General features: G+C 64.8%; 49 protein-coding genes, 1 other RNA gene, 5 pseudogenes and 1 riboswitch (1 of these 56 running past the window's edge). Of the genes and pseudogenes, 41 read left to right on the forward strand and 14 right to left on the reverse strand.

Annotation, left to right across the window (positions count from 1 at the left end; genetic code table 11):
- Positions 1–200: 200 nt before the first annotated feature.
- Positions 201–968 (forward strand): annotated as a pseudogene (locus WJW29_RS07705) (glutamate-cysteine ligase family protein); the annotation flags it as partial.
- Between the two features lie 62 nt (positions 969–1,030).
- Here the strand turns inward: WJW29_RS07705 and WJW29_RS07710 are convergent.
- Positions 1,031–1,516 carry a hypothetical protein gene (locus WJW29_RS07710; RefSeq protein ID WP_011409407.1) on the reverse strand — a complete coding sequence of 162 codons (486 nt, stop codon included), beginning with the start codon at positions 1,514–1,516 and terminating at the stop codon, positions 1,031–1,033.
- Positions 1,517–1,922: 406 nt separating this feature from the next.
- On the opposite strand from WJW29_RS07710, the gene WJW29_RS07715 reads away from it, so the two are divergent.
- Together WJW29_RS07715 and WJW29_RS07720 are read left to right on the forward strand one after the other, a co-directional pair.
- Positions 1,923–2,489 (forward strand): hypothetical protein, encoded by a 567-nt coding sequence (locus WJW29_RS07715; protein ID WP_011409406.1) that lies wholly within the window; start codon positions 1,923–1,925, stop codon positions 2,487–2,489.
- On the forward strand, positions 2,489–3,415 hold the full coding sequence (locus tag WJW29_RS07720) for a hypothetical protein (protein ID WP_024712625.1): 927 nt from the start codon (positions 2,489–2,491) through the stop codon (positions 3,413–3,415). Before WJW29_RS07715 ends, WJW29_RS07720 begins: the two co-directional genes overlap by 1 nt.
- A gap of 32 nt (positions 3,416–3,447) precedes the next feature.
- Here the strand turns inward: WJW29_RS07720 and WJW29_RS07725 are convergent, their stop codons facing one another.
- Together WJW29_RS07725 and WJW29_RS07730 are read right to left on the reverse strand one after the other, a co-directional pair.
- Positions 3,448–4,947, reverse strand: coding sequence for a HAMP domain-containing sensor histidine kinase (locus tag WJW29_RS07725; protein ID WP_011260274.1), 1,500 nt, complete (start codon positions 4,945–4,947; stop codon positions 3,448–3,450).
- Positions 4,944–5,663, reverse strand: a complete 720-nt coding sequence (locus WJW29_RS07730) for a response regulator transcription factor (protein ID WP_042465749.1) — start codon at positions 5,661–5,663, stop codon at positions 4,944–4,946. Before WJW29_RS07730 ends, WJW29_RS07725 begins: the two co-directional genes overlap by 4 nt.
- A gap of 138 nt (positions 5,664–5,801) precedes the next feature.
- Between WJW29_RS07730 and WJW29_RS07735 the strand changes: the two genes are divergently transcribed.
- The 8 genes from WJW29_RS07735 (at position 5,802) to WJW29_RS07770 (ending at position 11,852) form a co-directional block, all read left to right on the forward strand.
- Positions 5,802–6,902: a glycosyltransferase gene (locus WJW29_RS07735; RefSeq protein ID WP_011260272.1), complete on the forward strand. Its 1,101-nt coding sequence runs from the start codon at positions 5,802–5,804 to the stop codon at positions 6,900–6,902.
- Positions 6,903–7,331: 429 nt separating this feature from the next.
- Positions 7,332–7,694, forward strand: a complete 363-nt coding sequence (locus tag WJW29_RS07740) for a hypothetical protein (RefSeq protein ID WP_041182493.1) — start codon at positions 7,332–7,334, stop codon at positions 7,692–7,694.
- 329 nt (positions 7,695–8,023) lie between these two features.
- A complete protein-coding gene (locus WJW29_RS07745; protein WP_011260271.1) occupies positions 8,024–8,299 on the forward strand; it encodes a metal/formaldehyde-sensitive transcriptional repressor in 276 nt (91 codons plus the stop codon).
- A gap of 64 nt (positions 8,300–8,363) precedes the next feature.
- On the forward strand, positions 8,364–9,473 hold the full coding sequence (locus tag WJW29_RS07750) for an S-(hydroxymethyl)glutathione dehydrogenase/class III alcohol dehydrogenase (RefSeq protein WP_011409400.1): 1,110 nt from the start codon (positions 8,364–8,366) through the stop codon (positions 9,471–9,473).
- A 68-nt stretch (positions 9,474–9,541) separates the two neighbouring features.
- Positions 9,542–10,165, forward strand: coding sequence for an S-(hydroxymethyl)glutathione synthase (gfa, locus tag WJW29_RS07755; protein ID WP_229002692.1), 624 nt, complete (start codon positions 9,542–9,544; stop codon positions 10,163–10,165).
- Positions 10,166–10,174: 9 nt separating this feature from the next.
- Complete coding sequence (fghA, locus tag WJW29_RS07760; protein WP_011260269.1) at positions 10,175–11,005, forward strand: S-formylglutathione hydrolase; 831 nt, start codon at positions 10,175–10,177, stop codon at positions 11,003–11,005.
- Positions 11,006–11,134: 129 nt separating this feature from the next.
- Positions 11,135–11,362 (forward strand): DUF4386 family protein, encoded by a 228-nt coding sequence (locus tag WJW29_RS07765; protein WP_012444166.1) that lies wholly within the window; start codon positions 11,135–11,137, stop codon positions 11,360–11,362.
- Positions 11,363–11,519: 157 nt separating this feature from the next.
- The gene (locus WJW29_RS07770) at positions 11,520–11,852 is read left to right on the forward strand and encodes a DUF4386 domain-containing protein (RefSeq protein WP_011409398.1); all 333 of its coding nucleotides are present in this window, start codon (positions 11,520–11,522) and stop codon (positions 11,850–11,852) included.
- On the opposite strand, the gene WJW29_RS07775 is transcribed toward WJW29_RS07770, so the two are convergent.
- A complete protein-coding gene (locus WJW29_RS07775; RefSeq protein ID WP_019299887.1) occupies positions 11,849–12,187 on the reverse strand; it encodes a hypothetical protein in 339 nt (112 codons plus the stop codon). The genes WJW29_RS07770 and WJW29_RS07775 overlap by 4 nt on opposite strands.
- A 180-nt stretch (positions 12,188–12,367) precedes the next feature.
- Positions 12,368–14,029, reverse strand: a complete 1,662-nt coding sequence (gene ettA, locus WJW29_RS07780; RefSeq protein ID WP_010367724.1) for an energy-dependent translational throttle protein EttA — start codon at positions 14,027–14,029, stop codon at positions 12,368–12,370.
- 226 nt (positions 14,030–14,255) lie between these two features.
- Here ettA and WJW29_RS07785 point away from each other — a divergent pair, with 226 nt between their 5' ends.
- A complete protein-coding gene (locus WJW29_RS07785; RefSeq protein ID WP_011260265.1) occupies positions 14,256–14,777 on the forward strand; it encodes an RcnB family protein in 522 nt (173 codons plus the stop codon).
- 124 nt (positions 14,778–14,901) lie between these two features.
- Here the strand turns inward: WJW29_RS07785 and WJW29_RS07790 are convergent, their stop codons facing one another.
- On the reverse strand, positions 14,902–15,363 hold the full coding sequence (locus WJW29_RS07790) for a hypothetical protein (RefSeq protein ID WP_233282854.1): 462 nt from the start codon (positions 15,361–15,363) through the stop codon (positions 14,902–14,904).
- Positions 15,364–15,448: 85 nt separating this feature from the next.
- On the opposite strand from WJW29_RS07790, the gene WJW29_RS07795 reads away from it, so the two are divergent.
- The 6 genes from WJW29_RS07795 (at position 15,449) to ribD (ending at position 21,883) form a co-directional block, all read left to right on the forward strand.
- Entirely contained in the window at positions 15,449–17,803 is a 2,355-nt protein-coding gene (locus WJW29_RS07795; RefSeq protein WP_041182269.1) for a TonB-dependent receptor, read from the forward strand.
- Between the two features lie 185 nt (positions 17,804–17,988).
- Positions 17,989–19,242, forward strand: coding sequence for a serine hydroxymethyltransferase (glyA, locus tag WJW29_RS07800; RefSeq protein ID WP_011260263.1), 1,254 nt, complete (start codon positions 17,989–17,991; stop codon positions 19,240–19,242).
- Positions 19,243–19,255: 13 nt separating this feature from the next.
- On the forward strand, positions 19,256–19,771 hold the full coding sequence (locus WJW29_RS07805) for a hypothetical protein (protein ID WP_011409395.1): 516 nt from the start codon (positions 19,256–19,258) through the stop codon (positions 19,769–19,771).
- A complete protein-coding gene (gene nrdR, locus WJW29_RS07810) occupies positions 19,771–20,295 on the forward strand; it encodes a transcriptional regulator NrdR (protein ID WP_011260261.1) in 525 nt (174 codons plus the stop codon). The genes WJW29_RS07805 and nrdR overlap by 1 nt, the downstream gene beginning before the upstream one ends.
- Entirely contained in the window at positions 20,292–20,777 is a 486-nt protein-coding gene (locus tag WJW29_RS07815) for a GNAT family N-acetyltransferase (RefSeq protein WP_011260260.1), read from the forward strand. Before nrdR ends, WJW29_RS07815 begins: the two co-directional genes overlap by 4 nt.
- Positions 20,774–21,883 carry a bifunctional diaminohydroxyphosphoribosylaminopyrimidine deaminase/5-amino-6-(5-phosphoribosylamino)uracil reductase RibD gene (ribD, locus tag WJW29_RS07820; protein ID WP_011260259.1) on the forward strand — a complete coding sequence of 370 codons (1,110 nt, stop codon included), beginning with the start codon at positions 20,774–20,776 and terminating at the stop codon, positions 21,881–21,883. The genes WJW29_RS07815 and ribD overlap by 4 nt, the downstream gene beginning before the upstream one ends.
- 55 nt (positions 21,884–21,938) lie before the next feature.
- Here ribD and WJW29_RS07825 read toward each other — a convergent pair whose 3' ends face one another.
- Positions 21,939–22,562, reverse strand: a complete 624-nt coding sequence (locus WJW29_RS07825; RefSeq protein WP_011260258.1) for a hypothetical protein — start codon at positions 22,560–22,562, stop codon at positions 21,939–21,941.
- 217 nt (positions 22,563–22,779) lie between these two features.
- Positions 22,780–22,955: riboswitch (FMN riboswitch) on the forward strand.
- A gap of 167 nt (positions 22,956–23,122) precedes the next feature.
- On the opposite strand from WJW29_RS07825, the gene WJW29_RS07830 reads away from it, so the two are divergent.
- The 13 genes and pseudogenes from WJW29_RS07830 (at position 23,123) to WJW29_RS07890 (ending at position 38,447) form a co-directional block, all read left to right on the forward strand.
- On the forward strand, positions 23,123–23,725 hold the full coding sequence (locus WJW29_RS07830) for a riboflavin synthase (protein WP_011260257.1): 603 nt from the start codon (positions 23,123–23,125) through the stop codon (positions 23,723–23,725).
- Entirely contained in the window at positions 23,722–24,861 is a 1,140-nt protein-coding gene (gene ribB, locus WJW29_RS07835; RefSeq protein WP_011260256.1) for a 3,4-dihydroxy-2-butanone-4-phosphate synthase, read from the forward strand. The genes WJW29_RS07830 and ribB overlap by 4 nt, the downstream gene beginning before the upstream one ends.
- A 313-nt stretch (positions 24,862–25,174) precedes the next feature.
- Entirely contained in the window at positions 25,175–25,639 is a 465-nt protein-coding gene (gene ribH, locus WJW29_RS07840) for a 6,7-dimethyl-8-ribityllumazine synthase (RefSeq protein ID WP_011409394.1), read from the forward strand.
- Positions 25,636–26,106 (forward strand): transcription antitermination factor NusB, encoded by a 471-nt coding sequence (gene nusB / locus WJW29_RS07845; RefSeq protein ID WP_011260254.1) that lies wholly within the window; start codon positions 25,636–25,638, stop codon positions 26,104–26,106. Before ribH ends, nusB begins: the two co-directional genes overlap by 4 nt.
- Positions 26,107–26,326: 220 nt before the next feature.
- Complete coding sequence (gene thiL / locus WJW29_RS07850) at positions 26,327–27,301, forward strand: thiamine-phosphate kinase (RefSeq protein ID WP_011409393.1); 975 nt, start codon at positions 26,327–26,329, stop codon at positions 27,299–27,301.
- 298 nt (positions 27,302–27,599) lie between these two features.
- Positions 27,600–28,624: pseudogene (locus tag WJW29_RS07855) on the forward strand (CocE/NonD family hydrolase).
- A gap of 283 nt (positions 28,625–28,907) precedes the next feature.
- Positions 28,908–29,947 (forward strand): annotated as a pseudogene (locus WJW29_RS07860) (F-box domain-containing protein); the annotation flags it as partial.
- 449 nt (positions 29,948–30,396) lie between these two features.
- Positions 30,397–30,489 carry a potassium-transporting ATPase subunit F gene (locus tag WJW29_RS07865; protein WP_006452907.1) on the forward strand — a complete coding sequence of 31 codons (93 nt, stop codon included), beginning with the start codon at positions 30,397–30,399 and terminating at the stop codon, positions 30,487–30,489.
- A gap of 15 nt (positions 30,490–30,504) precedes the next feature.
- Positions 30,505–32,298 (forward strand): potassium-transporting ATPase subunit KdpA, encoded by a 1,794-nt coding sequence (kdpA, locus tag WJW29_RS07870; RefSeq protein ID WP_011260250.1) that lies wholly within the window; start codon positions 30,505–30,507, stop codon positions 32,296–32,298.
- A 12-nt stretch (positions 32,299–32,310) separates the two neighbouring features.
- Positions 32,311–34,359: a potassium-transporting ATPase subunit KdpB gene (gene kdpB / locus WJW29_RS07875; RefSeq protein ID WP_011260249.1), complete on the forward strand. Its 2,049-nt coding sequence runs from the start codon at positions 32,311–32,313 to the stop codon at positions 34,357–34,359.
- Between the two features lie 40 nt (positions 34,360–34,399).
- Entirely contained in the window at positions 34,400–35,029 is a 630-nt protein-coding gene (gene kdpC, locus WJW29_RS07880) for a potassium-transporting ATPase subunit KdpC (protein WP_011409390.1), read from the forward strand.
- A 51-nt stretch (positions 35,030–35,080) separates the two neighbouring features.
- Entirely contained in the window at positions 35,081–37,741 is a 2,661-nt protein-coding gene (locus WJW29_RS07885) for a sensor histidine kinase KdpD (RefSeq protein ID WP_011260247.1), read from the forward strand.
- Entirely contained in the window at positions 37,731–38,447 is a 717-nt protein-coding gene (locus WJW29_RS07890; RefSeq protein WP_011409389.1) for a response regulator, read from the forward strand. Before WJW29_RS07885 ends, WJW29_RS07890 begins: the two co-directional genes overlap by 11 nt.
- 13 nt (positions 38,448–38,460) lie before the next feature.
- Here WJW29_RS07890 and WJW29_RS07895 read toward each other — a convergent pair whose 3' ends face one another.
- Genes WJW29_RS07895 through WJW29_RS07910 form a run of 4 tightly spaced genes read right to left on the reverse strand, consistent with a single transcriptional unit; the run spans position 38,461 to position 42,476 of the window.
- Positions 38,461–39,846: an FAD-linked oxidase C-terminal domain-containing protein gene (locus WJW29_RS07895; protein ID WP_012444181.1), complete on the reverse strand. Its 1,386-nt coding sequence runs from the start codon at positions 39,844–39,846 to the stop codon at positions 38,461–38,463.
- A complete protein-coding gene (locus tag WJW29_RS07900) occupies positions 39,843–40,382 on the reverse strand; it encodes a metal-dependent hydrolase (RefSeq protein ID WP_011409387.1) in 540 nt (179 codons plus the stop codon). The genes WJW29_RS07895 and WJW29_RS07900 overlap by 4 nt, the downstream gene beginning before the upstream one ends.
- A 29-nt stretch (positions 40,383–40,411) precedes the next feature.
- On the reverse strand, positions 40,412–40,780 hold the full coding sequence (locus WJW29_RS07905; protein WP_011409386.1) for a YraN family protein: 369 nt from the start codon (positions 40,778–40,780) through the stop codon (positions 40,412–40,414).
- A gap of 4 nt (positions 40,781–40,784) precedes the next feature.
- Complete coding sequence (locus tag WJW29_RS07910; RefSeq protein WP_027703224.1) at positions 40,785–42,476, reverse strand: penicillin-binding protein activator; 1,692 nt, start codon at positions 42,474–42,476, stop codon at positions 40,785–40,787.
- A gap of 120 nt (positions 42,477–42,596) precedes the next feature.
- Between WJW29_RS07910 and rsmI the strand changes: the two genes are divergently transcribed.
- Positions 42,597–43,418 (forward strand): 16S rRNA (cytidine(1402)-2'-O)-methyltransferase, encoded by an 822-nt coding sequence (rsmI, locus tag WJW29_RS07915; protein WP_011260241.1) that lies wholly within the window; start codon positions 42,597–42,599, stop codon positions 43,416–43,418.
- A gap of 146 nt (positions 43,419–43,564) precedes the next feature.
- An RNA gene (gene rnpB / locus WJW29_RS07920) (RNase P RNA component class A) lies at positions 43,565–43,914 on the forward strand.
- Between the two features lie 428 nt (positions 43,915–44,342).
- On the opposite strand, the gene WJW29_RS07925 is transcribed toward rnpB, so the two are convergent.
- From WJW29_RS07925 to WJW29_RS07935, 3 genes and pseudogenes are all read right to left on the reverse strand, one after another.
- Positions 44,343–44,660 carry a CcdB family protein gene (locus tag WJW29_RS07925; RefSeq protein ID WP_024710422.1) on the reverse strand — a complete coding sequence of 106 codons (318 nt, stop codon included), beginning with the start codon at positions 44,658–44,660 and terminating at the stop codon, positions 44,343–44,345.
- 1 nt (position 44,661) lies between these two features.
- A pseudogene (locus WJW29_RS07930) lies at positions 44,662–44,910 on the reverse strand (type II toxin-antitoxin system CcdA family antitoxin); the annotation flags it as partial.
- Between the two features lie 48 nt (positions 44,911–44,958).
- Positions 44,959–45,726, reverse strand: coding sequence for an NRDE family protein (locus tag WJW29_RS07935; protein ID WP_011260239.1), 768 nt, complete (start codon positions 45,724–45,726; stop codon positions 44,959–44,961).
- A gap of 314 nt (positions 45,727–46,040) precedes the next feature.
- Between WJW29_RS07935 and mraZ the strand changes: the two genes are divergently transcribed.
- The 8 genes and pseudogenes from mraZ to mraY all read left to right on the forward strand — a co-directional run.
- Positions 46,041–46,496, forward strand: a complete 456-nt coding sequence (gene mraZ, locus WJW29_RS07940) for a division/cell wall cluster transcriptional repressor MraZ (RefSeq protein ID WP_011260238.1) — start codon at positions 46,041–46,043, stop codon at positions 46,494–46,496.
- A 14-nt stretch (positions 46,497–46,510) separates the two neighbouring features.
- Complete coding sequence (gene rsmH, locus WJW29_RS07945; RefSeq protein WP_113084370.1) at positions 46,511–47,554, forward strand: 16S rRNA (cytosine(1402)-N(4))-methyltransferase RsmH; 1,044 nt, start codon at positions 46,511–46,513, stop codon at positions 47,552–47,554.
- On the forward strand, positions 47,551–47,814 hold the full coding sequence (gene ftsL, locus WJW29_RS07950) for a cell division protein FtsL (protein ID WP_011260236.1): 264 nt from the start codon (positions 47,551–47,553) through the stop codon (positions 47,812–47,814). Before rsmH ends, ftsL begins: the two co-directional genes overlap by 4 nt.
- Before the next feature lie 139 nt (positions 47,815–47,953).
- The gene (locus WJW29_RS07955; protein WP_011409379.1) at positions 47,954–49,822 is read left to right on the forward strand and encodes a penicillin-binding protein 2; all 1,869 of its coding nucleotides are present in this window, start codon (positions 47,954–47,956) and stop codon (positions 49,820–49,822) included.
- Between the two features lie 8 nt (positions 49,823–49,830).
- On the forward strand, positions 49,831–51,306 hold the full coding sequence (locus WJW29_RS07960) for a UDP-N-acetylmuramoyl-L-alanyl-D-glutamate--2,6-diaminopimelate ligase (RefSeq protein WP_080494019.1): 1,476 nt from the start codon (positions 49,831–49,833) through the stop codon (positions 51,304–51,306).
- Positions 51,303–56,024, forward strand: a complete 4,722-nt coding sequence (avrBs3, locus tag WJW29_RS07965; protein ID WP_341899352.1) for a type III secretion system effector avirulence protein AvrBs3 — start codon at positions 51,303–51,305, stop codon at positions 56,022–56,024. The genes WJW29_RS07960 and avrBs3 overlap by 4 nt, the downstream gene beginning before the upstream one ends.
- A pseudogene (locus tag WJW29_RS07970) lies at positions 56,025–56,669 on the forward strand (cyanophycin synthetase); the annotation flags it as partial.
- A protein-coding gene (gene mraY, locus WJW29_RS07975; RefSeq protein WP_011260232.1) for a phospho-N-acetylmuramoyl-pentapeptide-transferase crosses the window boundary here: on the forward strand, positions 56,659–56,939 show its 5' end (the start). The gene runs 805 nt beyond the window's last position; the window shows 281 of its 1,086 coding nt (coding positions 1–281); its start codon is at positions 56,659–56,661; its stop codon lies beyond the right edge, outside the window. The pseudogene WJW29_RS07970 and the gene mraY, both read left to right, overlap by 11 nt.

Below are 56,939 nucleotides of genomic sequence, written 5' to 3' on the forward strand. Positions count from 1 at the left end.
CTCCGTCGCATTCAAGATGCCTGCAGTATCCAAAAGCGTCCGCCCGCGCCGGTCTGGCCCCAATGCAACGTCACCATCCCAACTCGATTGCCACGCTGGCCTTCGGACTGGCTAGGCTGATCGCCAGAAGCCTCCCACACTGCCCGTGTTGCGGGGTCTCACCGTACCAACGGATTCGGATTTAGTAACACAGTAGAACTAAGGTCGGCGCGCTCGGCCTGGACATGATGACCCGCACCTGCACCGTCCAGGTCAACCTGGACTATGCCAGCGAAGCGGACATGGTCAAGAAATTTCGTGTCTCGCTCGCGTTGCAGCCGATTGCCACTGCACTGTTTGCCGATTCGCCATTCACCGAGGGAAAGCCTAACGGCTACCTCAGCTACCGCTCGCACATCTGGATCGATACCGACGCCGACCGCACCGGTATTCTCGATTTCGTATTCGAGGACGGCTTCGGTTACGAGCGCTATCTCGATTATCTGCTGGATGTGCCGATGTATTTTTCCTATCACGACGGCACCTATATCGATGCCAGCGGGCAGAGCTTTCGCGATTTTCTGCGCGGCGCCGACGCCAGGCCATGGGGGCGGCTGTGCGCGCTGTCCGCGTTCTGGGTCGGTTTGCTGTACGACGACCCGGCGCTGGATGCGGCCTGGGATTTGGTCAAAGATTTCAGCAGGAGCGAACGCCACGCGCTACGCGACGGGGTGCCGCGCCATGCACTGAAGTTGCCGTTCCGCAATGACAGCGTGCAGAACCTCGCCACCGAAGCGGTGAAGATCGCCCTGGCCGGCTTGCGTCGCCGTGCGCGCCTGAATCGCGATGTCCAGGACGAATCGCGATTCCTCGAACCGTTGGTAGAGATCCTGCATAGCGGCGAGACCGCCGCCGAGCGCAAGTTGGCGCTGTATCACGGCGTCTGGCAGGGCGATATCGACCGGGTGTTCGGCGAGTTCGCGTACTGAGGTGTGCTCCTCGCCGAACCAGATGCCGTGGCGGGCGATGCGAGTGCCAGCGTCACCGGATGTCAGTGCTGGGGTCTGTTGGCGGTGGGCGGTTGAAGGCGGGTCGCCGCACAGGACTGCATCGCCTTTTCGTCTTCCTGGGTTTCGATGCGGATCTTGCGCATCGAGGCGAGAGTGTGTTGGATGCCGAACAGGGTCAGCAGACGGCAGGCCTGGCTGGCTGAAAGTTCCGCTTCGATATCGTTGTAAGTGAACGTCGTCACGCCGTTTGCGTTGAAACGCAGCGATTGAATGAAGCGCTTCCGCGAAGCCGGCGAAAGCAACGCAAGCGGGCTGGATGCATCCGCGTTCGCCAGGTAACGATCAAGTTGCTCGGTGGAACGAATGGGAGCCGTTGGCAACCGCGAAGCGTCTTGTGCATCGACGTGCTTTGCTGCTGCCGCTGGTGCTGCGTCGGTCGGACGTGCCATCGCGCAATCAAGAAATCCTGCCGACACCCAGGTCACCGCTGCCAGCAATGCTGCCAGCCTTTTCGATTCCGGTTTCATTGCGATCTCCTTGGAGGCTCTTTCCGAGCGCCGCGATGGGAGGATTCGGTAAGATTGCCAACGATGGATGTCAATTCTCAGTGATGGATGGTGGTCGACAGGGGGAGCGATGGGGGAGTTCTGAGTCTGTGTTGCCCTTCTCTTTTTTCTGCTTTGCGTCGCGCCGAGCCGAGCATGTGTTGACGTTGAGTCGGTATCGATGTAAAAAAACGCAATGGTAGGCAGGAGCGAGGAGGTGGCGATCATCCATCGACTAGGATGATCTGAGTGTGGCAGTAAACAAGATTTTTTTGATTACAGCGTTGCTGCAGCCTCCACTTTGGCTTGCGTCGAAAAAGTTCCAGTAATAACGCAAGTATTTTGTTGTTGTTTCATGGAGTAACACTTCTCACGAAAAGGATCAATCATGAAGCTTGGAATGACGCATTGCGTTGCTGTTTTCTGCCTGGTGTCCGGTTTGTCGGTTAATGCATCCGGGCGAGCTGAAGAAGTGTCGATTAACACGGCCGCTGAGCAAGTTGCTGCAGAGTTGGCTACCAATCAGGATGCACAAAAAGCGTTGCGGTTGAGGACGGCTCAGATTCATTCTGCCGAAGGTCTCGCGCAGTACCTGGTCAAAGCCGATGCCTCCAGTCCGATTAATTTGCTTTCCCCCGCTGCAAGGAAAAGGTTTGTCGAATCCTTGCGTTTCAACGCCTCCGGTGTGACATCGTTTAGATACAGCGATATAGAAGCAGAGCTTTCGGCTAGTCAGGCGTATCGGCTACTGTCGCTGTTTGGGTTGGAAAGCAAGGTTTCCAGCATGCGCAAGATTCGCGTCGATTCCGAAGAAGACAGGGCCGTGAGTCGGGCCTATCCAGCGTCAGCCTTCACGCCTGACAGGCGCCAAGACGGAGATCATGAAGATTACGCATGCATAGGCGGGCATACTTGCGAGGAAAGCGTAGGTAAGATTTGCATGAGCGGCTGCTGATGCCATTGCTGCACCCAGTGGCTCGTTTCATCGGCGCTGCCTTGCTCGCCTTGGCAGCGCCGATGGTTTGCGCGCAAACACGCGACGGTTCGCTCTACGATGCACTGGCCGACCTGAGCGAAAGTGCTCAAGTCTCGTCTGGCGCCCAGCGCGCAGAGGCGGTCGTTTCTCTGTACGAACGCATGGTCGGCACCGCCGATCCCTGCGCTGCCGCCAAGTTGCCGTTTGACGAGGACGATCTGTTCCGGGCGACGGTGCTCGCCGAGGGCTATTCGTTCGACCCCCGGTATGTGCACAAACTGGGATGTCTCTATGCGCGCCTGCAGCGACAGGGGCGGGTAACCCGCTGGCACATCATTTCCTATGCCGATGCGTTGGCCTCGATCAGCCGGTTCGACGCGGCGAACCGGATCCTGGCAGCGTTGCCGACGCGGCCTCTCGCACCGCTGCCCACGCTTGCATTCGAGCGACCGTTGGGATCGTCGCGACGCGTGATAGATATCGTCTCGCCGACCCATGCTGTGGTGCGTGTGTTCGCGCTACACGATGACCGTCTGGCCATACTCGCGGTGGTCCATCCGGATTGCCATTTCTCGGCGAACGCGCTCAACGCGATCGTGAGCAGCGAGGACGACCGCTGGCTGCGCGAGCGGCTCGTGCTGCTGGTCGCACCGGGCGCCAGGCCGCCCATCGACGGCATCGCGCAATGGAATCGCCGCCAGCCCATGCTGCCGATGCACCTAATGTATCAGCGCAGCGACTGGGCTTTCCTGCACAGCACCGGTACGCCGACGTTCTATCTGGTGCGTGGCAGCACCATCCTCGAGACGTTCGCGGGCTGGCCCAATTCCGATGGACTGGCCAGGATGAAGGCCGCGTTGCAGCGGGAAAGCGCGGCAGAACACGGCAGTCGGCAACGGCGCTAGTCGGATCAGCCTCGTGTGTCTTGCGTGCAAATTTATGTGCTGGCCTGGCAAGGCAGTGTCACGCACACCCGCAGGCCGCTTTCGGGACGGTTGTTCAGCTTGATTTCGCCGCCGTGCGCGAGCACCGTGCTGTGCGCCACTGATAGGCCCAGGCCGATGCCGCCGGTATCGCGGTTGCGCGAGTTTTCGCCGCGGAAGAACGGCAGAAACAGCTTTTCTTGCTGGTTGGGATCGATGCCAGGGCCATCGTCGTCGATCCACAGCACGCACTCGGTGGCTTCGCGCCGCAGGTGCAGACGCGCGCGCTTGCCGTACTTCAAGGCGTTCTCCACCAGGTTCATCACCATGCGCCGCAGCGATAGCGGATCGCCGTCGAGGGTGATGGCCTGGCCGGCGTGCAGGCTGACGTCGGCGCCGGTGTCCCTGGCATCGTCCACCACACTCTCCACGAGGAGGCGGAAATCCAGTGGAGAGCGGGGAGTGCGGTGGCTGTCGTTGTGGATGAAATGCAGCGCTGCGGAAATCATCGCCTTCATTTCGTCGATATCGGCCAGTGCCTTGTCGCGCAGCGGTGGTTGCAGGCCATCCAGGCGGAACGACAGCCGCGCCAGCGGCGTGCGCAGGTCGTGCGCGATCGCCGCGACCATGTGCGTGCGTTCATTGATCAGGCGGTTCAGGCGCGCCTGCATCGCATTGAACGAATCGGCTGCGCGTACGATTTCCGGCGGGCCAGTGCGTTGCAGCGCGGCGGCATCGGGGTTGCGGCCCAGGCGGTCGGCGGCTTCGGCAAAGCGCTTGATCGGTGCCGACAGCGCCCGCGAAAACCACCAGGCCAGTGGGACGTTGGCCAGCAGACCGGCCAGGAACAGCAGTACCACATGGGTCTTGAACTCGCCAGAGAGGCGGCGACGCGGCGATTCCACGGTGCGCCAGCGGCCGTCGGGTTGTTGCAGGGCAGCGGTGAAGCCATCCAGTAACGGGACGCCGGGGGTCAGCCGTTCGCTTTCCCAGGCGCCGTGCATTTCATCCGGACCTGGCCCAGTGCCGGACAGCGCACCTGGCTGGCCGTCGCGCGGCCAGTTGTGCGGAAAGGGCGGCAGACCTTGCGCACCAGCACGTTCGTCAGCCACGCCCTCGGCATCGACAGCGCGCTCCTGGGTGGACCACCGCTGCGGCGGGAGCATGACCGGCTGCGGCGCTTCGCGATCGTTGGCGTGGCGATAGAACCGCACCTGAGCTGCGGGCACATCCAGCCAGTGGGCAAGCAGCATTTCGGCGAACGGGTCGCGCACCTGGCCTATCGGCGGCATGGGCGCCTGCGCCGAGTCATGCACTTTCAGGGTCCGGGTGCCGGCCGGCATGCGGGTCGATAGCAGCGCCACCACTTCCGGTGGATGCACGGGCGGCTCATACACGGGGGTGTGCATCACCAGCAGGGCGATGCCCACCGCCTGGGCGGTGAGCAGGGCTACCGCCAACAACACAAAGGTCCGCGCAAAGATCGACAGCCCGCGCCGTGCCGGTTTGCTCACAGGCGCGAGACGCTCGGCAGCAGCATGTAGCCCTCGTTGCGTACGGTGCGAATCAATTCGGTATGGACGCGCTCGTTGATCTTGCGGCGCAGGCGGCTGATCTGGCTGTCGATGGCGCGGTCGTAGACGTCGGTATCGCGGCCGCGGGCGCACTCCAGCAGCTGGTCGCGGCTGAGCACGCGCTGTGGGTGTTCGACAAAGGTGCGCAGCAGCGCGAACTCGCCGTCGGAGAGATTGATGAAGATGCCGGTGGGGTCGCGCAGGTCGCGGCGCACCACGTCCAGCCGCCAGCCGGCGAATTCGTAGACATTGCCGCGCTGATCGGACTGCTCGTTGCTGGACTGGCTGCGCCGCAGCAGGGCGCGCACACGGGCGAGCAATTCGTGCGGGTTGCAGGGCTTGGCAAGGTAATCGTCGGCGCCGACTTCCAGGCCGATGATGCGGTCGGTGTCGTTGCCCAGCGCGCTGAGCATGATGACCGCAGGTGAACCGCGCTCGCTGGCCAGGGTGCGCGCTGCACTCAGCCCATCTTCTCCCGGCATCATCACGTCGAGTACGATGAGGTCCGGGCGGCGCTGTGCCATGACAGAGCGCATCTCCGCCACGTTTTCGGCCATGTCCACCTGGTAGCCGTGCGCGCTCAGAAATTCGCCGATCAGCTTGCGCAGATCAGGGTCGTCGTCGACCACGAGAACGCAGGGTGGTTGCAGGTCCATGGAGGTCATCGTCTGTGGCGCGGAGGTTGGCCCGCGCAAGGTGGTGGCTGCCGGATAGATGGTGCTCGCAATTGCAAGTCTGGGAGCACGCATCATAATGACCGAATTTGTCAACCATTGGCACACGTGTAACGTACCATGATAGAACGGGACATCGTGCAGGAAACTACGGCATCGACACGATGCCGCTCTACTGGTGCGTGCGCGCATGACAAGGCATTTCCGATGATGCGGGTGATCAGTCGCGACAACGGCGTGGGCCTGACCCGCGACATGGTGCTGATGGCCGAAACACTGCGTGCCGGCGGCGTGCCGGTGCAGGAAGTGGGATTCACCAGCCAGCGCCTGCACGACACCGGCCGCGAGGTGCGCCTGTGGGCCAGCCGCGTGCTCTTCGGGCAGGTGCCGCTACAGATCTTTTCCGAGCGCGTCTACAGGCGCTGCCTGTTGCTGGGGCAGATCAACCTGCTGGTGCCCAACCCGGAATGGTTGCTGCCCAAGTGGCTGCCGCTGCTGCCGCGCTTCGATGCGGTGCTGTGCAAGACTCACCATGCCGAGCGGATCTTCCGCAGCCTCGGGTGCGCCACCCGCTTCATCGGTTTCACCAGCCCTGACCGGTACGACGCGCGCGTATTCCGTCAGCGCGCCTTCTTTCACTTGGCCGGGCGCAGTACCGCCAAGGGCACGCGTGTGTTGCTGGAGACCTGGCAGCGACATCCTGAGTGGCCGTTGCTGACGGTGGTGCAGAACCCGCGCACCGCCGGCAAGCCGGTGGTGGCGCCGAATATCGACCACCGCGTTGGATACCTAGACGATGCCGAACTGCGCCGCATGCAGAACGCGCATCTGTTCCATCTATGCCCCTCGGAGGCCGAAGGCTTCGGCCATTACCTGATGGAAGCGCTGAGCGTGGGTGCGGTGACGCTGGCCACCGACGGCGAGCCGATGAACGAACTGATCAAGCCCGAACACGGTGTGCTGATTCCCGTGGCGGAGGTGCGTCAGCGCCATCTTGCATCGTATTACTACGTGGACGCGGCAGGCATCGCGCAGGCCGTGGAAAGCGCCCTGGCATTGCCGCAGGCGCAGCTGGATCAGTTGTCGGCCAACGCACGTGCGTTCTACCAGGCCAACGATGCCGCATTCGCCGCGCGCTTTCGCAATGCGGTGCTGGCGTCGCTGCCGGGACATGCTGTGGATCCGGTGGCCATCGTGGCGCGGGCAGCTGCCGAAAACTGACGGCGTCAGCGTTCGCGTTGCCACTGGCGGATCTGCTGCATATTCCGTGGCGCAGGCCGAAGATGGTGTTACATGCGCTGCGGATGCCGGCAAGCGCCAAGACACGCCGGCATGCGGCGCGTGGCGGCAAATCCGCAGCAAAGCAAGCTGCAAATCTCCCCTGGAAAATGCGGCATAGCCCGCGTTCGCCATCTGCATGCGGTGCGCAGATGCGTCATCCAGCCAGGGAGATTCACGATGGTCCATACCCAACCACGCGTCGCTGTCAGCGCCGCACTACTCGCAGCGCTCAGCTTGGGAGGTTGTGCGAATTTCTATCGTACTGCGCAGGATGCGCCACCGCCCCACGCGCATTGGGCGCCAGTACGACCGCCGCCGCCGAGTGCAAGAACAATCGATGCATTAGAGGCTTGCGTGCGGGAACAAGGCTTGGTCCCAGCTCCGCCACCTGCCGACGTCGCGCACCACGCCGCGTCGGAGCGAGTGGATCAGGCAAGCTTCGACGGCTGCCTGGTACGCAGGGGCGTAGCGCTGTCACCGCCACCGCCGCGTGCTGACGGTGCCGAGTCGCCGGGTGCGCGTGCCGACAGGCATGTATTTGGCGAACCTGATGCGGCAGACGGACCGCCGGGTCCACCGCCTTACGATTCCGAATTCGACGCAGCGCTGCAGGCATGCGCTAACGCGGAAGGCATCGCAGCGCCATTGCTGGAGCTGCCGCCGGACATGCTGGCGGAATGCCTGGGTGTCGCAGGATTTGCACCGTCACAGCCACCGCCACCGCCGCGCTGATGCGGATACCCCACGTCAGCGGCCAGCAACGGTGCGGACAGTCGGCAGGGTCAGGTTGCGGCGGTAACTGCTCGCAGACATGGATTGGGTCCGTCTCGCGCGCGTATGCAGTACGCGGCTCGTCGGGCATGTCTGCGCAATGGACGTGCTGCGCTGCGGCTAACAGGTGGCCTCTGTGTGCCTGTTCCGTCAGCGCGCAGTGACTGCAGCGCCGTCCACCAACCAATGGCGGTGATCGCGCTCGCCACGATCACGGCCGGCAAGCGGCCGGCCATCGCTTTTCTTGAAGCAAACCATATACTGCCCCCCAGTATTTTGCCGGAGCCGCCATGCCGCATTCGCCGCATGAGAAAAAGCGAGCCCTAGCACGCGTGCGCCGATTGCGCGGGCAATGCGACGCGCTCGAGCGGGCGCTGCAGGCGGGTGCGGACTGTGCGCCTGTCTTGCAGCAGATCGCCGCGATCCGGGGTGCCGTGAATGGGCTGATGTCGCAGGTGCTCCAAGCGCATATCCGCGAAGATTTCGGACACGCCGCCGCATCTGATGCGCAACGCGCCGAGCGGGTGCAGGATCTGCTCGGCCTGGTCCGGTCCTACCTCAAATAAATCTCCCACCTGGCCGGTGCTTGCCGTGCCCGTTCTCGAACCGCATCGTCAGGAGCGTCATCCCATGAAATCCCGTGCAGCAGTTGCATTCGGACCCGGCAAGCCGCTGGAAATGGTCGAAATCGACGTCGCACCGCCAAAGGCTGGCGAAGTGCTGGTGCGCATCACGCACACCGGCGTGTGCCACACCGATGCGTTCACGCTGTCCGGCGACGACCCGGAAGGCATCTTCCCGTCGGTGCTTGGGCATGAAGGCGGCGGCATCGTCGAACAGGTCGGCGAAGGCGTGACCAGCGTCAAGGTGGGCGATCACGTGATCCCGCTGTACACCGCCGAATGCCGCAAGTGCAAATTCTGTCTGTCCGGCAAGACCAACCTGTGCCAGGCCGTGCGCGCCACCCAGGGCAAGGGCTTGATGCCCGATGGCACCACGCGCTTCTCGTATAACGGCGAGCCGATCTATCACTACATGGGCTGCAGCACCTTCAGCGAATACACCGTGGTGCCGGAGATTTCGCTGGCCGTGGTCAACCCGGAGGCGCCGCTGGAAAAGGTCTGTCTGCTCGGTTGCGGCGTCACCACCGGCATCGGTGCGGTGCACAACACCGCCAAGGTCAAGCCGGGCGAAAGCGTGGCGGTGTTCGGCCTGGGCGGCATTGGGCTGGCGGTGATCCAGGGCGCGGTGCAGGCCAAGGCCGGGCGCATCCTGGCAATCGACACCAACCCGGGCAAGTTCGATCTGGCACGCAGCATGGGCGCCACCGACTGCATCAACCCGAAGGACTACGACAAGCCGATCCAGGAGGTCATCGTCGAGTTGACCGATGGCGGCGTGGACTTCAGCTTCGAGTGCATCGGCAACGTCAATGTCATGCGTTCGGCGCTGGAGTGTTGCCACAAGGGCTGGGGCGAGAGCGTCATCATCGGGGTGGCCGGTGCCGGCCAGGAAATCAGCACGCGCCCGTTCCAGCTGGTCACCGGGCGCGTGTGGCGCGGCTCGGCCTTTGGCGGCGTCAAGGGGCGGACCCAATTGCCTGGCATGGTGGAGCAATCGATGAAGGGCGAGATCGATCTGGATCCGTTCATCACCCACACCATGCCGCTGGAAGAGATCAACGAAGCCTTCCACCTGATGCATGAAGGCAAGTCGATCCGGACCGTGATTCATTTCTGACCGTACGGCCAGGAGCGGCGCGTGGCCGCTTCCGCGCACGTAGTACACAAGACTCCGGGAGGGGCGTCATGACGCATGTGTCGATTCATTCTTCGGTAGATGGCGGTGTTGCGCGAAGCGGCGCGGAAGGTTTTCAAGGCGGCACCCTTGAATGCCACTGCGCCAGTGACAAGGTGATCGTCGACGTGTCTGCGCAGACCGCGCCCAACCATGCCTGTGGTTGCAGCAAGTGCTGGAAGCCCGACGGCGCGAAGTTCTCCGTGGTGGCGGTGGTCTCGCGCGACACGGTCAAGGTGACGGCGCACGAAGAGAAGCTGACGCTCGTCGATGAAAGCGCGACGATCCAATGCCACGCGTGCACCGGGTGCGGCGTGCATCTGTATGGCCGGATCGAGAACAACGACCACGCGTTCTACGGCCTGGATTTCGTGTCCACCGAGTTGTCGAAGCAACAGGGCTGGTCGGCGCCCGGTTTTGCTGCGTTCGTGTCGTCCATGATCGAAACCGGCACGCCGCCGGAGCAGATGGATGGGGTGCGCGTGCCTGACCGAACTCGGGTTGCCGCCATACGACTGCCTGTCGCCGGCGTTGATGGATGCCCTGTCTGCGCATGTCGCGCGCAACAAGGGTCTGTTGCATTGATGGTCCAACCCTGCAGCCGGCGATCCGGCTGCGGGGTTTTCTCTTCGTAAGGAATCTTCATGGAACGTATCGAACATCGTGCCTGTTTTGGCGGTTGGCAGGATGTCTACCGGCATCAGTCGCAGACCTTGGACTGCCGCATGCACGTGGGCGTATACCTGCCGCCGCAGGCCGCCGATGGCCCGCTGCCGGTGCTGTACTGGCTGAGCGGTCTGACCTGCACCGAGCAGAACTTCATCAGCAAGGCAGGGGCGCAGCGCTACGCCGCTGAGCATGGCGTGATCCTGGTGGCCCCCGACACCAGCCCGCGTGGCGACGATATAGCGGATGCGGACGGCTACGATATCGGCAAGGGCGCGGGTTTCTACCTCGATGCCACACAAGCGCCGTGGGCTGCGCATTACCGCATGTACGACTACGTGGTGAACGAGTTACCGGCGTTGATCGAAGCACACTTCGCCACCACTGGCGTGCGTGCGATCAGCGGCCACTCGATGGGCGGGCATGGCGCCTTGACCATCGCATTGAAAAACCCGGGACGCTATCGCAGCGTGTCGGCGTTTTCGCCGATCGTGGCGCCCAGCCAGGTGCCATGGGGCGAGAAGGCGTTTAGCCAGTATCTGGGCGACGATCGCGCCACGTGGAACGCGTACGATGCTACGGCCTTGATCGCTGATGCTCAGGAACGCTTACCCTTGTTGATCGATCAGGGAGACGCGGACGAGTTTCTTCAAAACCAGCTGAAAACAGTGTTGTTCGAAGATGCGGCCAAGGCAGCCGGCTATCCGGTGACGGTGCGGCTGCAACCCGGTTACGACCACAGCTATTACTTCATCTCAAGCTTTATGGGCGAGCACATTGCGCATCATGCTGCGGCCTTGCGGGGATGAGCGTGGGCGGTTGTGGGCGCGACGTGGGATGAGCACGGCGGCTGATATTTGCGTGACATGGCGGCATCGGTCGCGACTACACGCTGCTGCACCCGGGTGGGTCGGTTCCTCAGCAAGACAAGGCTCTCCATGGCGCATGACATCCACGCGCGTCCGCAATTCTATGCACGTCTTGCTGGTGCTCTCTATCTGGCAGTCATCGTGCTTGCAGGCTGGGCCGAAGGCTATGTATCCAATGCGTTGATCGTTGCAGGCGATGACCAGGCGACGCTGCGGTCAATCGTGGCGCACGCCGCGCTTTGGAAGATGTGGCTTGGCGCCAATCTAGTGGTGCCATTGCGTGCAGTCGTGCAGTGATGAATCGACTATCTGTTGCTACGGCCAGCGGGTCGTGGTCTGGCGTTGTTGTTTGTGCTGTTGAACATCGCATCGCTGTCAGTCGAAGCAATCAGCAAGGTGTTCCAACTGAGGGTGTTGCCGCTGGCCTCCAGTGCGACGGGTGCATCACCGGAGCATGGGTTCGCGCTGGCATCAATGGCATTGCTGGGCCACGGCATCGCGTTCAATAGCGCCGATCTTTTCTGGCGCCGCCTGCCTGGTCAGCGACAGTGTGATCTATCGCTCCACCTACCTGCCGCGCACGGTGGGTGTGCTGATGCTGTTGGCCGGTATCAGCTATCTCATCGCCGCATTTGCCCAGCAGTTGGCGCCGGAATTTGCTGCAACGATCAACCCGGGCATCCTGCTGCCGGTGCTGGTTGGCGGAACGACGTTGTGCCTGTGGCTGCTGCTCAAAGGCGTCAATCGCGCGCGCCGGGATGCAAGGGTTTCAGAATCTTCGGCTTAGCGGACGTCGCGCATTTCCCAGTGCGCGCCGGCTAACGCCTGCATACGCTGTTTGAAGAGAGCGCCGGGAATGCTGGTAGTGGCAACCAGGTCGATGCGCAGGTCGTGCTGCCTGCCAGTCACCGTCGCTGCCGGGTCTGTGATGCCCAGGCTGGGATCCACCTCGTCCGGGTCGGGCTGCAGCTGGCGCCAACGGTCGAACCAGGCCGGGTCGCGCAGCGCAGACTGCAACTGCTCGGCGAATGCGTCGGCGCCATTGGCGGTAAAGCTCACCGAGGGCGCGCTACCACGAGCGAGCTTTGGATCGGGCAGGCTGATCGAATAGCTGACAGGCATATGCATACCTCAGATCGATGACGCCGGCACGTTAGTGCAGGGCAGGTGAGCATTCCGTCGACGGGTGGGCAGGGATGCCGCGCAAGGTCCCGCGACGATGGGCGAGCAAGGAGGAGTTGAGATGGTCGGTGCGCATATAAAAAAGGCGCCTTCCGGCGCCTTTTTTGGAGCTACGACTCGTTACTTCAGTGCCTTGAAGCGCAGGCGCTTCGGGCCGGCGTCGTCGCCCATGCGGCGGCGCTTGTCTTCTTCGTACTCGCGGTAGTTGCCCTGGAAGAACTCCACGTGCGAGTCGCCTTCGAACGCCAGGATGTGCGTGGCAATACGGTCCAGGAACCAGCGGTCATGCGAAATCACGAAGGTATTGCCGGGGAATTCCAGCAACGCATCTTCCAGCGCACGCAGTGTTTCGATGTCCAGGTCGTTGGACGGTTCGTCGAGCAGCAGCACGTTGCCGCCCTGTAGCAGCGTCTTGGCCATGTGCAGACGACCGCGCTCACCACCGGACAACGAACCAACCATCTTCTGCTGGTCCTGGCCCTTGAAGTTGAAGCGGCCGATGTAGGCGCGCGACTGGATCTCGATGCCGTTGATGTTGAGGATGTCCAGGCCGCCAGCGATTTCCTGGAAGACGTTGTGGTTGCCTTCCAGCGCGTCGCGGCTCTGGTCCACATAGGACAGCTGCACGGTGGGGCCGACCACGATCTCGCCGGAGTCCGGCTTTTCCTGGCCGGTGATCATCTTGAACAGGGTCGACTTACCGGCACCGTTGGGGCCGATGATGCCGACGATGGCGCCTGGCGGCACGATCATCGACAGGTTGTCGATCAACAAGCGGTCGCCGAACTTCTTGGAGACATTCTTGAACTCCATCACCGCGTTGCCCAGGCGTTCGCCCGGCGGGATGAAAATTTCGTTGGTTTCGTTGCGCTTCTGGTAATCGACCGACTGCAGCTCTTCCAGGCGGGCCAGACGTGCCTTGCCTTTGGTGCGGCCGCCCTTGGCGTTCTGGCGCGACCATTCCAGTTCCTTCTGGATCGCCTTCTGGCGCGACTTTTCCTGGTTGTCTTCCTGTTTGAGGCGCTCGTCCTTCTGGGTCAGCCAGTCGGTGTAGTTGCCCTTCCACGGAATGCCGCGGCCGCGGTCCAGTTCCAGGATCCATTCGGCAGCGTTGTCGAGGAAATAGCGATCATGCGTCACCGCCACCACGGTGCCGGTGTAACGCGCCAGGAACTGCTCCAGCCATTCCACCGACTCGGCGTCCAGGTGGTTGGTGGGTTCGTCGAGCAGCAGCATGTCCGGCTTCTGCAGCAGCAGGCGGCATAGCGCCACGCGACGCTTTTCGCCACCGGACAGCTTGCCGACAATCGCCTCCCACGGCGGCAGGCGCAGCGCATCGGCGGCAACATCCAGCTGGTTTTCCAGCGTATGCGCGTCGCCGGCAGCCAGGATCGCTTCCAGGCGTTCCTGTTCCTTGGCCAGCGCGTCGAAATCGGCGCCTTCTTCGGCATATGCCAGATACACCGCATCCAGCGCGGCCTGGGCTTGCAGCACGTCGCCCACGCCTTCTTCCACTGCTTCGCGCACGGTGTGTTCGGGGTTGAGCTGCGGTTCCTGCGCCAGGTAGCCGACCTTGATGCCAGCCTGCGGGCGGGCTTCGCCCTCGAAGTCGGTGTCCACGCCGGCCATGATCTTCAGCACCGTGGACTTGCCCGCGCCGTTCAGGCCCAGCAGGCCGATCTTGGCGCCTGGGAAGAAGCTCAGGGAGATGTCCTTGATGATCTGCCGCTTGGGCGGGACCACCTTGCTGACGCGGTTCATGGTGTAAATGTATTGCGACATAGGTGCTCCGGGGGACGCAGGCAGCCCGCCGGCCGAGGCCGGGGGCGGCGGAAAAGGGATTGCGTCGATTATACGGGCAAGTGGCCTGGCCCGCGGCGGCACGCCTGCAGCTAAACGGCATCTTGCGTCCGGCCTGAATAGGCTTTTTCGTAATCGATTCCGGCAAGAATGCATTAAGGCGTCCAGCCTCATTAATGAAATTACGACACCGTGAACAGGAACTGTCATGCATCGCAAACGCATCGTTACCGTTGTGCTTTCCTCCATCCTGGCGCTGGATGCCTTCGCACCGGCTGCATTCGCCGGGGATTGGGATCGCGACCACGATCGCCGCGGCCATGACCGCGGCTATGGCCCGGATCATCGCCGTGACTGGCGCGACGATCGCCGTGACGACCGCCGTGACGACCGCCGTGACGACCGCCGCGAGTGGCGTCAGGACCGCCGTTACTACAGCAACGGCTACCGTGATGGTTATCGCGACGCCCGTTACCAGGACCGTCGTTACGACCGCAATCGGGTCTATGTCTATGACCTCCCTGGGTACTACCGCCCCGGCCCGCCGCCCCGTCCGTATTGGGCCCGTGGCCAGCGTTATCACGGGCCGGTCTATGTGGTGAACGACTACGACCGCTATGACCTGCGTCGCCCACCATACGGCTACCGCTGGCAGCGCGACGACCGCGGCAACCTGCTGTTGGTCGCCATCGCCACCGGCATCATTGCCGACCTGGTGATCAACAATTGAGCGTGGCGATCAACCTGCGCGGCCAGGTGCGGCCAGCGGATCGGTGACGGCAACAGGGCGTGCTTCGGCGCGCCCTGTCGTATTGTGGTAGCCCCGCTTTACGATCCTCAACGCACCAGGGCCTTCAGCAATCCGCGCTGACGCGACGTGATTGCTTGATCGAAACGACGTACTGCAGCACATTTTGGTGTTGCTGCCTGCGGCGATGGCGCGAACACTTGCGCGAGCCGGCATGGGAGGCATTGCCGGCGCGCTGGCGTGCGGCATCGCCCAGGTTCACCAGCCCTGGCGGCAGTGCCGCGACGTGCACACCGTTGCGCATCCGCTCACGTGTTTCGGTCATCTGCAGGCGTGCGCGCTGGGCTTGTGTCAGTTCATTGATGGTCGACGCCAAGCTGACGACCATCTTGCATGGGAGGACACGAAAATGACCTCGCTTTGCATTGAAGCTGCATCCGGATAGCAAAAGCGTGACATCCGACGACTTCGAAGTCTGTAAGTCTCCCGGGGAAAATTTATGCTGTCGCGCCGCCGGCCACTTGCTGCGTCGGAGGCGAGACGTCCGTGCCGTGATCGGTGTCGTCAAGGCCCGGCCACCAGCGCTCCCCCTCTGTGCACGCCGAGGCGACGATGTCTTGACTAGAGACCTCCACCACACTGGCAATCTCCTCATGAACAAAGCGCTTGTTTCCCCGGCCGTGATGGCCGTGTTGTACGCGGCCGCGGTTACCGCCTTCGCCCAGGACGCTGCCGGCACCGATGCCGTTCCGCGCGGCAGCTTCACCACGACCTCCACGACCACCACCACCACGACCTCCAACACCACGACCTCCAACACCACCAATTCCAACGCCACCCAGCGCGCGCTCCAACTCGACGCGGTCAAGGTGACCGGTAGCTCGGTGTCGCTGGGCAGCGGCAACATGGAGGTGCAGTCCGCGCCCAAGGCCGTGTCCACCATCAGTCGCCAAGCCATTATCAGGGGCGTGCCCGGCGCCAACTTCACCCAGATGCTGTCCAGCATCCCCGGCGCGATCGCGGCCACCAACGACATGACCGGCCTGAGTGACGGCAGCTTCACCGTGCGCGGCTTCACCGCCGACGAGATCGGCGTGACCCTCAATGGTGTGCCACTCAACGACTCGGGTGATTACACGATCTACGCCACCGAGTACGGCGACACCGAAAACATGGGCGACATCACCGTCGAGCAGGGCTACCCGGGCGTGACCTCACCGGTGATCGGCGCAGCCGGCGGCAACATCGCCTGGGTGACCGTCGATCCGACCGCCGATGCCGGCTTGGACGTGAGCCAGAGCTTGGGCAGCAATCACTACAGGCGCACCTTCCTGCGCTACAACACCGGTGACAGCGGTCCGGTCCGTTCGTGGTTCTCCTATTCTAACAACCAGGCCGACCAATGGCGCGGCGATGGCCAGTCCACGGTGACCAAGATCGACGCCAAGTCGGTGTGGACGCTGGACGACGGCGACGCGATCACCGGCGCGCTGCAATACACCCGCCATGTCAGGAACGGCTACCGCAACCTGACCAAGGAGCAGATCGCCGCCACTGGCTACGACTTCGGGTATGTCCAGTCCTACAAGTCGGCCGATGCCAGTGACTGGGTCGGCACCCAGACCAACCCGTTCCGCAGCTGGATCGCCAACCTCGACGGTGAGTTCACACTGAGCGACAGCCTGCACCTATCGGTGGTGCCGTACTTCGTCTACGGCTACGGTGGTGGCGGCTACGGGTACGCCAGTACCTATGTGTTCTACACCTTCGACACCTTCCGGCCAGGCATCCACGTCAAGTTCAAGCAGGACGTTGGCATGCGCGACAGCCTGGAGTACGGCATGCTGGTCGAGCGCCCGCGTGAGCAAGGTTCCAATGTCTTCCTCCCGGCCGACCCACAGGGCCACCCTGCCGATGTCTGGGGCCATGACAGCCGGTATTACTACAAAAACGCCAACGGTAGCCCGCAGGTCGCCTATCGCTTCTACTCGACCACGCCCACCTACCGCGCTTTCGCCACCAACACCTGGACGCCTAACGACCAGTGGACGCTGACCGTTGGTGGCGCCTATACCTGGGTGCAGCGCAAGGGCTGGTATTCGACCTGGCCGGGCGCAGACCTGGGCATCGATCTGGCCACGCCGGGAAACAGCTCGCTGTACGCTTCCGGCGCGAATACGTACAAAAAGTTCACTCCGACGGGGGGCGTCAAGTTCCAACTCGATGAGCAGAACCAGTTATTCCTCGGGGTCGGCAAGACCTCCCGCGCGCCGATCAACACCGCCGCGCTGTACGACTTCTGGAACGCCGCCTACGCCAGTGCCATCGGTTCGCAGACATCGATCAGCGATGCCGAACCCGAGCAGGCGCTGACCGCCGACCTGGGCTGGCGCTACTACGGCGACAATCTGAGCACGGTGCTCGATCTGTATGCGACCAACTTCGAGCACAAGCAGTTCAGTGGCGCCGATCCGATGACCCACGCTCCGGTCTACTACCAGTTGGGCAGCGTGCAGATGCGCGGCGTCAATGCCGAGTTGAGCTACAAGGTCAACGACCTGTGGTCTGTTTATGCCTCCTATGCGTACAACAAGAGCCAGATGAAGAGCGATGTCGCGCTTGGCGCCACCACCTATGCCACCGACGGCAAGACCCTGGTCAACGCACCGAGAAACGTCGGATATGCCTCGGTCAACTACACAGGCCAAGCGCTGTGGGCCAGCCTGAGCGTGAATGCGCAGAGCAGGATCTGGGGCACCTTCCTCAACGCCGGTGGCTCGGACGCTGGTGGATTTGCCACCGTCAACCTCAACAGCGGCTACAACTTCCATGACATCGGCAACCTGAAGAAGCCTTACCTGAAGGTCAACCTGTTCAACCTGGGCAACCGCAAGGCGCTGATATTCTCGGCGACCACGGCGCTGGACGCCACGGCCTCGGCAGCGAGCTGGCAACTCCTGCAGGACCGCACGTTGATGGTCACCTTTGGCGGATCGTTCGCGCTGTAAAGCGCCACGGCGCAGGCGCGGGCACTTGCCTGCGCCTGGGTTTGCTTTCAGGCAGGCAGCTGTCTTCGGGCCTGCCGGGGTTGAACTGCTGTCGGACCCGGCCCGCGTGCAGGGCATATCACCTCAAAGCGCGCAACACGCTTTAAACTACGCGCCTGCCATCTGTCCATTCCTCTGGAGACCTGATGTTCTCGCGCGATGTCCGACTGGAAACCTACGACCCCGAACTGGCCAAGGCCATCGCTGCTGAAGCCGGCCGCCAGGAGGATCACGTCGAGCTGATCGCCAGCGAGAACTACTGCAGCCAGCTGGTGATGGAAGCCCAGGGCAGCCAGCTGACCAACAAGTACGCCGAAGGCTACCCTGGCAAGCGCTACTACGGCGGCTGCGCGTTCGTCGACATTGCCGAACAGCTAGCGATCGACCGCATCAAGCAGGTCTTCGATGCCGATTATGCAAATGTGCAGCCGCACAGCGGCTCGCAGGCCAACCAGGCGGTGTATCTGGCGCTGCTGCAGCCGGGCGACACCATTTTGGGCATGAGCCTGGCGCATGGCGGCCACCTGACCCACGGCGCCAAGGCCAACGTCTCCGGCAAGCTGTTCAACGCGGTGCAGTACGGCGTCAACGAGCAGGGCCTGATCGATTACGACGAAGTGCAGCGTCTTGCGACCGAGCACACGCCGAAGATGGTGGTGGCCGGTTTCTCGGCGTATTCGCAGAAGATCGACTGGGCCCGCTTCCGTGCCATTGCCGACAGCGTTGGCGCCTATCTGTTCGTGGACATGGCCCACATCGCTGGCCTCGTGGCCGCCGGGGTGTATCCCAGCCCGATGGAACATGCGCACGTGGTGACGTCGACGACGCACAAGACGCTGCGCGGTCCGCGTGGCGGCATCATCGTCGCCAAGGGCGCCAGCGAAGAATTGCAGAAGAAGCTGCAGTCGATCGTGTTCCCCGGCATTCAGGGTGGCCCGCTGATGCACGTGATCGCCGCCAAGGCGGTTGCGTTCAAGGAAGCACTGGAGCCGGCGTTCAAGACCTACCAGCAACAGGTGGTCAAGAATGCTCAGGCGATGGCCAACACGCTGATCGCACGCGGGTACAAGATCGTCTCCGGCGGCACCGAAAACCATCTGATGCTGGTCGACATGATCGGCCGCGACGTCTCCGGCAAGGATGCCGAAGCCGCGCTGGGCAAGGCGCACATCACCGTCAACAAGAACGCGGTGCCCAACGACCCGCGCTCGCCGTTCGTTACCTCGGGCCTGCGCTTGGGTACCCCGGCAATCACCACGCGCGGTTACAAGGAACCGGACAGCATCGATCTGGCCAACTGGATCGCCGATGTGCTCGACGCCCCGACCGACGAAGCGGTGCTGGCGAAAGTGCGCGATGCAGTGACCGCGCAGTGCAAGCGTTATCCGGTGTACGGCTGAGCGTCGCAACGTCATGGCGTTGATCGCACGCAGGCTGGGCGCAGCGTCGAAGTACGACCACCTTGCCTGTGTGCGTGCCGCCGGTTTGCGCTGCGAAGTGGATCTGCCGCGGCAGGGCATCCTGCCGCATGACCTGATCCATCTGTGGGTGGAAAGCCGGCTTGGCCTGAGCGACGGCTTCATCGGTCTGGTCGCCAAAGGGGCAGATATCGACTACGCGGGCAAGGGCCTGCACCGGCATGTAGATCCGGAGCGGCAGATGCAAGCCGGGCAGGCAGAGTCTGTGGTCGAGGCGCTGCAATCGCAGCTGTGGTCCGGGCAGTTCGACGAGGCCATGTTTCATTACGGGCCGGCTCAGGCGTGCAGTATGCGTGGCGTCATGCCGCCGGAGCTTGAAGGCATCGCGCCGGAAGAGGATTTGTTCATACCGCTCACGCGGTCGGGTGCTGCCTGGAACGCGATGGCAGCCGGGATGGAATGGCGGCTCGCGTTTGCCCGGCAGCCCGGAATGTTGGAAGAACACCGCTAATGCATTGCCCCTTCTGCCAGCACAGCGACACCCGCGTGATCGATTCGCGGGTGTCCGAAGACGGCACGACGATTCGTCGGCGCCGTGAGTGCGAGGCATGCGGTGAGCGTTTCAGCACGTTGGAAACGATCGAACTGAAGTTGCCCACCGTGGTCAAGAGCGATGGTGGGCGCGAAGCGTTCGATGCACGCAAGCTGCGCACCAGTTTCGACCGCGCGCTGCAGAAGCGGCCGGTGGCCGAGGAACAAATCGAAGCAGCGGTACGCTCAGTCGTGCATCAGCTGCGGATGTCGGGCGAGCGCGAAGTGGGCTCGCTGCGCGTAGGCGAATACGTGATGGTGGAGCTGCGCAAGCTCGATCATGTCGGCTATGTGCGCTTTGCTTCGGTGTATCGCAGTTTCCAGGACGTGGCCGATTTTCGTGAGGAAATCGAGAAGCTCGAACGCGAACTGCCGGTCGGCAGCGAACAACTGCCATTGCTGGAAGTGGCACTGGAACGCGCCGGCAAGCCCGGCAAGCGATGAGCGCGATGCGCATCGCCTGCGTTGCGGAAACGCCAGCGTATCTGCCTGAGATTGCGCAAGCGCATCTGCAGGCCTTCGGCACGTTGCTGCCGGAATGGAACCTGGATGAAGCGTTGAGCGAATTGTGCAGCCATGCGCGCGATGGCGTTATTCCGACAACCTGGGTGGCGAAGGATGAGGCCCAGTGGCTGGGCTCGGTGAGCCTGCTCGAAAACGATGATGCGCGCATTCGGCAATGGTCGCCCTGGTTGGCGTCTCTTTATGTGCAGCCGCAGGCGCGCGGGCAGGGGATTGGCGAAGCGCTGGTGGCGCACTGCGTGCAGGCCGCCGCGCGCCTGTGCGTGCCGTTGCTGTACCTGTATTGCCAGCCGGCATTGGTGCCGTTTTATCAGCGGCTGGGATGGCAGACGCATGCCGAATTCTTACTAGGCCCAATGCACATCGTGGTGATGCGCAGCGCGCCGGGAGCAGTGACGCGATGAGTGAGACCGCGGCGATCGCGAGTGCCGATGACCACCGCTGGATGGCGCAGGCGTTGCGCTTGGCCGAGCGCGGCGCCTACACCACCCGCCCCAATCCGATGGTGGGCTGCGTGATTGTGCGCGATGGCGTGTGCGTGGGCGAAGGCTTTCATCAACGTGCGGGTGGCCCGCATGCCGAAGTCTTCGCGTTGCGTGCGGCCGGTGAGTTGGCGCGCGGTGCCACTGCGTATGTGACCCTGGAGCCATGCGCGCATTACGGGCGCACGCCGCCGTGTGCGTTGGCGTTGATCGAGGCAGGCGTAACGCGTGTGGTCGCGGCGATGGCCGATCCGTTTCCGCAGGTCAATGGCGGTGGTTTTGCGTTGCTGCGCGACGCTGGAATCGAGGTGCTCAGCGGGGTGATGCACGCGCAGGCGCGCACGCTCAATCAGGGCTTTCTGTCGCGGGTGGAGCGTGGCCGGCCGTGGCTGCGGGTCAAACTGGGCGCCAGCCTTGACGGGCGGACCGCGTTGGCCAGCGGCCAATCCAAATGGATCACCGGAGCCGACGCGCGTGCGGACGTGCAGCGTTGGCGTGCGCGTGCCGGCGCAATCCTCACTGGTGCTGGCACGGTGTTGGCCGATGATCCGTCGATGACGGTGCGGCTGGGCGATGACATCGCGTGCGTGCCACCGCTGCGTGTGGTGCTGGATGCCGGCTTACGCACGTTGGCGTGCAAGAACATCCGCAATGGCGATGCGCCGACGCTGTATCTGCATGGCGATGCTGTCGCTGCAACCGCGCTGGATGGTGCGGAATGTGCGGCACTGCCATTGCACGTGGGCCGTTTCGATCTGTCCGCAGTGCTGGCGTTGCTGGCCGAGCGCGGCATCAATGAAGTGCATGTTGAAGCCGGCGCCACGCTGAGTGGTGCGCTGTTGCAGGCCGGGCTGGTGGACGAACTGCTGGTCTACATGGCGCCGGTGTTGCTGGGCGACACCGCAAGGCCCTTGCTCGCTGGCCTTGGCATCGAAACGATGGCTCAGCGCTACGAATTGCAACTACGCGATGTACGTCAGCTCGGGCAGGATCTGCGTTTGCGTTACGCGCCATCAGCGGTGGTATGAGTGCAAAAAAAGGCCCCGCATGCGGGGCTTTTTCTTATTTCATGCACGAAGCCGGTCAGAAGCTCGCGCGCACGCCGATGCGGTACTGATTTGCGTTGTCGATGAATTGGGCTTCGCCAACCAGGCCCCAGGTCTGGGTGAAGTTCACCTGGCCACCGAGGGTGCCCACGAACTCGCCCTTGTCCACGTTGCTGCCATCGATGTAGCCGGCCTTGACCCATGCTTCGGTCCGCGGCGAAGGCTTGCCACGCAGGCCCAGGTTCGCCCAGCCCAGGGTGCTGGAGTCGGAGCTGCTGCCCAGCGAACGGCCGCTCTGGCGCAGGTCCACATCGACCTTGGTACGCAGCGCGCTGATGTCGGCGATGAACTCGACGCGCTCGGTCATTTCCTGGCGGTAGCCGATGCCGGCATTGGCCTGCGTCAGGGTGCCGTCGATCGTGAAGCCGGCGCCGAGGTTGTAGTCCTTGGTGGCGAGCTGGTAGCCGGCGAAGACGTAGACCGGCTGCGCGATCTGCCAGGAACCGCGCAGATAGCCGCCGTTGCTGCCCTCATTGTCATTATTGACGTTGACGTCGGTACGGTTCCAGCCGCCTTCGACATAGTTGTAGCTCAGGCCTTCCGCAGAGGCGGCAAACGGTGCGGCAGCCAGCAGGGCAGCCAGAATCAGTGTCTTGCACATTCCATGTTCTCCGAATTGATGTCAGTGTTTCCACCCCATTGCGAGGTGCAAAAGAACGACGTCTCCCGTCGCGGCGCGAAATTTAACAGATCTTTCACGGAGTTGGCGATGGGGAATTTCCTGACACGACACAGCGTCCTGCCAGCCTCAGCTGAGGCTCTGCCATGGCACCTGGGCGCGCTGTTAAACTCCCACATGCCGGCTCGCCGGTACTTACGAACGTCTTCAGGGCGGGGTGCGATTCCCCACCGGCGGTAGGCATGCGCACGCATGTGAGCCCGCGAGCGCTTCGTTGCGACGCTCGGCGCTGCATGTGCCGGGTACCGCGCGAAGGTCAGCAGATCCGGTCCGACGCCGGAGCCGACGGTATAGTCCGGATGAAAGAAGACGGCCACTGCGCAGCCTTGCGGCTGTGGGCGCGCCTGTTTGCTTTGCCTTGCGGCGTTTTTCGCTCAACTTCTGCGAGAAACGACTATGTCCATGCACCACCTGCCGCGCTGCGCCGCGGCGTTCCGGCGCTCCATCGCAGCAGCCCTCGTGCTGCAAGCGGGGGCGCGCTGATGTTTACTGGAATCATCGAAGGCGTCGGCCAGCTAGCGGCGCGTCAGCCGCAGGGCGGCGATGTACGTTTCACCTTCGCCACCGGCACGCTGCCGTTCGAGTCTGTCCAGTTGGGCGAGAGCATTGCGGTCAATGGCGTGTGTCTGACCGTGGTTGCGTTTGATGCAGCCAGTTTTCAGGCCGATGCCTCCACCGAAACCCTGTCGCTGACCACGCTGGGCGCACTGCCGGAAGGCGCGCTGCTCAATCTGGAACGCGCGATGCGCCCGATCGACCGCCTGGGCGGGCACCTGGTCAGCGGACATGTGGATGGCCTGGGCCAGGTGCAGTCTGTCCATGACGATGCACGCGCGCAGCGCTGGCGGTTTGCCGCGCCGCCGGCGGTGTTGCGCTATGTGGCCAAGAAGGGCTCGATCTGCGTAGACGGCGTCAGCCTCACCGTCAATGAAGTGGACGAAGAAGGCTTCGAAGCGGCGTTGATTCCGCATACGATGGCCAACACCGCGTTTGCGCAGACGGCAGTGGGTGCGACGGTGAATCTGGAAATCGATCTGGTGGCGCGCTATGTCGAACGCCTGCTCGGCACGCGGGGTACGGCATGAATTTCGCGCCCGTTCCCGCGTTGCTCGAAGAGCTGCGCGCCGGTCGCATGGTGGTGATCGTCGATGACGAAGACCGCGAAAACGAAGGCGATCTGATCATGGCCGCCGAGTTGGTCACGCCCTCGGACATCAACTTCATGGTCACCCACGCGCGTGGATTGGTTTGCCTGTCGCTGACCGGCGAGCGCTGCGCGCAACTGGGCCTGGCGCCGATGGTGCGCAACAACACCGCGCAGTTCCAGACCAACTTCACCGTCAGCATCGAGGCGGCCGAAGGCGTAACCACCGGCATTTCCGCTTACGACCGCGCACATACCGTGCGCACCGCGGTGCGTCCGGATGCCAAGCCGCAGGATCTGAGCCAGCCGGGGCATATCTTCCCGCTGATTTCGCAGCCCGGTGGCGTGCTGACCCGCGCCGGCCACACCGAAGCAGCCAGCGATCTGTCGATGCTGGCCGGGCTGGAACCGGCCGGTGTGCTGGTGGAAGTGCTCAACCCTGACGGCAGCATGGCGCGTCGCCCGCAGTTGGAAGTATTTGCGCGCGAACACGGGTTGAAGATGGGCTCGATCGCCGATCTGATCGCGTATCGGCTGGCCAACGAGCACACCGTCGAGCGCGTGGACGAGCGCGACATCACCACCGAATTCGGCCCGTTCAAGCTGGTGACCTACCGCGACCGCATCGCGCACGACCTGCACTTTGCGTTGGTGCGCGGCAGCGCCGATCCGCATACACCCACCCTGGTGCGGGTGCAGGTGGAAAATCCGCTGGCGGATCTGCTGCACTGGCAGCGCGATGACTTCGGTGTGGCGGCCACCGATGCCTTGCGCGCGATTGCGGCCGAGGGGCAGGGCGTGATGGTGGTGCTGTCGGCCCCGCGCGACAGCGAATCGCTGCTGGCACGGCTGCGCCAGCAACCCGAAGCCGCCGCCAACGCCAAGGATGTGAGTCAGTGGCGGCGTCATGGCGCCGGCGCGCAGATCCTGGCCGAACTGGGCCTGGGCAAGTTGCGTGTGCTGGGCACTTCGCGGCGCCAGGTGGGGGTGGCCGGGTTCGGGCTGGAAGTGGTGGAGTATCTGGAATGCCACGCTGGCGAGGGCGTGCGTTCGGTGCCGCCGTCTGCTGTCTCTTGAGTTGCCCGCGAGCCGCTACCGCAGTCATTTGCCCCTGCCGATGGTTCAGGACGGCGCAGGCGCTGACGCGTGGTTGACAGTGCGCAGCCGTCCGCTGCTGCGGCCTACGTGCCGGAAGCGCAGTGGTCAGAGATGACCATCGGTTCCAGGCGTGGGGCCCGCCAGAGCGGCTGGAGCAGCCGGTTGACCGCAATCGCCCATGGTCGTTGAAGCACATGGCCGAGTCTGCTTTGGTGGACCTGGCGTGCACGCGTCGGCCAGGCCTGGCCCCGGCAGCTGTTAAACTTCTCGCCCCCTTGAGTTGCCGACCCGCATGACCCACTACGAAGGCGATCTTCGCCCCCCCACCGCGCGCTTTGCGATCATCGCCAGCCGCTGGAACGCCCGCATCACCGACGTGCTGGTTGCCGGCGCGCGCCAGAGCCTGGCCGGCAACGGCATTGGCGAAGACGCCATCGACGTGATCCGCGTGCCCGGCGCCTGGGAAATTCCGGTCGCCGCCAATCGCGTGGCGCAGTCCGGCCAGCATGGCGCGATCATCGCGCTGGGCTGCGTGATCCGTGGCGATACCCGCCATTACGAACACGTGGCCGACCTGTGCGCCGAAGGCCTGATGAGCGTGCAACTGCAGACCGGCGTGCCGGTGCTCAACGGCGTGCTGGCAGTTGAACGCGTGGAAGATGCCGAAGCGCGTGCCGGCGGCAGCCACGGCAACAAGGGCGAGGAGTGCGCGCTTGCAGCGCTGGAGCTGGTGAATTTGATGGAGTTGTTGCCATGAGCAAGCCCGGTGGACACCCGCGCCACGGCCGTCGCGACGGCATCGACCCGGTGCTGCGTTCGCGCGCACGTCGGCGTGCCTTGCAGGCAGTGTATGCGTGGCAGATTTCCGGTGGCTTCGCCAAGCAGGTGATCGCCCAGTTCGCTCACGAGCAGGCGCACGAAGTGGCCGATCTGGCGTACTTCGAGAACCTGGTCGAAGGCGTGCTGACCAATCGTGCCGAACTGGATACCGCGCTGACCCCGTACCTGGATCGCGGCGTGGAAGAGGTCGATGCGATCGAACGCGCAGTGCTGCGGTTGGCCGCCTACGAATTGCTGTACCGCCAGGACGTGCCGTACCGCGTGGTGATCAACGAAGCGATCGAAACCGCCAAGCGCTTCGGCTCCGAACACGGTCACACCTATGTAAACGGGGTGCTGGACCGCGCCGCTGTGGAGTGGCGCAAGGTCGAGTCCGGCGCTTGAGCCACGGGATTCGGCAGTGGTGATTCGGGATTGGCAGCGAGCGACGGTCCCGCCCACGCAAGGTGCAAGCGCTTGGCTTGAGTAATTCCGCCTTGAGGTGAGCTATGCCATTTCCGCACTGCGCATCATTTGGTGGGCAGGCGGCAAGCAATCGTGCCGCACCTCGCAACGCCTGCTGCGACGAATCCCCAATGCACAATCTCCACTCCCGGCTCCTCAAATGCCCGAATTCGATCTAATCGCCCGGCTGCGCGTGCGCATTGCTGCGCGTGCCGATGTGCCGTTGGGCATTGGCGACGATGCGGCATTGCTGCATCCGCCGGCCGGTGAGCAGCTGGCGATCACCACCGATACGCTCAATGCCGGCGTGCATTTTCCGCAGGAAACCCGCGCCGACGATCTGGGCTGGAAGACGCTGGCAGTCAATCTCTCTGACCTGGCGGCGATGGGCGCGCAACCGCGTTGGTGCACCTTGTCGTTGTCGTTGCCGCACGACGATGCCGCATGGGTGGATCTATTCGCCGATGGCTTCTTCGCGCTGGCCGATGCGCACGACATCGTGCTGGTCGGCGGCGACACCACCCGCGGGCCGCTCTCGTGCGCTGTAACGGCAATCGGTAGCGTGCCGCCGAGCGCGGCGTTGCGGCGCGATGGTGCGCGCATTGGCGATGACGTGTGGGTCACCGGTGCGCCGGGTGAGGCCGCCGCCGCGTTGGCGCTGTGGCAAGCCGGCCAGCTGGATGTGACCTGCGCGGCGGCTGACCCGTTGCACGAGCAGTGGCGCAGCCGCTTGCTGCGTCCGCAGCCACGCGTACAGGCCGGGCTGCGTTTGCGCGGGCTTGCGCATGCCTGCGTGGACATTTCCGACGGGCTGCTGGCCGATCTGGGGCATCTGTGCGACCGCAGCGGTGTGGGCGCGCAACTGGCGCTGGCCGCGTTGCCGGCAATGCCGCGCAGTGCCGGGACCAGCGTGGCGCAGTGCCCTGGCTGGCAACTCGGCGGTGGCGACGACTACGAGCTGTGCTTCACCGCCGCGCCGCAGCATCGCGCTGCGGTGGCGCAGGCAATGGAGTTCGCCGAGGTGGCCGCGACGCGCATCGGCCAGATTGTCGCCACGCCCGGCGTGGTGGTGCACGACGCCGACGGTAACCCTTGGCAACCGCTGCGGCGCGGCTATCAACACTTCGTTGGCTGAGTCGCTCGTTATCAGGAATTCTTGAGCACCGGGTCCCGGTGCTTAGGGCAATCCCGAATCCCGGCCCTTGAACCATACCGTACCGTCTGGTGCGTTCGCGGCGTTCTCCCTCGAACAACGGATGCATGGCAGTTGCCGCTGGGCCACTCCGGCCTGGCTTTGCATGGGAGACAGCAGCATGAGCAAACCTTGGATCTGGACCATCGCCGCACTGGCGTGGTGGATGGCATCGGCTGCGGCGGTGGCGGGCGCCTTCAGCAAGACCTAAGAACGCATCCCCGGCTGGGACGGTGCGCAAATGGGCGCATTGGTGCTGGTGCCGCAGGGGCAGGGTGCCGGGCCGTTTCCGTTGATCGTGATGCCGGCCAGTTGGGCGTTGCCGAATCTGGAATATCTGGGCCGTGCGACTGCGCTGGCCAGCGACGGCTACGTGGTGGTCAGCTACACCTCGCGCGGGTTTTGGGATTCGGCCGGGCAGATCGATATCGCCGGGCCGGACAGGGTGGAAGACGTCAGGGCGGTGATCGATTGGGCACTGGCGCACACGCCCGCCAATCCGCATGCGATCGGCGCGTCGGGCATTTCGTACGGTGCGGGCATCAGCCTGCTGGCGGCCGAGCGCGACCCACGCATCAAGGCCGTGGCCGCGCTCAGCGGTTGGGCCGATCTGCAAGCCTCGCTGTATTCCAATCGCACGGTCAGCCAGCAGGGCGTCGGGTTGCCGGTCGGCGCCGGTGCGTTGACCGGGCGGGACGGTCCGGATCTGGCCCAGAGGCGCGGTGCAGGGCTTCCTGCCGCAAGCTGCGTCCCCGCAGCCCTGGCTCTGATGTGGCCGCGCTCAATGCGCGTGGCACCGCGGTGCTGCCGGGCAATGCGTTCAACGACGCATTGTTCCCGCCGAACCAGACCATCGCGTTCTTCAACCAGTTACGTGGCCCCAAGCAACTGCTGCTAAGCCAGGGCGATCACCGCACCGCGGAGCTGCCCGGCGCATTGGGGTTACCCAACGAAATCTATACCGCGACCACGCGCTGGTTCGACCGCCATCTCAAGCTATTACCCAATGGGGTTATGGATGCGCTGGGCATGGCGAAACTGATGGCGCCTGCGCCGTATTCGTTGCGCAATGCCACGCCGGGGCGCGCAGTCACGCTGGACTGGCCACTGCAGGCGGCGGCAACCGAGATTCCCGCAGGGCAGCGACTGGTCCTGGTGATCGACACCCGCGACGCGCGCTATACCGACGCCAGCGAGGGCGGTGGCACGGTGAGATTCACCTCGCCAGTTGCAGCGCCGTCCGTGTTGAACGTGCCGCTGCGGTAGGGCAGCACGCCGTTTCTGCATCGTCCCAGGTCGTCCGCCGCGGGACTCGCGAACAGCGGCGGGTGGCGTGCCATCCGCCGAACCCGCATCTGCACCGGTCACGTCGCGTTCGCGCGGGCGAACGCGATTTCTGGCAGTGCGCGCGGACACGAGATCGCTTTCGGGAAAGTACGCACGAAGCCTAACTCGATGCCGCTGCTGCGGCACACCGCCGGAGACCCGATATGCCGATCAACCGAACCGGTCTGCCACACGCTGTGGCGTCAACCAGCCAAACGCAGGAAGTGCAAAAAGCATGCGTCTTGCCCTGGACGAAGTGACGCACTTCCCCTACCCGGACGATGAGGATCGCAGCGAGCAGATATTGCGCGGATACGGAAGGCTTGCGGCGCGGATTCCATCATTGCCGCAGGCGCAGCGATTTTAGGCGTTTACCGCGGTGTTGAATCACGCCACCCGCTATTCCGGGAATATGGCATTTCGCGTGATGGCGCGCTTGACCGATGACCTTGGCAGCTTGCCCGAGGACCTGCGCGCGCTCGCCTTCCATGCAATCTTGCCCAGTTTGATTGCCACGCGCCGGCAAGCGCTGCAGGCTGCTGCCGGAGCAGCGCACGGTGGCCAAATGGGGGCAGTAGCAGAGGCTGATGTAGGGGGCGTGCAAGGTGATGGTGGGCCAGGGGTGCAAGGCGCTGTGGCTCTGGCCCAGGGGGCGCTGCCGGAGGCATCGGCGGAGCGCTTCCGTTTGATTTGCTGGCATCGGCGATCAGACAGCTGCCCGAAGAGGAAGTCAACCTGGCGATAACCGAGGCTGCCGCGCTCCAGACCGGCCCCCGCACGCTGGCGGAGGTGACCTTACGCCTGCATCTTGTCGGATTGGAGCCGATCCATCGATTCCAGCACGCGTATGCGCAGCTTGCCGAGCGCCTGGCGCGTTCTGGCGATGGAGCCGAAGCCTTGATCCACTTGGTGGCCTTGTTGAACAGACTGTCCAATCCGGGATTGCGCCAGGCTGCCTTCAGGGAATTGACGCGGGCCCTGCACGCATTGGACAGCACAGAGAGTGGCGCTGCGGTGCTGCGGCGGTTGGCTACGGCGTTGCCGCACCAGCCTGACGAGGTGCGTTATCTGTGCAGCCTTGATGTGCTTGCAGCGACGGTGAGCCTCTTCCCGAGCGAGCAGATACAGGTCATTGCCACCGTTCGTGCGCAGGCTGCTGCGATACCGAACCATGCCGATGAACTCATCGCCAGATGCGATGACGCGATCGCCACGGCCAGCATGATGCTTGCGACTGTGTCGCGCAGGTATATGGACACGTGAGCACGGTGTGATTGAGTGTGGTCTGGTCACACAAGCGCACGCGCATACCTGGCGCCACCCTGTCCGGCCCGACCCTTGAGCAGATGAAACTTCGCAGCGTCGCTGCCATCGGCGTGCCGCCAGGCCGGCGCAGCCAGGGAAGCCAACCGTCGAAGCGCGCGGCGGGCCATCTGATTGTGGCGCAGGGCTGGCCTGCGCATTTTATGCGGACTTTACGTCGCGCCGGCTGCAGATCCATAGCGACTTTACGTGGCGCAGGCAGAGACTGCGCACGTTGGCGGAGCGGTTCCGCCGTGGACGATCCCGATGCATCCCTTCACTTGTCTGCTCGATCGGCGCTGCGCGCATGGTGCGGCAGCGCTTTGTCATGTTGGCGCGTACGCGCTGCCGACGCCGCGACACCTCGCATCCATCGCGCCTTCGTGCGCACGTCTCGGGGAGTAGTTGACATGCCTGCCTGGTTGTCCCTGTTGTGCGGCGTGGCCGTACTCGTTGCCGCTGCGTACCTGCTGTACGTGGTGCTGCGGCCCGAAGACTTCTGATCCGAGTGCGCTCCAATGACTGAAACTTTTCTTGTCTACGCGCTGGCCATCGTGCTGGCGTGGCCCCTGGGCCGTTACATGGCCGCCGTGATGCGCGGCGCACCGATGCGCGGCGACGCGCTGTTCGGCTGGATCGAACGGCCGTTGTACGCGTTGCTCGGAACCCATCCGCAGCAGGGCATGTCGTGGCGGGGCTACGCCAAGGCGTTCTTGCTGAGCAACCTGGTGGTTGGCCTCTTGGTCTGGCTGGTGTTCATGACCCAGGCCTGGCTGCCGTTCAATCCCGACGCCATCCCGAACATGCGCTGGGACACCGCGCTGCACACCGTGGTGTCGTTCGTCACCAACACCAATCAGCAGCATTACTCCGGCCAGGCGCAGTTGTCGTATCTGTCGCAGATGACCGGCATCGTCGGCCTGCAGGTGGTGACGCCGATGATGGGCCTGGCGTTGGCAGTGGCGACACTGCGTGCGTTGTTCGGTGGGCGCGCCGCCAAACAGGCGTCGGTTGCTGCACCGGCATCGGACACGACGGCCGTGGCGGCGATTTCGGAGCCGGAACTGTCGCGTCAGGGACGCCAGCACACGGGGTCCGGCTTGGAAGCCCTGCCTGAAGCAGATGTCGGCAATTACTGGGCTGACGTGATCCGCTCCAGCGTGCGCGTGCTGCTGCCACTGTGCCTGCTGTTGACCGTTCTACTCGGCTGGCAGGGTGTGCCGTCGACCTTCCAGGGCGCGGCGACCGCTGTACCGTTGGATAGCAGTGCCGGCATAGCCAAGCAGACCATCCCAGTGGGCCCGGTTGCCGCGATGGTGGCGGTGAAACAGCTCGGCACCGACGGCGGTGGCTGGTATGGCCCCAATAGCTCGGTCGCGCTGGAAAACCCCACGCCGCTGAGCAATTTTCTGGAAACCTTGGCCATCGTGTTACTGCCGATGAGCGTGGTGTTCATGGTCGGCTATCTGACCGGACGCAAGCGACTCACTGCGTTGGTATTCGGCACCATGCTGACGATGTCGGCCGCGTCCACCGCGTTGTTGCTGTGGTCCGAAGCGCATTCGGCCAGTGCGACCTCGCCGGCGCTGATGGAAGGTAAGGAAGTGCGCATCGGTGCGGATGCCTCTGCGTTGTGGGCGGCGTTGACCACGCAGACCTCCAATGGTTCGGTCAACGCGATGCACGATTCGTTGGCGCCGTTGAGCGGCCTGGTCACGTTGGTCGACATGCTGATCAACGCGATCTGGGGTGGCATTGGTTGCGGCCTGCAGCAGTTCGTGGTGTATCTGTTGCTGAGCGTGTTCCTGGCCGGCTTGATGACCGGACGCACGCCGGAGTTGTTCGGCCGCAAGATCGAATCGCGCGAAGTGCAATTGCTGGCGCTGTTGATCCTGCTGCAGCCGCTGGTGGTGCTGGGCTTTACCGCAGTGGCACTGGCCGTGCCGGCAATCACTGCCAATTCCAACCCCGGCTTCCACGGCATCAGCCAGGTGTTCTACGAGTACACCTCCGCGTTCTCCAATAACGGCTCGGGTTTCGAAGGGTTGGGCGATGCCACGTACTGGTGGAATCTGAGCTGCTCGTTGGTGCTGGCGCTGGGACGGTATCCGGCGTTGGTGCTGCCGTTGATGGTGGCTGCGCGCATGGCGGTGAAGCGCCGTGCGCCGGAGTCGGCCGGCAGCCTGCAAGTCGAAACGCCCACCTTTGCGCTGACCCTGATGGCGATCGTGCTGGTGCTGACCGTGCTGCAGTTCATGCCGGCACTGGTGCTGGGTCCTATCGCTGAACACCTCGCCCTGGCGGCGTCCTGAGAGTTTTGAGCAATGTCTACGATCGATACGACTGAAAAACGCGAGCGCGGTGACGCAGCGTTGTTCGATGCCGCCGTACTGGTTGCGGCGATGCGTGCTGCCTTCGGCAAGTTGGCACCGCGGCATCTGTTGCGCAGCCCGGTGATGGCGGTGGTGATGGGCGGCACGGTGCTGGCAGCGGTGATCACCGCCAGCGGGCATGCGCATGCCGGCTTCGGCTGGGCGGTGACGGCGATTTTGTTCGTCACCGTGTTGTTCGGCAATTTTGCCGAAGCCATTGCCGAGGCGCGTGGCCGCGGCCAGGCCGCCTCGTTGCGGCGGGCGCGCAAGGACCTGGTGGCACGCCGGGTGGAAACCGCACTGGGTGGCCGCGAAACCCGCGTGCCGGCGGCAGAACTGCGCCCGGGCGATTACGTCATGGTGTCCGAAGGCGAATTCGTACCGGCCGATGGCGAGATCGTGCGTGGTGTTGCCACCATCAACGAAGCAGCGGTGACCGGTGAATCGGCACCGGTGTTGCGCGAGGCCGGCACCGACCGCAGCGGCGTCATCGGTGGCACGCGCGTGCTCTCCGACGAGATCGTGTTCAAGGTCACCGCCGAGCCGGGGCACAGCTTTCTCGATCGCATGATCGCGTTGGTGGAAGGCGCCAATCGGCAGAAGACGCCGAACGAGATCGCGCTGACCTTGTTGCTGGCCGCGATGACGCTGACGTTTTTGATCGTGGTGGCGTCGTTGCCGGCAATTGCGGGCTTTGTCGGCGTCACGCTGGATCCGCTGCTGCTGATCGCGTTGCTGGTGTGCCTGATCCCGACCACCATCGGCGGGCTGTTGCCGGCAATTGGTATCGCCGGTATGAACCGCGCGCTGTCGGCCAATGTGTTGGCCAAATCCGGCAAGGCAGTGGAAGTGGCCGGCGACGTGGATGTGCTGCTGCTCGACAAGACCGGCACCATTACCTATGGCGACCGCCAGGCCACCGCATTCCATCCCCTGGCTGGCGTCGATCGCGCACAACTGCGCGATGCGGCCATGCTTGCCTCGCTGGCCGATCCGACGCCGGAAGGGAAATCCATCGTCAAGCTGGCGCGTCAGCAAGGTGCCGTCGCAGTGGAGGCCGAGGGTGCGCATTTCATCGCGTTCACCGCACAGACGCGCATGTCCGGTGTCGATCTTGGCGGGCGCAGCATCCGCAAGGGCGCCGGCGATTCGATCGTGGCGTATGTGCAGGGCATGGGCGCCACGGTGTCGCCCGAATTGCAGGGCCGTATCGAAGAAGTGGCGCGTGGCGGCGCCACACCGTTGGTGGTGGCCGAAGGCCGCCATGTGCTCGGTGTGGTCGAGTTGAGCGACGTGGTCAAGCAGGGCATCAAGGAAAAGTTCGCGCAGTTGCGTGCGATGGGCATCAAGACGGTGATGATCACCGGCGACAACCCGCTCACCGCTGCCGCGATTGCTGCCGAAGCCGGTGTGGACGACTACATCGCCCAGGCACGTCCGGAAGACAAGCTGGCACGCATCCGGGCCGAGCAGACGGGCGGGCGGTTGGTGGCGATGGTCGGCGACGGCACCAACGACGCACCGGCGCTTGCGCAGGCCGACGTGGGTCTGGCGATGAACTCCGGCACGCAAGCCGCCAAGGAAGCCGGCAACATGGTGGATCTGGATTCGGATCCGGCCAAGCTGCTGGCGGTGGTGGAAGTGGGCAAACAGCAGTTGATTACGCGCGGTGCGTTGACCACGTTCTCGCTGGCCAACGACGTTTCCAAATACTTCGCGATCCTGCCGGCGCTGTTTGCTGCCGCCATCCCGTCGATGACAGCGCTCAACGTGATGCAGCTCTCCAGCCCGCGCCATGCGGTATTGGCGGCGTTGATCTTCAATGCGTTGATCATTCCGGCATTGATTCCGCTGGCATTGCGCGGCGTCCGTTTTCGTCCTTCCAGCGCCACCGCGCTGTTGCGCCGAAACATGTTGATCTACGGCGTGGGTGGCGTGTTGCTGCCGTTCGTTGCGATCAAAGTGATCGATCTGGTGCTGGTCGCCGTCTTCGGTGTCTGAGCCACGTGTGATGCACCTTTCTTCTTCTGAGATCATGTCCATGTCTTCTTCCTTGCCGTTACGCGACGACGGCGCCCTGCGCGGTTCGCTGATGCTCGCGGTATTCACCCTGTTCGGCCTGGGCCTGGCCTACTCGCTGGTCGCCACCGGCATCACCGGCGCACTGTTCTCCGAGCAAGCCACCGGTTCGCTGGTGCGTGTCGATGCGCGCGTTGTCGGCTCGGCATTGGTTGCGCAGCCGTTTACCGATGCGCGCTATTTTCAGCCGCGTCCGTCGGCCGCCAAGTACGACCTCACCGCCGCGTCGGGCAGTAACCAGGCACGCTCCAATCCCGATTTGCTGGCCCGTATCGCTGCCACCCGTGCGCAAGTGGCCAAACGCGACGGCATCGCCCCGGAGGCGGTGCCGGGCGAGCTGCTGACGCAATCCGGCAGTGGCCTGGACCCGCACCTGAGCCCGGCCGGCGCACAGGTGCAGATCCGCCGCGTGGCCGCCGCACGCGGCTTGCCCGAGCAACGCGTTGCTGCACTGGTGCAAGCTGCGACCGAAGCGCCACAGTTCGGTCTGCTTGGGCAACCGCGGGTCAACGTGCTCGCCCTGAATCTGGCGCTGGATAAGGCCGGCAATGGGGAGTCGGGAAGGGACAATGGTGTGAAGCAAGCGTACTAGAATCATCACGCAGCTGTACGCTCTGCGATTCCCGATTGCCCGATTGCCCGAATGAACGACGCCCGCACCCAGCAAGCCGATGCCTTGATCGGCGAATTACAGCGCGAACACGGTGGGCGGTTGACGGTGTTCCTGGGTGCCGCGCCGGGGGTGGGCAAGACCTACGCCATGTTGTCGCGGGCGCGCGAGCGCCTGCGGCAGGGCATGGATGTGGTGGCCGGTGTGGTGGAGACGCACGGGCGCAGCGAAACCGCTGCGTTGCTGGAGGGTTTGCCGCTGCTGCCGCGCGCGCGCGTGAGTTACCAGGGCCGCATGCTGGAAGAACTCGATCTGGATGCATTGCTGGCACGCAAACCGCGGCTGGCCCTGATCGATGAGCTGGCGCACCGCAACGTGCCCGGCAGCCGCCATGAGCGGCGCTGGCAAGACATCGTGGAGTTGCTCGATGCCGGCATCGACGTCTATACCACGGTCAACATCCAGCACCTGGAAAGCCTCAACGACATCGTGCTGCGCATCACCGGCGTGCGCGTGTCCGAGACCGTGCCCGATGCCGTGTTCGACCGCCTGCGCGACATCGTGCTGGTCGATCTGCCGCCACGCGAACTGATCGAGCGCCTGCAACAGGGCAAGGTGTACCTGCCCGAGCAGGCCACGCAGGCGTTGCAGGCGTTTTTCTCGCCATCCAATCTCACCGCGTTGCGCGAGCTGGCGATGCAGACCGCTGCCGACCGCGTCGACAGCGATCTGCGCGACACCCAGGCCGCGCGCGGTTTGCCTGGCACCGCCGCGTTGCGACGCCGCGTGGTGGTAGCCATCGATGGCCGTGGCAGCTCGGATTATCTGGTGCGCGTGGCGCGGCGTCTGTCGGAGCGGCGCGATGCACCGTGGACGGTAGTCACCGTGCAGACCCGCACCGTGACCGATGCGGCCTGGCGGCTGGAGATCGACCGTGCGTTCGCGTTGACGCGTCGCCTCGGTGGCGACACCTCGCTGCTGCACGGGACGAACGTCGCCGACGCCTTGCTGGATTTCGCCGCGCAAAACGGCATCTCCACCCTGGTGCTGGGGCGTACCCGCGAACGCCCGTTGGCACGCATGTTCAATCGCACGTTGACCCAGCAATTGTTGCAACGTGGCGCGCATTACGAACTGGTCATCGTCAGCTCCGCCGATGCGCGCGCACGCGCGCGTCAGCGTTGGCGTCATCCGCGCCAATGGCTGCAGCGATACGACCTGGTGTTCGCCGCGATTGCAGCAGCCGGTGCGGTGGGCGTGGCGTGGTTGCTGCAACGCTGGACCGACATCAACGACTTGTCGATGGTGTTCATCGTCGCGGTGGTGTTGGTGGCCTCGCGCACGCGCATGGCCGCTGCGGTGGTCGCCGCACTGCTGAGTTTTGTCGCCTACAACTTCTTTTTCATCGAACCGCGTTTCACCTTGCAGATCAGTGCGCGCCAGGGCGTGGTGACGGTGTGCATGTTCCTGATCGCCGCGTTGGTCGCCGGCCGGCTGGCCTCGCGTTTGCGCAGCCAGGTACTGGCCTTGCGCGCAGCCAATGCGCACGCCAACGTGTTGCAGGCGCTTGCCCGCCAGCTCAGCACCGCTGCCGATCTGGGCCAGGTGCTGGAAGCCGGCCGTCGCGCGCTGGCCACTGCGCTGGATGCCGACGTCTGGTTACGCCTGGAGCAGCGCGAAAGCGATGCCCCCACCAGCTTCGGTGCGCTCGATCGCAGCGCCGCCGATTGGACCCAGCGGCATGGCCAGCCCGCCGGCCGCTTCACCGATACCTTGGCCGGCGCGCAGTGGTGGTGCCTGCCGGTGCGCCATGAGCGCGGTACATTGGGCGTCGCTGCGTTGCGCTTTCGTCAGGGCGTGCAACGGCCCGGTCTGGAACAACGCCGCCTGGCCGAAGCGATGGTGGAAGACATCGGCCAGGCGGCGCTACGCACCCGCCTGGTCGCCGATCTGGAAGGCGCACGTGTGAGTGGCGAAACCGAGCGCCTGCGCTCGGCATTGTTGTCGTCGGTGTCGCACGACTTGCGCTCGCCGCTGGCCTCGATGATCGGCTCGGCCAGCAGCCTGGCCAGCTACGGCGATGCGATGGACGCGCACGATCGCCACAGCCTGCTCGACACCATCCAGCTTGAAGGCGAGCGACTGGATCGCTACATCCAGAATCTGCTTGATATGACCCGGCTTGGCCACACCGGGCTGACCGTGAATCGCGACTGGATCGGCGTGGACGAATTGATCGGCTCGGCCACCCGCCGCCTGCAGCGTTACCAGCCCGACGTGCGCCTGCAGCTGGACCTGGCCGCCGACCTGCCGGCGATCTGGGTGCATCCGGCGCTGGTGGAACAGGCCATCTTCAACGTGCTGGAAAATGCGGCGAAGTTCTCGCCGCCCGGCATCGCGGTCACCGTGCAGGCGACGCTGCGCAGCGGCGCGCTGCAGATCGACATCGGCGACCAGGGGCCGGGCATTCCCGAAGACGAGCGCGCGCGCATCTTCGACATGTTCTACAGCGTGGAACGCGGCGACCGTGGGCGCAACGGCACCGGCTTGGGCCTTGCCATCTGCCAGGGCATGATCGGCGCGCACGGCGGCAGCGTAGAGGCATTGGCAGGCGCGCATGGTCACGGCACCACAATTCGCATTACGCTGCCGTTGCTCGTTCCCGCCGCGCCACCTCGCCCCGATGCCGACTGACCTCACTGCCATCCCGCCCGCCCGTGTGCTGATCGTCGACGACGAGCCGCAGATCCGCCGTTTTCTCGATATCAGCCTGCGTGCGCAAGGCTACCGCGTGCTGCAGGCCGGCACCGCCGAAGAAGGCATGGCCTTGCTGGCCGGGCAGGGCGCCGAACTGGTGGTGCTGGACATCGGTCTGCCGGACCGCGACGGCCACGAGATGCTGCGCGAGATTCGTCAGTGGTCCAACGTGCCGGTGATCATGCTCACCGTGCGTGCCGGCGAAACCGAAAAGGTCGCCGCGCTCGATGCCGGCGCCAACGATTACGTCACCAAACCCTTCGGCGTGCAGGAATTGATGGCACGCATCCGCGTATTGCTGCGTCAGGCCGGTGCCGGCAGCACGGTGGAAGAAAGCGTGTTCGACGATGGCCGCCTGCACATCCATCTGGGCCTGCGCGAAGTCACCCTCAACGGCGAAGCCGTGCCGCTGAGCCGCAAGGAATACGCCTTGCTCGCACTGCTGCTCAAGCACGCCGGCCGCGTGGTGACCCAACCGCAATTGCTGCGCGAACTGTGGGGCCCCACCCACGAAGAAGACACCCACTACCTGCGCATCCTGGTCGGCAAACTGCGCCAGAAACTGCAGGACGATGCCGCCGCCCCGCATTACATCGTCACCGAACCCGGCGTGGGGCTGCGGTTTATCGGGGTGACGCGCTGAGGCAAGCGCGTCGCTAGGCGGGCGGCAACACCTTGCCAGGATTCAAGATCCCATCCGGGTCCAGTGCGGCCTTGATCGCACGCATCGCCGCCAGCGTGGATGCGCTGAACGCCTGTGCCATGAAATCGCGTTTGGCCACGCCGATGCCGTGTTCGCCGGAGAGCGTGCCTTCCAGTCCCAGCACCAGCGTAAACAGACGGGGCAGCGCGGCATGCGCACGCGCATCTTCGTCGGCATCGGCCGGGTCGTACATGATGTTGACGTGCAGGTTGCCGTTGCCGGCATGGCCGAAGGCGACGATGGGCAATGTGAATTCGGCAGCGAGCGCTTCCACGCCGGCCACCAGTGCGGGAATGCGCGACACCGGCACCACCACGTCTTCGTTGATCTTGCCGGGTTTGATGGTGCGCAAGGCCGGCGACAGGGCGCGGCGTGCCGCCCACAACTTGTCGCGTGCGCTGCCATCGGCGGCCACGTCCAGGCTCAGCACGCCTTCGCCATCGGCGGCATCGTGCAGGGCCTGCAATGCGTAAGGCAGTGTGTCGTGATCGCCATCGGCTTCGATCAACAGCATGGCGCCGGCGTCGGGCACGTCGCTGCCGTTGCGGCGTAGCAGTGCGATCGCGCTGGCATCCATGAATTCCAGCATGGTCGGCGTGGTCGGTTGCGCCATCAGCCGCGACACCGCCGCTGCGGCGCTGGACGCATCGCGATACAGCGCGCGCAAGCCGGCCTGTGCGATTGCGCGCGGGGTCAGTTTCAACGTGGCCTCGATGATGATCGCCAAGGTGCCTTCGCTGCCGACCAACAGATGCGTCAGGTCGTAGCCGGTGGAATTTTTGGTGTACGCACCGCCGCAGCGGATCACTTCGCCGGTGCCGGTCACCGCCACCAGGCCGAGTACGTTGTCGCGGGTGGCGCCGTATTTCACCGCGCGCGGTCCACCGGCGTTGGTGGATAAGTTGCCGCCGATACTGCAGATCTCCGCGCTGGACGGATCCGGTGGCCAGAACAATCCATGCGGCTGCAGCGCCTGCTGCAAGTCGCCATTGAGCAGGCCCGGTTGCACCACTGCGCAGCGGTCTTCCGGTCGCAGCGCAACGATGCGATTCATGCGCGCCATCGACAGCACCACGCCGCCGGAAAATGGCACTGCCGCGCCGGTGGTGCCGGTGCCGGCGCCGCGCGCCACGATCGGCACGCCATAGGCGCGACACGCCTGCACGATCGCCACGACGTCATCGGTGTCGCGCGGCAAGGCGACGGCAGCAGGCAATGCCCAGCGGCGCGAATCGTCTTCGCCATAGCGGCGGCGCGCATCGTCGCCGGTCAACCAGCCATCGGCATCCAGGCGCGCGGCCAACAGCTCGGCAAGTGCGGTGGGAAGTACATCGGTCATGACACGCGATCCTGTGGTGCCGCGCGCTGGATGCATTTCCACCCCAGCACGGCGACGGTGAGCGGCAACCAGACCCAGCGCAGCTCGGAGAGCAACGTGGTCAGGCCGTGCGCATTGAAGAAGCCGGTCGCGAACGGCGACACTCGGATCGGCCGCCACGGTGCGAACCAGCGCGTCCCGCTCCACGGCCAACCCAGCGCAACGCCCAGGCCGCCGGAGGTCATCGCATCCAGCAGCGGGTGCGATGCGGTGCAGACGCACAAAAGCACAGCTGCCTGCACGGCATCCGCTCGCAACAGACGATGTGCCGCAGCGCCGAACAACGCCATCAACGCGGCGAACAACAACAAGTGGCTGGCGCCACGGTGGCCGAACGCATCGGCGTAGGGAATATGCAGCGCGAACGCCAACACATCGGCATCCGGCACCATGGCGGCCACGACACCGGCCACGAGCAGGCGCGGCCAGATGCGCCTGCGTTCACTGGCGCACCACAGCGCCAGAGGCACGGCAGTGTGGGTCATGATGGTTGGCATCGGAACGTCGGGGTGCGCGTCGGCGGCGGTCAGCAATCGTCGGCGCGGAACGCGTCGCGGATCCAGTGCAATACCGGCGGTTCGCCGCTGGCATCGACCACATCGAAGCGGCAGGGCAGCGCTGCCAGTGCGGGGTGAGCGCCAAGAAACAGCTGCGCAGCCAGCACCAGCTTGCGGCGCTTGCGCCAGTCCACCGATGCCGCGCCGCCACCGAAGCGATCGTCGCGCCGGTAGCGCACTTCCACAAACACCAGCGATTGCCCATCGCGCATCACCAGATCCAGTTCGCCGCCGCGGTAGTTGGCATTGCCGACCACCAACCGCAGACCGGCCTGCTCCAGCAATGCGCGTGCGGCCGCTTCGACCCCCGCACCACGCTGCTGACGCGCTGCCGGCATGGCCTCAGCGGCCGTCGGCGATCGGGGTCGGACGGCCACCGCTGAAGGTGGACCAGGCCGGCGTGCGCAGCACATTGCCGAAGCCATCCAGGTGCAAGGTGCCGGTGGCGCCGTGCAGGCCGCCATCGCTGCCGGTGGCGAGTTTTTCCAGGTACGCAGTGATCTTCCAGGCGTCGTAGCCGAATGCGAACAGGCGGGCGGCCGGGCCGCGTGCGCTGGGCAGGGTGCTGGCCACCTCGCTCACTGCCGGCAGGCCGGACACGCCCAGGACGGTCCACGTTTCGCTCGGGTAGACGATGCCATCCAGCACCAGATCGTCTTCGACCTTGCCGGTGCCGGCCACCAACTGCGATGTGCCCACGCGCGACTTGCCGGCGAACCCGGCCAGTGCCAGCTGCGGCGCCAGCGCACGTGCAGTGTTGCCGCGCACTGCCAGGAACACCGCATCGGCCGTGCCGTAATTGCGCAACTGCGCACCGATATCGCCCGGCGCATCGGCCACGCTGATGCTGCCGGCGACGGTGCCGCCGCGTTCGGTGAAGCGGTCGCGGAAGGCCTTGATGGTGCGCTTGCCGTTGTCGTCGCTGGTGCCGACGATCAGCACGTTGCGGCGTTCGCGCGAGAGCAGATATTCGGCGGCCATGATGCCGTCGTCTTCCGGCGCCAGCGAGAACCCGGCGCTGCCGCTGGGTGGGGCCTTGTTGTCGGTGGGGCGGTTGAGCGCCAGCACCGGCACCGCCAGCTGGCCGCGCGCGAACAGCGCGCTGACTTCGTCGCGCCCCAACGGGCCAACCACGTAATCCACCCCGGCACTCACGGCCTTGTCATAGGCGGCATTGGCACCGGCTGGCGTGCCGGCGGTGTCGAAGAATTGCACTTCCGGGCGACGGCGGGTTTCCGCGTAGTAGCCGGCCAGCAGGCCATCGCGCACCGGCGCGGCGACGGTGGCCAGGTTGCCGGTGATCGGCAACAGCACACCCAGCTTGACCGGTGGGCGGTAGCCATCGCGTTCGGCCGGCGGGCGCTTGCTGGTGTCGAAGCCCCACTGCGCATCGCGCTCGAACGCGCGCGGCAGTCCCAGACCGCGGCTGATCAACGCGCGCCCAGCGAAGTTGTACAGCGGGTCGCCGGCCGGCAGTGCGGCGGTGCGGCCCTTGAGGGTGGCGTCGTCGAGGGCGGCGAGCAGGCGCACGATCGCGCGCTGGTTCTCGCTGCGCGCGGTGCCGGTCAGGCTGGCATCGGCGCGCGCGCGGTTGGCGGCCGCGCCGAACAGGTCGCCGGTCGCTTCCAGTGCGGCGGTGCGTGCCATAAACCAACGCGTCTGCAGCGGCTGGGTCAGTCCCTGCGGGCTGTCGCCCAGCGCCTGTAACGCCTGCACACTCTGCTTGTCGATCACCGCCAACTCGCCGGTGAGCAGCCCGAAGCGGGCGCGTTCCTCGCCGCTCAGCTGGCGCGCGTTGACCTGCGCCAGCAACGTACGGGCACGCGCATCGTCGCCAGCGTCGTGCCAACCGAACGCGGCCGCAGCCAGCAATCGGCTGCGCTGCACTCCGCTGGCACTGGCGGCTTCGGCTTCCAGCTGCTGCGCGGCTTCGCGCGGCTCGCTCTGGTCCAGCAGCGCCAATGCCGCGCTCGGCGTCGGCGAAGCGGTCGGCGTGACGCTGCTGGTGGCGCAACCGGCGGCCAGCATCACCATCAGCGAGAGGGCGGAGATCCTTGCAACACGCTTGTTCATTTCAGATCCATTGGACAGGGGCCGCCAGGGCGGACTGTTAAAAACGCTACGATTCTACCCTTTGCCCCCGGAAAACCGCTGATGACGTCCCCTGGAACCCTGCACGTGGTCGCCACGCCGATCGGCAACCTGGCCGACCTGTCGCCGCGCGCGCAGGAGGTGCTGCGTGGCGTGGCCGCAATCTGCGCCGAGGACACCCGCCACACTCGCCAGTTGCTCAGCCATTTCAGCATCGACCGCCCACTGCTGGCTCTGCACGACCACAACGAAGAGGCCATGTCCGAACGCATCGTGGCACGCCTGCGCGAGGGCGAATCGCTGGCCATCGTCAGCGACGCCGGCACCCCGCTAGTGAGTGACCCTGGCTTCAAGCTGGTGCGCGCCGCCCGCGCCGCCGGCATCAAGGTCAGCCCCGTACCCGGCGCCTGTGCTGCGATTGCCGCGCTCAGCGTCGCCGGCCTGCCCAGCGACCGTTTTGGCTTCGAAGGATTTCTGCCGGCAAAGAGCGCCGCCCGCCGCGAGCGCCTGACGCGGCTGGCCGGCGAGACCCGTACCCTGGTGTTCTACGAATCGTCGCACCGCATCGTCGAATCACTGGCCGACCTGCGCTTGGCCTTCGGCGACGAACGCCCGGCGGTCATTGCCCGCGAGCTGACCAAACTGTTCGAAACCGTACTCGACGGCACCCTGGCGCAACTGCAGGCCCAGGTCGAAGCCGACGACAACCAGCGCAAGGGCGAGTTCGTGGTAATGGTGCAAGGTGCCGCCGATGCCGCCGACGGCCAGCTCGCCGAAGGCCGCCGCGTCTACGCCAAGCTCGCCGAACACCTGCCGCCGTCCACCGCCGCCAAGCTCGCGGCCGAGCTGACCGGCGCGCCGCGGAAGGCCTTGTATGGCGGCTAGGCTTGCCGTTGCAGGGCCGTGCCTGGAGGCGAATGTGGTTGGTCGGTACGGCTTCTCGCGCCCAGATGCGCTCCTACGGGGCAATGGCAAGCTTGAAATCGCCGTGCCGTTCTGCATGGTGGCGATAGCGTAGAATGCGCCCCGGCGGAGTCGGCCAGACAGTCGCGTCACTCGCAAGAGTGCCGAGGAAAGTCCGGGCTCCATAGGGCAAGGTGCCAGGTAACGCCTGGGCGGCGCAAGCCGACGGACAGTGCAACAGAAAGATACCGCCTACGTTCCTTTCGGGGAGCCGGTAAGGGTGAAATGGTGCGGTAAGAGCGCACCGCGAGTCCGGTAACGGACCGGCACGGCAAACCCCACCTGGAGCAAGACCAAATAGGGATCCATTGGCGTGGCCCGCGCTGGATCCGGGTAGGTTGCTTGAGCGCTGCGGTGACGTAGCGCCTAGACGAATGACTGTCCACGACAGAACCCGGCTTATCGGCCGGCTCCGCCGCCTTCTTTGGGCGTTCGCCCGTCGAAGGCGCCCACGCTTCGTACCGCCGTTGGCGTTACAAAACGCGGGTCCCGCTCCGGGCATGCCACGTCCTCGCGGCTGTCGCCGCTCCCCCTTGACTCAAGGGGGCTTGCAGGTAGGTAGTTGGTCGAGGCTCTCGCCACGCGCTGCCGCCTTCTTTGGGCGTTCGCCCTTCGAAGGTGTCCACGCTTCGTACCGCCGTTGGCGGTACAAAACGCGGGTCCCGCTCCGGGCATGCCACATCCCCGCGGCTGTCGCCGCGCCCCCTTGACTCAAGGGGGCTTGCAGGTAGGTAGTTGGTCGAGGCTCTCGCCACGCGATCGACTCCCTTCCACCGCGTGCGGGGGAAGGTGCCCGAAGGGCGGATGGGGGCACGCAATTCGAAATGCCTGCAACTGCGTTTGGCGCTAGCCGAACGAGCGGGTGAATAGCTCCTCCAGGGCGTCGATGATGAGTTGGCCCTGGTCTTTCAATGTGCCGGCAGGTTTGTTGAGCACGGCCAGCGGCACCGAAGTCGTTTCCAGCGGTTGCAGGATGACGCTGTGGCCGGCCACGGTGAGTTCCGGGGTGACGCGGGATGGGGTCGGGGACTGCGTGGACTTTCGGACCAGGGGGATGACGACGCGGCGTGGTGCGGCGTCGAAAATTTTCGACTGAACGACGACCACGTACGGGATGTTCTTGTTCTGGCCGACATTGGCGTAGACATCGAACTGGTCGGTCAATAAGTGTGGAGAACTCGTCGGCGAAGGAGCCGTGCGCCTCAGTGAAGGCCTTCCATTCGCTCGCGGCGCGTTGCAGCGCAAGCGCTCTTGCGCTGTGGCTGTCGCGTTCCTTGGTGACGTACTCGGCCAGCAGCGCTTCGACCTTTGCCGAGAGATTGCCGGTCAGCGTGCGGGCTTGCGCCGCCAGGTCGGCGTTGATGTTCAGATTCAGCGGCTTCTTCTGCGCAGAAACATCGTAGTAGCGGTTCATGCGCTGGCGCCCGGCTTATGCGCATGCGATGCGCATGATCCTGGAGTGTCAACGCGCTCCCGGGATCTCCAACCGGGTCTCGCCCTGGAAGAGCCCGTTTGGGCCGAAACGGCGTTCATGGATAAAGCCCTGCCCTCGATCGTCCACCGCCACGATGGTGCTGGCGCGGGTGCCGTAGCTGGGTCCGGTGATGAAGGCGGCCGAGAGCAGGCGTTCGATGGGCAGGTCCACGCCGGTCTGCGGTAGCGCAGCATCGGGGGCGATGGCCGGGTTGCCCAACGCAGCCCACAGTGGCTGAAGGTCTTCATTGCCGTGGGCGCACCAGTGGCGCAGCACCTCGGTCAGTGCGGCGGTTTTGGGCCACAGCGCGTCCAGCGGTCCGTTAGACATGCCATGGATGCCCGCCGCCAGTGGCCGCGCCAGCGAAGGGTGATTGCTCAGGTGCTCGCAGCGGTCGGCGTCGCACAGTAAGAAGTTGAAGGGTGGGAACGCGTGGGCGGCGCCGGCCAGTGCGTCGGCGTACGCGGTAGCGCCCAGGCTGCCGGACAGATAGTCGGCAATCAGATTCCCGCGCGAGCGCCCCGAGGCGGTGGCAAGCGGGGCGCGAACGTTGGTGACCACCGCAGCGCGGCCGTCCTGACCCAGGCCCACCCAGCTGCCGCCAGAGCGCAGGTCGCGGCCCGCAAGCACGTTCTCTGCCGGTGCCGCCCACTGCGCCAGCGCCGCGGTGGGGCGTTCGTGGAATTCATCGCGGTTGCCGGCTAGCAGCAGGCACCAGCGCGGATGGGTTTTCCAGGCAAGAGCGACCAGGCACATGGCGTCGATTGTCGCCGGTTTGCGCAGTTGCGGTCTGCCGCTGGCGCAGCGTGAAGTGAGACTGGGGTCGGGTTTACATGGTCTTCACGCCCCTGAATTTCCGTTCAATCTCAAAATCTGAGACGAAACAGCAACTTGTGGATAACCTTTGAACAAGTCTCTAAAGAGTGCTGCAACTCATTGATGCGACTAGCGATTTATGGACCTCAAAGTTGTTGACAACCTTTGATGCGCTGCTAAGGTGGGCAACGGAGGGAAAACCAGGTGTTTTGTGGTTTTTCGTGGTTCAATGATCCCCCAGCGGGTATTCGAGGTTGCATTCGGTGTTTCAGGGCGAGACTGCCATCACGGTGGACGACAAGGGGCGTATGGCGGTGCCAACCGCATACCGCGACCTCGTTACGCGTGTCAGCGGCAACCGCCTGGTACTCACCTACAACCCGTTCGAAGCCGGATGCCTGTGGCTGTACGCGGAAAAGGAGTGGGAACGGGTGCGCGACGATGTGATGTCCAAGCCCAATACCCAGCGCGTGATCCGCACGCTGCAGCAAAAACTGGTGGGTTCTTCGGCCGTGCTCGAGCTGGACGCCAATGGCCGTCTGAGCATCCCGGCCAGCCATCGCAATGCGGTTGGCATCGAGAAAAAAGCCGTGCTGCTGGGTATGGGCGACAAATTCGAACTCTGGAGCGAGCAGGCACATCGCGCACTGATCCAGCAGACATTGTCTGACGGGGATCTGGGCGATGAATTGCTCGATCTCAGGTTGTGAGCCGGGGTGCCCGGATGCGCGGTGAAGCGCAGCCCGGTCACCCGGTGTCGCAGCCGCCGGCGGCCCATGTGCCGGTGCTCTACACGCAGGTTCTGGATGGCCTGCAAGTGACCGAAAACGGAACCTATCTCGATGGCACGTTCGGACGTGGCGGACACGCACGCGGCGTGCTGGAACACCTTGGCCCGGGAGGTCGACTGCTGGTGATGGACAAGGACCCTGAAGCGATCGCAGTGGCCGAACAGACGTTCGGTGGCGATGCGCGCGTGTCCATCCATCGCGGTAGTTTCGCCGGGCTCGGTCAGGTGGTTGCCGCTGCCACTGTCGACGGCATCCTGCTGGATCTGGGCGTGTCTTCGCCGCAGCTGGAGGTGGCCGGGCGCGGTTTCAGCTTCGGCAAGGACGGCCCGCTGGACATGCGCATGGACCCGGACAGCGGCCAGAGCGCGGCGCAGTGGCTGGCGCAGGCGACCGATCGCGAGATCGCCGATGTGCTGTGGACCTATGGCGAAGAACGCCAGAGCCGCCGCATCGCGCGCGCCATCGTGGCGCGCCGCGCCGAACAGCCGCTGCTGCGCACCGCCCAACTGGCCGATCTGATCGCCTCGGTGATGCCGCGCGGCGACAGCAAGACCCACCCGGCCACACGCAGCTTTCAGGCGATCCGCATCTACATCAATCGCGAACTCGACGATCTGGAAACCGGCCTGGATGCAGCGCTTGCCGCGCTCAAGCCCGGCGGCCGGCTGGCGGTGATCAGCTTCCATTCGCTGGAAGATCGCATCGTCAAACAATTCATGGCCCGCTACGCCAAGGCCCCGCCGAGCAATCGCCGCCTGCCCGAAGCGCAGCCGTTCGTGCCGACGCTGCAATTGGTGAGCGGCGCGATCAAGGCCGACGACGCCGAATTGAACGTCAACCCACGCGCCCGCAGCGCGGTGCTGCGGGTGGCTGAAAAGTTGGAATTGGGGATTGGGGATTCGGGATTGGAGAGGCGCTCTGGGCGAATCCCCAATCCCCAATCCCCAATCCCGGCGTCTCAAGGAGACGCCCGATGAGCCGCCTGCTGCTCCTCGTGCTGCTTGCCTGCAGCATCGCGTCGGCGATCGGTGTCGTGTACATGCGCCACATGCATCGCAAGCTGTTCGTGCAGTTGTCCAAGCTCGAACACACGCGCGACGAGTTGAATATCGAATTCGGCCGGCTGCAGCTGGAGCAGGCCACGTGGGCGGAAAGCAATCGGGTCGATCAGGTCGCGCGTGCGCGTATCGGGATGAAGTTCCCGGAGACCAACGACATCGTGGTGATACGCCCATGACAAAGCAGAAGAGCATCTGTTTTGCACAGCAAAGCAGCACGCAGGGTGGCGCACACGAATGTGCGCCAACGACAAAACGGCAGGACAGCCGTTTTGCACAGCGAAGCTGCCCGCCGGGTGGCGCACAGGGATGGGCGCCATGAAAACCGGCCGTAACCGCACTCGCAGCAATTTCAATCTCCGTGGTCGCCTGACCCTGGTCGGCATCGCCTTGGGCTTGTGCTCGGTGACGTTGATCGGGCGCGCCGCGTTCGTGCAGCTGGTCAACCGCGATTTCTATCAGCGTCAGGGCGAAGCGCGTTACTTGCGCGAACTGCCTATCGCCACCTCGCGCGGCATGATCACCGACCGCAACGGCGAGCCGCTGGCGGTGTCCACGCCGGTGGAATCGATCTGGGTTAATCCGCAGGAATTGCTGCGCAACCCGGACCGCATTCCCGAGCTGGCCAAGGCGCTCGGACAGCCGCTGGACGAATTGAACGCCAAGCTGGCACAGAAGGCCGGCAAGGAATTCATGTACCTGCAGCGCCGCATCAATCCGGACAAGGCGCATGCGATTGTCGATCTGAAAATTCCCGGCGTGTTCTCGCAGCGCGAGTTCCGTCGCTTCTATCCGCAAGGCGAAGCGATGGCCCACGTGCTGGGCTTCACCAACATCGACGACCGCGGGCAGGAGGGCCTTGAATTGGCCTTCGACGAATGGCTGCGCGGCAAGCCCGGTTCCAAGAAGGTGGTGCGCGATGCGCGAGGCGCCATCGTGGAAAGCGTGGACCTGGTGCGTCCGGCGCAACCGGGCAAGGACCTGACGCTGAGCATCGACCGCCGCATCCAGTTCCTGGCCTACAAGGAACTGCGTAACGCCCTGGTCGAAAACAACGCAGCAGGCGGTTCGATGGTGGTGATGGACGTGGCCACTGGCGAAGTGCTGGCGATGGTCAACCTGCCCACCTACAACCCGAATTCGGTCACCGGCATCAACCCGTCGGCGCGCCGCAACCGCGCGGTCACCGATCTGGTCGAGCCGGGTTCGACGATGAAGCCGCTGACCGTGGCCACCGCGCTGACTGCCGGCGTGGTGACCAAGGACACCGTCATCGATACCAACCCCGGCTACATGTCGGTGGGGCGCTTCACCATTCGCGATGTGCCACACAATAACGGCGTGCTCAATGTCACTGGCGTGATCACCCGCAGCTCGAACATCGGTGCGGCCAAGATCGCCGCCAAGGTGCCGGACCAGACCTTCTATCAGTCGATCCGCAACTTCGGTTACGGCAGTGCGCCGCATAGCGGATTTCCTGGTGAATCGGCCGGTGTGGTGTTGCAGCCGGCACGCTGGAGCGGCCCGTCCAAGACCACGATGTCGTATGGCTACGGCCTGTCGGTGACGCCGCTGCAGATTGCGCAGGCGTACGCCACGCTGGGCAACGGCGGCAAGCTCACCCCGCCCACCTTCGTGCGCGGCCAGCACAACGAAACCCGTCAGGTGATCACGCCGGAAGTGGCGCGGCAGGTCATCGACATGATGGAAACCGTGGTCACCCAAGGCGGCGCCAAGGGCGCGGCGATCCTGGGCTATCACGTCGCCGGCAAGACCGGTACCGCGCGCAAGAACGGCGCCAGCGGCTACGAGCGCGGGCATTACAACGCGCTGTTCGCGGGTCTGGTACCTGCCACGCGCCCGCGCTTTGCCACCGTCATCGTGATCAACGATCCGCAGGGCAAGGTGTACTACGGCGGCCTGGTGTCGGCGCCGGTGTTCCACAAGGTGATGGAAGGCGCGCTGCGCTTGATGGACGTGCCGCCGGACGACATCCAGTCATGGCTGGCCGCACAGGCTGCCGGCAAGACCGGCCAGCCCATGGTCAAGCCGCAGTCGGCCGATCTGGATCCGGCGCTGGTGCCGGACCCGGTGGACGAAGTGTCTGCCGGCATCCCGACCGCACTGGCGCCTGCGCCGGCCGCCGCGCCAGCGCAGCCCGCGCCGTTGCAGGAGAGCCGCCAGTGAGCCGTTCCATGGCGCTTTCGCAGTTGCTGCCGGACGTGGCGCTGCCGCACGACGTGCAGGTCTCCGGTCTGGTGATGGATAGCCGTACCGTTGCTCCGGGCGATGCGTTCGTGGCGATCGCCGGCTTCGGTGCGCATGGCCTGGGCTTTGTCGAACAAGCGCGCGCCAATGGCGCAACAGCGGTGTTGTTCGAGCCGCCGGCTCCGGACGGTCTGCCGGTCCCCGTCGATGCGATTGCCGTGCCCGGTTTGCGCGCGCGCCTTGGCGTGATGGCCGATCAATTTCATGGCCGGCCGTCGCATGCAATGCGCATGGTCGGCGTCACTGGCACCAATGGCAAGACCTCCACCGTACAGTTGCTGGCGCAGGCGCTGACGCTGCTCGGTACGCCCACCGGCACGCTCGGCACCCTTGGCGTCGGTCTGTATGGTGCGGCCGTGTCGACCGGTTTCACCACGCCGCTGGTGCTGCCCACGCATGCGTTGCTGGCGCAGTTGCGCGATGAGGGCGCGCAGGCGGTGGCGATGGAGGTCAGCTCGCACGCGCTCGATCAGGGCCGCGTGGATGCGGTGCATTTCGACGTCGCGGTGTTCACCAATCTCACCCGCGATCATCTCGATTACCACGGCGAGATGGCGCAATACGGCGCCGCGAAGGCCAAGCTGTTCACCCGCCCTGGCTTGAAAGCCGCCGTGGTGAATCTGGACGATGGCTTCGGCCGCACGCTGTTCGCTTCGCGCGATCCCGTGCTGCGCGCGATCGGCGTGAGCTCGCGCGCACATGCCGATGCCAGCGTGAGCGCGCAGGCATTGCAGCTGGACCACAACGGCATCAACTTCGCCCTGAATATCCAGGGCGAAGTGCATCCGGTGCATTCGCCGTTGCTGGGCCGCTTCAACGTGGACAACCTGCTGGCCGTGGCCGGCGCGTTGTGGGCGCTGGACATCGCACCCGCGCAGATCGCCACCGTGCTCGGTCAGTTGCAGCCGATCCATGGCCGCATGAACCGTCTCGGTGGCGCACATGGCGCACCATTGGTGGTGGTCGATTACGCACACACCCCGGATGCGCTGGAACAGGCATTGAGCAGCCTGCGTTCGCATGCGCAGGACCGGCTGATCTGCGTGTTCGGCTGCGGTGGTGAACGTGACACCGGCAAACGCCCGCAGATGGCGGCGATTGCAGAACTCAACGCCGATGTGGCAATCGTCACCGACGACAACCCGCGTGGCGAAGATGGCGATGCGATTGTGGCCGATATCCTGCGCGGCTTCGCGCGCCCGGATGCCGCCATCGTACAGCGCGACCGCGCCGCAGCGATCCATCAGGCCATCGCCATGGCCAGCGCGTCCGACATCGTGTTGATCGCCGGCAAGGGACACGAGCCATACCAAGAAGTTGCCGGCGTGCGGCATGCCTTCGACGACGCCATCGTGGCGGCGCAGGCGCTGCTGCCGCGCACCGTGTTGGGAGTGCGCCCATGAAGCTCACCCCACTGTCATTGATTGCGCATTGGGCCGGCGGCGAACTGCATGGCGACGACGCCATGATCGATGCGGTCGGCAACGACACCCGCACGCTCGCCAATGGCAGCCTGTATAGCGCGCTGCGCGGCGAGCGTTTCGATGGACATGACTTTGCCGCCGACGCCGTCGCGCGTGGGGCCAGCGGATTGCTGGTGGAGCGCCTGCTGCCGGCGCTGAGCGTACCGCAGGTGGTGGTGAAAGATACCGAGCTGGCACTGGCGCGGATTGCTGCCAGTATGCAGCGCGACCGCGTCACGCGCGTGCTCGCGTTGACCGGTTCCAACGGCAAGACCAGCGTCAAGGCGCTGCTGCTGTCGATCCTGCAGGAAGCCGGGCGCGTGGAGGGCACGACCGTGTACGCCACGCCGGGCAACCGCAACAACGAGATCGGTTTGCCGCTGGCCGTGATTGCCGCGCCTGACGATGCGGACTTTGCGATCTACGAAATGGGTGCAGGCAAGCCGGGCGATATTGCCTATCTGACCGATATCGCGCAGCCGCATGTCGCGCTGGTCAACAACATCGCGCCCGCCCATCTGGAACGCCTGGGCAGCTTGCTCGGCGTTGCACAGACCAAGGGCGCCATCTACGCCGCGCTGCCCGCCGATGGCGTGGCCGTGATCAATGCCGATGACGCTTTTGGCATGTGGTTCGAGCAGCAGTTGCAGGCGCAGCCGGCGCAGGGACGTTGCATCGTGCGCTACGGCTTGCAGATCGGTGCCGATATCACGGCGCGTGAGCTGCAACTGCAGGCTGGCGCTGCGCAGTTCACCTTGGTGACCCCGCAGGGCGAAGCGCAGGTTGCACTGCCGTTGCCGGGCATGGATCCCATTCGTTCGCGCACGCCAAGTCCTGCCCGCGAGCTTCTGCCCGGACCCCAACCGGATAGGGTTCAGCCGACTGCAGATCGGGGGGGGGCTCCGCCTGCTGGCGGCCCCCTGGATGGCTTGCCCGCTCGGCGGACGATGTCCCGGACCCGGCTGCCATCTCCCCCTGCGCCCTCGCCTGCGTTCTCGGCGGGCAGCTTCAGCGATCTGCTCCGTCAGTTCGATCCGTCGCTTCTTGATACATCGCTTCTTGATTCGATGCCTGCCGTCGGCACGCCGCATACAGCGGCTGCCCCAGCAGAGTGCGATGAGGTGCAATCGGGTCTGCGTGCAGCCGATGACCCGCCACCCACCGTGCGTGTCGCTGTCACTGCCGCGCGGCCGCCGCGCGCCAAGCCGGCCCCGCGACGGCGTGCGGCGCAACCCTCCGACGCTTCGCCGGCCGCGCAGGTGGATCTACGCACGCTCGGCTACAGTCAGCAGCAGCAAGAGAAGATCAAACCGAAGGTGCGTTCGACAGTGGCGCAGCACCACGAGGCACTGGTGGGCCATGGGTTTACACACGCGCACATCGTTGCGCTCAGCCAACACCCGGCAGCGTTAGGGACCGTTGCTGTCACGTATCAGGACATAATCAGGGCGTTGCCAGAGGCGACACACGAAGACATCGTTGGCGTCGGCAAACAGTGGTCCGGCGCACGCGCCCTGGAGGCCTTGCTCACGGAGGCGAGGGAGTTGAGAGGTCCGCCGTTACAGTTGGACACAGGCCAACTTCTCAAGATTGCAAAACGTGGAGGCGTGACCGCAGTGGAGGCAGTGCATGCATGGCGCAATGCACTGACGGGTGCCCCCCTGAACCTGACCCCGGACCAAGTGGTGGCCATCGCCAGCAATATTGGCGGCAAGCAGGCGCTGGAGACGGTGCAGCGGCTGTTGCCGGTGCTGTGCCAGGACCATGGCCTAACCCCGGACCAGGTCGTGGCCATCGCCAGCAATGGCGGCAAGCAGGCGCTGGAGACGGTGCAACGGCTGTTGCCGGTGCTGTGCCAGGCCCATGGCCTGACCCCGGACCAGGTGGTGGCCATCGCCAGCAATATTGGCGGCAAGCAGGCGCTGGAGACGGTGCAGCGGCTGTTGCCGGTGCTGTGCCAGGACCATGGCCTGACCCCGGACCAGGTGGTGGCCATCGCCAGCCATGGCGGCGGCAAGCAGGCGCTGGAGACGGTGCAGCGGCTGTTGCCGGTGCTGTGCCAGGACCATGGCCTGACCCCGGACCAGGTGGTGGCCATCGCCAGCAATATTGGCGGCAAGCAGGCGCTGGAGACGGTGCAGCGGCTGTTGCCGGTGCTGTGCCAGGACCATGGCCTGATCCCGGACCAGGTGGTGGCCATCGCCAGCAATATTGGCGGCAAGCAGGCGCTGGAGACGGTGCAGCGGCTGTTGCCGGTGCTGTGCCAGGACCATGGCCTGACCCCGGACCAGGTGGTGGCCATCGCCAGCAATAGTGGCGGCAAGCAGGCGCTGGAGACGGTGCAGCGGCTGTTGCCGGTGCTGTGCCAGGCCCATGGCCTGACCCCAGACCAAGTGGTGGCCATCGCCAGCCACGATGGCGGCAAGCAGGCGCTGGAGACGGTGCAGCGGCTGTTGCCGGTGCTGTGCCAGGACCATGGCCTGACCCCGGCCCAAGTGGTGGCCATCGCCAGCAATAACGGCGGCAAGCAGGCGCTGGAGACGGTGCAGCGGCTGTTGCCGGTGCTGTGCCAGGCCCATGGCCTGACCCCAGACCAAGTGGTGGCCATCGCCAGCCACGATGGCGGCAAGCAGGCGCTGGAGACGGTGCAGCGGCTGTTGCCGGTGCTGTGCCAGGACCATGGCCTGACCCCGGCCCAAGTGGTGGCCATCGCCAGCAATAGTGGCGGCAAGCAGGCGCTGGAGACGGTGCAGCGGCTGTTGCCGGTGCTGTGCCAGGACCATGGCCTGACCCCGGACCAGGTGGTGGCCATCGCCAGCAATGGCGGCGGCAAGCAGGCGCTGGAGACGGTGCAGCGGCTGTTGCCGGTGCTGTGCCAGGACCATGGCCTGACCCCGGACCAGGTCGTGGCCATCGCCAGCAGTAGCGGCGGCAAGCAGGCGCTGGAGACGGTGCAGCGGCTGTTGCCGGTGCTGTGCCAGGACCATGGCCTGACCCCGGACCAGGTGGTGGCCATCGCCAGCCACGATGGCGGCAAGCAGGCGCTGGAGACGGTGCAGCGGCTGTTGCCGGTGCTGTGCCAGGACCATGGCCTGACCCCGGACCAGGTGGTGGCCATCGCCAGCAATATTGGCGGCAAGCAGGCGCTGGAGACGGTGCAGCGGCTGTTGCCGGTGCTGTGCCAGGACCATGGCCTGACCCCGGACCAGGTGGTGGCCATCGCCAGCAATATTGGCGGCAAGCAGGCGCTGGAGACGGTGCAGCGGCTGTTGCCGGTGCTGTGCCAGGACCATGGCCTGACCCCGGACCAGGTGGTGGCCATCGCCAACAATAACGGCGGCAAGCAGGCGCTGGAGACGGTGCAGCGGCTGTTGCCGGTGCTGTGCCAGGACCATGGCCTGACCCCGGACCAGGTGGTGGCCATCGCCAGCAATATTGGCGGCAAGCAGGCGCTGGAGACGGTGCAGCGGCTGTTGCCGGTGCTGTGCCAGGACCATGGCCTGACCCCGGCCCAGGTGGTGGCCATCGCCAACAATAACGGCGGCAAGCAGGCGCTGGAGACGGTGCAGCGGCTGTTGCCGGTGCTGTGCCAGGACCATGGCCTGACCCCGGACCAGGTGGTGGCCATCGCCAGCAATATTGGCGGCAAGCAGGCGCTGGAGACGGTGCAGCGGCTGTTGCCGGTGCTGTGCCAGGACCATGGCCTGACCCCGGACCAGGTGGTGGCCATCGCCAGCAATGGCGGCGGCAAGCAGGCGCTGGAGAGCATTGTTGCCCAGTTATCTCGCCCTGATCCGGCGTTGGCCGCGTTGACCAACGACCACCTCGTCGCCTTGGCCTGCCTCGGCGGACGTCCTGCCCTGGATGCAGTGAAAAAGGGATTGCCGCACGCGCCGGAATTGATCAAAAGAATCAATCGCCGCATTCCCGAACGCACGTCCCATCGCGTTGCCGACCTCCCCGAACGCACGTCCCATCGCGTTGCCGACCTCGCGCACGTGGTGCGCGTGCTTGGTTTTTTCCAGAGCCACTCCCACCCAGCGCAAGCATTCGATGACGCCATGACGCAGTTCGGGATGAGCAGGCACGGGTTGGTACAGCTCTTTCGCAGAGTGGGCGTCACCGAATTCGAAGCCCGCTGCGGAACACTCCCCCCAGCCTCGCAGCGTTGGGACCGTATCCTCCAGGCATCAGGGATGAAAAGGGCCAAACCGTCCCCTACTTCAGCTCAAACGCCGGATCAGGCGTCTTTGCATGCATTCGCCGATTCGCTGGAGCGTGACCTTGATGCGCCCAGCCCAATGCACGAGGGAGATCAGACGCGGGCAAGCAGCCGTAAACGGTCCCGATCGGATCGTGCTGTCACCGGCCCCTCCACACAGCAATCTTTCGAGGTGCGCGTTCCCGAACAGCACGATGCGCTGCATTTGCCCCTCAGCTGGAGGGTAAAACGCCCGCGTACCAGGATCGGGGGCGGCCTCCCGGATCCTGGTACGCCCATCGCTGCCGACCTGGCAGCGTCCAGCACCGTGATGTGGGAACAAGATGCGGCCCCCTTCGCAGGGGCAGCGGATGATTTCCCGGCATTCAACGAAGAGGAGCTCGCATGGTTGATGGAGCTATTGCCTCAGTCAGGCTCAGTCGGAGGGACGATCTGACGCCACAACGTGCTCAACGCCTTGGCGGCAACCGGTCTGGCACTTGGTGCCGGCATCGCCTTGCCGGTGATCGCGGCCGGTCTGGCGCAGGCGCATCCGGTGGCCGGTCGGCAAATCGCGCAGACCTTACCGAGTGGCGCGGTGCTGATCGACGACAGCTACAACGCCAACCCTGGCTCGCTGGATGCGGCCATCGATGCGTTGGCCGCCGCACCCGGCGAAGGCTGGCTGGTGCTCGGCGACATGCGCGAACTCGGCGCCGAAGGCCTCGCATTGCATGCCGCTGCCGGACGTCGCGCACGCGCGGCCAAGCTGCAGCGGCTGTACGCGCTGGGCGAGCTCAGCGCCGCCGCGGCGCAGGCATTTGGCGACGGCGGCCGCGTGTTCGCCACACACGGCGAGTTGATCGACGCCTTGCAGGCAGATCTGGTCGATACCGCCAGCCGGGAAACAAGCACACAGCAACACGCATCGGGAAATACGCAGGAACATGCAGTGATTCACCAACAGAAATCGCCGTCCACGGCCGCTCTTTCAGGTGCCGCCTCCATCACGATCCTGGTGAAGGGTTCGCGCGGCAGCGCGATGGACCGCGTCGTCACCGCGCTGCTCGCATCGGCGGAGGGCGCATCCCATGCTGCTTGAGCTGGCCCGTTGGCTGCAGCAACTGGAGAGCCTGTTCGGGCTGTTCAACTATTTGACCTTCCGCGGCATTTTGGCTGCGTTGACCGCGCTGTTCCTGTCGTTGTGGATGGGCCCTGCGGTGATCCGCAAGCTCGCCCAGTTCAAGGGCGGCCAGCCGATCCGCCAGGACGGCCCGCAGACGCATTTTTCCAAGGCCGGCACGCCGACCATGGGCGGCTCGCTGATCCTGCTCACCGTCACCTTGTCGGTGCTGCTGTGGGGCGACCTGCG

This window comes from Xanthomonas sp. JL1 (genome assembly GCF_038405005.1).

What these genes read in the sequence shown, in the direction of transcription:
- WJW29_RS07710 (WP_011409407.1), bottom strand. Translation starts at nt 1,516, where the DNA reads ATGAAACCGGAATCGAAAAGGCTGGCAGCATTGCTGGCAGCGGTGACC.
- WJW29_RS07715 (WP_011409406.1), top strand. Translation starts at nt 1,923, where the DNA reads ATGAAGCTTGGAATGACGCATTGCGTTGCTGTTTTCTGCCTGGTGTCC.
- WJW29_RS07720 (WP_024712625.1), top strand. Translation starts at nt 2,489, where the DNA reads ATGCCATTGCTGCACCCAGTGGCTCGTTTCATCGGCGCTGCCTTGCTC.
- WJW29_RS07730 (WP_042465749.1), bottom strand. Translation starts at nt 5,663, where the DNA reads ATGGACCTGCAACCACCCTGCGTTCTCGTGGTCGACGACGACCCTGAT.
- WJW29_RS07735 (WP_011260272.1), top strand. Translation starts at nt 5,802, where the DNA reads ATGATAGAACGGGACATCGTGCAGGAAACTACGGCATCGACACGATGC.
- WJW29_RS07745 (WP_011260271.1), top strand. Translation starts at nt 8,024, where the DNA reads ATGCCGCATTCGCCGCATGAGAAAAAGCGAGCCCTAGCACGCGTGCGC.
- WJW29_RS07750 (WP_011409400.1), top strand. Translation starts at nt 8,364, where the DNA reads ATGAAATCCCGTGCAGCAGTTGCATTCGGACCCGGCAAGCCGCTGGAA.
- gfa (WP_229002692.1), top strand. Translation starts at nt 9,542, where the DNA reads ATGACGCATGTGTCGATTCATTCTTCGGTAGATGGCGGTGTTGCGCGA.
- fghA (WP_011260269.1), top strand. Translation starts at nt 10,175, where the DNA reads ATGGAACGTATCGAACATCGTGCCTGTTTTGGCGGTTGGCAGGATGTC.
- WJW29_RS07765 (WP_012444166.1), top strand. Translation starts at nt 11,135, where the DNA reads ATGGCGCATGACATCCACGCGCGTCCGCAATTCTATGCACGTCTTGCT.
- WJW29_RS07770 (WP_011409398.1), top strand. Translation starts at nt 11,520, where the DNA reads ATGGGTTCGCGCTGGCATCAATGGCATTGCTGGGCCACGGCATCGCGT.
- WJW29_RS07775 (WP_019299887.1), bottom strand. Translation starts at nt 12,187, where the DNA reads ATGCCTGTCAGCTATTCGATCAGCCTGCCCGATCCAAAGCTCGCTCGT.
- ettA (WP_010367724.1), bottom strand. Translation starts at nt 14,029, where the DNA reads ATGTCGCAATACATTTACACCATGAACCGCGTCAGCAAGGTGGTCCCG.
- WJW29_RS07785 (WP_011260265.1), top strand. Translation starts at nt 14,256, where the DNA reads ATGCATCGCAAACGCATCGTTACCGTTGTGCTTTCCTCCATCCTGGCG.
- WJW29_RS07795 (WP_041182269.1), top strand. Translation starts at nt 15,449, where the DNA reads ATGAACAAAGCGCTTGTTTCCCCGGCCGTGATGGCCGTGTTGTACGCG.
- glyA (WP_011260263.1), top strand. Translation starts at nt 17,989, where the DNA reads ATGTTCTCGCGCGATGTCCGACTGGAAACCTACGACCCCGAACTGGCC.
- WJW29_RS07805 (WP_011409395.1), top strand. Translation starts at nt 19,256, where the DNA reads ATGGCGTTGATCGCACGCAGGCTGGGCGCAGCGTCGAAGTACGACCAC.
- nrdR (WP_011260261.1), top strand. Translation starts at nt 19,771, where the DNA reads ATGCATTGCCCCTTCTGCCAGCACAGCGACACCCGCGTGATCGATTCG.
- WJW29_RS07815 (WP_011260260.1), top strand. Translation starts at nt 20,292, where the DNA reads ATGAGCGCGATGCGCATCGCCTGCGTTGCGGAAACGCCAGCGTATCTG.
- ribD (WP_011260259.1), top strand. Translation starts at nt 20,774, where the DNA reads ATGAGTGAGACCGCGGCGATCGCGAGTGCCGATGACCACCGCTGGATG.
- WJW29_RS07825 (WP_011260258.1), bottom strand. Translation starts at nt 22,562, where the DNA reads ATGTGCAAGACACTGATTCTGGCTGCCCTGCTGGCTGCCGCACCGTTT.
- WJW29_RS07830 (WP_011260257.1), top strand. Translation starts at nt 23,123, where the DNA reads ATGTTTACTGGAATCATCGAAGGCGTCGGCCAGCTAGCGGCGCGTCAG.
- ribB (WP_011260256.1), top strand. Translation starts at nt 23,722, where the DNA reads ATGAATTTCGCGCCCGTTCCCGCGTTGCTCGAAGAGCTGCGCGCCGGT.
- ribH (WP_011409394.1), top strand. Translation starts at nt 25,175, where the DNA reads ATGACCCACTACGAAGGCGATCTTCGCCCCCCCACCGCGCGCTTTGCG.
- nusB (WP_011260254.1), top strand. Translation starts at nt 25,636, where the DNA reads ATGAGCAAGCCCGGTGGACACCCGCGCCACGGCCGTCGCGACGGCATC.
- thiL (WP_011409393.1), top strand. Translation starts at nt 26,327, where the DNA reads ATGCCCGAATTCGATCTAATCGCCCGGCTGCGCGTGCGCATTGCTGCG.
- WJW29_RS07865 (WP_006452907.1), top strand. Translation starts at nt 30,397, where the DNA reads ATGCCTGCCTGGTTGTCCCTGTTGTGCGGCGTGGCCGTACTCGTTGCC.
- kdpA (WP_011260250.1), top strand. Translation starts at nt 30,505, where the DNA reads ATGACTGAAACTTTTCTTGTCTACGCGCTGGCCATCGTGCTGGCGTGG.
- kdpB (WP_011260249.1), top strand. Translation starts at nt 32,311, where the DNA reads ATGTCTACGATCGATACGACTGAAAAACGCGAGCGCGGTGACGCAGCG.
- kdpC (WP_011409390.1), top strand. Translation starts at nt 34,400, where the DNA reads ATGTCTTCTTCCTTGCCGTTACGCGACGACGGCGCCCTGCGCGGTTCG.
- WJW29_RS07885 (WP_011260247.1), top strand. Translation starts at nt 35,081, where the DNA reads ATGAACGACGCCCGCACCCAGCAAGCCGATGCCTTGATCGGCGAATTA.
- WJW29_RS07890 (WP_011409389.1), top strand. Translation starts at nt 37,731, where the DNA reads ATGCCGACTGACCTCACTGCCATCCCGCCCGCCCGTGTGCTGATCGTC.
- WJW29_RS07895 (WP_012444181.1), bottom strand. Translation starts at nt 39,846, where the DNA reads ATGACCGATGTACTTCCCACCGCACTTGCCGAGCTGTTGGCCGCGCGC.
- WJW29_RS07900 (WP_011409387.1), bottom strand. Translation starts at nt 40,382, where the DNA reads ATGCCAACCATCATGACCCACACTGCCGTGCCTCTGGCGCTGTGGTGC.
- WJW29_RS07905 (WP_011409386.1), bottom strand. Translation starts at nt 40,780, where the DNA reads ATGCCGGCAGCGCGTCAGCAGCGTGGTGCGGGGGTCGAAGCGGCCGCA.
- WJW29_RS07910 (WP_027703224.1), bottom strand. Translation starts at nt 42,476, where the DNA reads ATGGTGATGCTGGCCGCCGGTTGCGCCACCAGCAGCGTCACGCCGACC.
- rsmI (WP_011260241.1), top strand. Translation starts at nt 42,597, where the DNA reads ATGACGTCCCCTGGAACCCTGCACGTGGTCGCCACGCCGATCGGCAAC.
- WJW29_RS07935 (WP_011260239.1), bottom strand. Translation starts at nt 45,726, where the DNA reads ATGTGCCTGGTCGCTCTTGCCTGGAAAACCCATCCGCGCTGGTGCCTG.
- rsmH (WP_113084370.1), top strand. Translation starts at nt 46,511, where the DNA reads ATGCGCGGTGAAGCGCAGCCCGGTCACCCGGTGTCGCAGCCGCCGGCG.
- ftsL (WP_011260236.1), top strand. Translation starts at nt 47,551, where the DNA reads ATGAGCCGCCTGCTGCTCCTCGTGCTGCTTGCCTGCAGCATCGCGTCG.
- WJW29_RS07955 (WP_011409379.1), top strand. Translation starts at nt 47,954, where the DNA reads ATGAAAACCGGCCGTAACCGCACTCGCAGCAATTTCAATCTCCGTGGT.
- WJW29_RS07960 (WP_080494019.1), top strand. Translation starts at nt 49,831, where the DNA reads ATGGCGCTTTCGCAGTTGCTGCCGGACGTGGCGCTGCCGCACGACGTG.
- avrBs3 (WP_341899352.1), top strand. Translation starts at nt 51,303, where the DNA reads ATGAAGCTCACCCCACTGTCATTGATTGCGCATTGGGCCGGCGGCGAA.